General features: G+C 66.3%; 47 protein-coding genes and 1 pseudogene. 22 read left to right on the top strand and 26 right to left on the bottom strand.

Annotation, left to right across the window (positions count from 1 at the left end):
* The 4 genes and pseudogenes from KGM94_RS03375 to rplI all read left to right on the top strand — a co-directional run.
* Positions 1–205 (top strand): annotated as a pseudogene (locus KGM94_RS03375) (30S ribosomal protein S6); the annotation flags it as partial.
* Positions 206–210: 5 nt separating this feature from the next.
* Positions 211–450 (top strand): 30S ribosomal protein S18, encoded by a 240-nt coding sequence (rpsR, locus tag KGM94_RS03380; protein WP_007592020.1) that lies wholly within the window; start codon positions 211–213, stop codon positions 448–450.
* Between the two features lie 133 nt (positions 451–583).
* Positions 584–1,537 (top strand): DUF2232 domain-containing protein, encoded by a 954-nt coding sequence (locus tag KGM94_RS03385; protein ID WP_366526207.1) that lies wholly within the window; start codon positions 584–586, stop codon positions 1,535–1,537.
* 48 nt (positions 1,538–1,585) lie between these two features.
* Complete coding sequence (gene rplI / locus KGM94_RS03390; protein WP_300254994.1) at positions 1,586–2,194, top strand: 50S ribosomal protein L9; 609 nt, start codon at positions 1,586–1,588, stop codon at positions 2,192–2,194.
* A 142-nt stretch (positions 2,195–2,336) separates the two neighbouring features.
* On the opposite strand, the gene KGM94_RS03395 is transcribed toward rplI, so the two are convergent.
* Positions 2,337–3,389, bottom strand: a complete 1,053-nt coding sequence (locus tag KGM94_RS03395) for a hypothetical protein (protein ID WP_300254996.1) — start codon at positions 3,387–3,389, stop codon at positions 2,337–2,339.
* 284 nt (positions 3,390–3,673) lie between these two features.
* On the opposite strand from KGM94_RS03395, the gene KGM94_RS03400 reads away from it, so the two are divergent.
* Positions 3,674–4,924, top strand: coding sequence for a cyclopropane-fatty-acyl-phospholipid synthase family protein (locus KGM94_RS03400; RefSeq protein ID WP_300254998.1), 1,251 nt, complete (start codon positions 3,674–3,676; stop codon positions 4,922–4,924).
* A 3-nt stretch (positions 4,925–4,927) separates the two neighbouring features.
* Here KGM94_RS03400 and KGM94_RS03405 read toward each other — a convergent pair whose 3' ends face one another.
* A complete protein-coding gene (locus KGM94_RS03405) occupies positions 4,928–5,149 on the bottom strand; it encodes a transcriptional regulator (RefSeq protein WP_300255000.1) in 222 nt (73 codons plus the stop codon).
* A 541-nt stretch (positions 5,150–5,690) separates the two neighbouring features.
* Here KGM94_RS03405 and KGM94_RS03410 point away from each other — a divergent pair.
* The 4 genes from KGM94_RS03410 to KGM94_RS03425 all read left to right on the top strand — a co-directional run bounded on the left by KGM94_RS03410 (position 5,691) and on the right by KGM94_RS03425 (position 10,648).
* A complete protein-coding gene (locus KGM94_RS03410) occupies positions 5,691–7,193 on the top strand; it encodes a replicative DNA helicase (protein WP_300255018.1) in 1,503 nt (500 codons plus the stop codon).
* Positions 7,194–7,262: 69 nt separating this feature from the next.
* The gene (gene alr, locus KGM94_RS03415; protein WP_300255084.1) at positions 7,263–8,486 is read left to right on the top strand and encodes an alanine racemase; all 1,224 of its coding nucleotides are present in this window, start codon (positions 7,263–7,265) and stop codon (positions 8,484–8,486) included.
* Positions 8,487–8,507: 21 nt separating this feature from the next.
* Positions 8,508–9,281, top strand: a complete 774-nt coding sequence (locus tag KGM94_RS03420; RefSeq protein WP_300255020.1) for an exodeoxyribonuclease III — start codon at positions 8,508–8,510, stop codon at positions 9,279–9,281.
* Between the two features lie 80 nt (positions 9,282–9,361).
* A complete protein-coding gene (locus tag KGM94_RS03425) occupies positions 9,362–10,648 on the top strand; it encodes a hypothetical protein (protein ID WP_300255022.1) in 1,287 nt (428 codons plus the stop codon).
* A gap of 16 nt (positions 10,649–10,664) precedes the next feature.
* On the opposite strand, the gene KGM94_RS03430 is transcribed toward KGM94_RS03425, so the two are convergent.
* Positions 10,665–10,979, bottom strand: coding sequence for a hypothetical protein (locus KGM94_RS03430; protein ID WP_300255024.1), 315 nt, complete (start codon positions 10,977–10,979; stop codon positions 10,665–10,667).
* Between the two features lie 122 nt (positions 10,980–11,101).
* On the opposite strand from KGM94_RS03430, the gene KGM94_RS03435 reads away from it, so the two are divergent.
* Positions 11,102–11,830: a sulfite exporter TauE/SafE family protein gene (locus KGM94_RS03435; protein ID WP_300255026.1), complete on the top strand. Its 729-nt coding sequence runs from the start codon at positions 11,102–11,104 to the stop codon at positions 11,828–11,830.
* Between the two features lie 9 nt (positions 11,831–11,839).
* Here the strand turns inward: KGM94_RS03435 and KGM94_RS03440 are convergent, their stop codons facing one another.
* A complete protein-coding gene (locus KGM94_RS03440) occupies positions 11,840–13,921 on the bottom strand; it encodes a bifunctional diguanylate cyclase/phosphodiesterase (protein ID WP_300255028.1) in 2,082 nt (693 codons plus the stop codon).
* Positions 13,918–15,084, bottom strand: coding sequence for an ABC transporter substrate-binding protein (locus KGM94_RS03445; protein WP_300255030.1), 1,167 nt, complete (start codon positions 15,082–15,084; stop codon positions 13,918–13,920). The genes KGM94_RS03440 and KGM94_RS03445 overlap by 4 nt, the downstream gene beginning before the upstream one ends.
* A 148-nt stretch (positions 15,085–15,232) precedes the next feature.
* Between KGM94_RS03445 and radA the strand changes: the two genes are divergently transcribed.
* The 6 genes from radA (at position 15,233) to KGM94_RS03475 (ending at position 22,507) form a co-directional block, all read left to right on the top strand.
* On the top strand, positions 15,233–16,678 hold the full coding sequence (gene radA / locus KGM94_RS03450) for a DNA repair protein RadA (RefSeq protein WP_300255032.1): 1,446 nt from the start codon (positions 15,233–15,235) through the stop codon (positions 16,676–16,678).
* Between the two features lie 202 nt (positions 16,679–16,880).
* The gene (locus KGM94_RS03455; protein ID WP_300255034.1) at positions 16,881–17,510 is read left to right on the top strand and encodes a CvpA family protein; all 630 of its coding nucleotides are present in this window, start codon (positions 16,881–16,883) and stop codon (positions 17,508–17,510) included.
* A 23-nt stretch (positions 17,511–17,533) separates the two neighbouring features.
* Positions 17,534–19,066: an amidophosphoribosyltransferase gene (gene purF, locus KGM94_RS03460; RefSeq protein ID WP_300255036.1), complete on the top strand. Its 1,533-nt coding sequence runs from the start codon at positions 17,534–17,536 to the stop codon at positions 19,064–19,066.
* A 123-nt stretch (positions 19,067–19,189) separates the two neighbouring features.
* Entirely contained in the window at positions 19,190–19,930 is a 741-nt protein-coding gene (locus KGM94_RS03465) for an SDR family NAD(P)-dependent oxidoreductase (protein ID WP_300255038.1), read from the top strand.
* Positions 19,931–20,008: 78 nt separating this feature from the next.
* Positions 20,009–21,163 carry a hypothetical protein gene (locus KGM94_RS03470; protein ID WP_300255040.1) on the top strand — a complete coding sequence of 385 codons (1,155 nt, stop codon included), beginning with the start codon at positions 20,009–20,011 and terminating at the stop codon, positions 21,161–21,163.
* Positions 21,164–21,280: 117 nt separating this feature from the next.
* The gene (locus tag KGM94_RS03475; RefSeq protein WP_300255042.1) at positions 21,281–22,507 is read left to right on the top strand and encodes an ABC transporter substrate-binding protein; all 1,227 of its coding nucleotides are present in this window, start codon (positions 21,281–21,283) and stop codon (positions 22,505–22,507) included.
* Positions 22,508–22,603: 96 nt separating this feature from the next.
* Here KGM94_RS03475 and der read toward each other — a convergent pair whose 3' ends face one another.
* From der to KGM94_RS03545, 14 genes are all read right to left on the bottom strand, one after another.
* Positions 22,604–23,983, bottom strand: a complete 1,380-nt coding sequence (gene der / locus KGM94_RS03480) for a ribosome biogenesis GTPase Der (RefSeq protein WP_300255044.1) — start codon at positions 23,981–23,983, stop codon at positions 22,604–22,606.
* A 49-nt stretch (positions 23,984–24,032) separates the two neighbouring features.
* Complete coding sequence (locus KGM94_RS03485; RefSeq protein ID WP_300255086.1) at positions 24,033–24,566, bottom strand: hypothetical protein; 534 nt, start codon at positions 24,564–24,566, stop codon at positions 24,033–24,035.
* A 36-nt stretch (positions 24,567–24,602) separates the two neighbouring features.
* The gene (locus KGM94_RS03490; RefSeq protein ID WP_300255045.1) at positions 24,603–25,256 is read right to left on the bottom strand and encodes a tetratricopeptide repeat protein; all 654 of its coding nucleotides are present in this window, start codon (positions 25,254–25,256) and stop codon (positions 24,603–24,605) included.
* 169 nt (positions 25,257–25,425) lie between these two features.
* Positions 25,426–27,021, bottom strand: coding sequence for a class I adenylate-forming enzyme family protein (locus tag KGM94_RS03495; protein ID WP_300255047.1), 1,596 nt, complete (start codon positions 27,019–27,021; stop codon positions 25,426–25,428).
* Between the two features lie 42 nt (positions 27,022–27,063).
* Positions 27,064–27,648 (bottom strand): NnrU family protein, encoded by a 585-nt coding sequence (locus KGM94_RS03500; RefSeq protein ID WP_300255048.1) that lies wholly within the window; start codon positions 27,646–27,648, stop codon positions 27,064–27,066.
* Between the two features lie 69 nt (positions 27,649–27,717).
* The gene (locus KGM94_RS03505) at positions 27,718–28,311 is read right to left on the bottom strand and encodes a hypothetical protein (protein WP_300255050.1); all 594 of its coding nucleotides are present in this window, start codon (positions 28,309–28,311) and stop codon (positions 27,718–27,720) included.
* 98 nt (positions 28,312–28,409) lie between these two features.
* Positions 28,410–30,029 carry a peptide chain release factor 3 gene (locus KGM94_RS03510; protein ID WP_300255052.1) on the bottom strand — a complete coding sequence of 540 codons (1,620 nt, stop codon included), beginning with the start codon at positions 30,027–30,029 and terminating at the stop codon, positions 28,410–28,412.
* 101 nt (positions 30,030–30,130) lie between these two features.
* Positions 30,131–31,135, bottom strand: coding sequence for an inorganic phosphate transporter (locus KGM94_RS03515; protein WP_300255053.1), 1,005 nt, complete (start codon positions 31,133–31,135; stop codon positions 30,131–30,133).
* 96 nt (positions 31,136–31,231) lie between these two features.
* On the bottom strand, positions 31,232–31,876 hold the full coding sequence (locus tag KGM94_RS03520; protein ID WP_300255055.1) for a DUF47 domain-containing protein: 645 nt from the start codon (positions 31,874–31,876) through the stop codon (positions 31,232–31,234).
* A 155-nt stretch (positions 31,877–32,031) separates the two neighbouring features.
* Positions 32,032–33,000: a branched-chain amino acid ABC transporter permease gene (locus KGM94_RS03525; protein ID WP_300255057.1), complete on the bottom strand. Its 969-nt coding sequence runs from the start codon at positions 32,998–33,000 to the stop codon at positions 32,032–32,034.
* A 1-nt stretch (position 33,001) separates the two neighbouring features.
* Entirely contained in the window at positions 33,002–33,865 is an 864-nt protein-coding gene (locus KGM94_RS03530) for a branched-chain amino acid ABC transporter permease (protein WP_300255060.1), read from the bottom strand.
* 60 nt (positions 33,866–33,925) lie between these two features.
* On the bottom strand, positions 33,926–35,146 hold the full coding sequence (locus KGM94_RS03535) for an ABC transporter substrate-binding protein (RefSeq protein WP_300255062.1): 1,221 nt from the start codon (positions 35,144–35,146) through the stop codon (positions 33,926–33,928).
* Between the two features lie 39 nt (positions 35,147–35,185).
* Positions 35,186–35,935, bottom strand: coding sequence for an ABC transporter ATP-binding protein (locus KGM94_RS03540; protein ID WP_300255064.1), 750 nt, complete (start codon positions 35,933–35,935; stop codon positions 35,186–35,188).
* The gene (locus KGM94_RS03545) at positions 35,928–36,683 is read right to left on the bottom strand and encodes an ABC transporter ATP-binding protein (RefSeq protein WP_300255066.1); all 756 of its coding nucleotides are present in this window, start codon (positions 36,681–36,683) and stop codon (positions 35,928–35,930) included. Before KGM94_RS03545 ends, KGM94_RS03540 begins: the two co-directional genes overlap by 8 nt.
* Before the next feature lie 333 nt (positions 36,684–37,016).
* Here KGM94_RS03545 and KGM94_RS03550 point away from each other — a divergent pair, with 333 nt between their 5' ends.
* Positions 37,017–37,697 (top strand): PAS domain-containing protein, encoded by a 681-nt coding sequence (locus tag KGM94_RS03550; RefSeq protein ID WP_300255088.1) that lies wholly within the window; start codon positions 37,017–37,019, stop codon positions 37,695–37,697.
* On the opposite strand, the gene KGM94_RS03555 is transcribed toward KGM94_RS03550, so the two are convergent.
* Positions 37,694–38,068: an ArsC family reductase gene (locus KGM94_RS03555; RefSeq protein WP_300255068.1), complete on the bottom strand. Its 375-nt coding sequence runs from the start codon at positions 38,066–38,068 to the stop codon at positions 37,694–37,696. The genes KGM94_RS03550 and KGM94_RS03555 overlap by 4 nt on opposite strands.
* Before the next feature lie 118 nt (positions 38,069–38,186).
* Between KGM94_RS03555 and KGM94_RS03560 the strand changes: the two genes are divergently transcribed.
* A complete protein-coding gene (locus KGM94_RS03560; RefSeq protein ID WP_300255090.1) occupies positions 38,187–38,558 on the top strand; it encodes a tRNA-binding protein in 372 nt (123 codons plus the stop codon).
* A 48-nt stretch (positions 38,559–38,606) separates the two neighbouring features.
* Here the strand turns inward: KGM94_RS03560 and KGM94_RS03565 are convergent, their stop codons facing one another.
* The gene (locus KGM94_RS03565; protein ID WP_300255069.1) at positions 38,607–39,311 is read right to left on the bottom strand and encodes a glutathione S-transferase N-terminal domain-containing protein; all 705 of its coding nucleotides are present in this window, start codon (positions 39,309–39,311) and stop codon (positions 38,607–38,609) included.
* A 76-nt stretch (positions 39,312–39,387) separates the two neighbouring features.
* On the opposite strand from KGM94_RS03565, the gene KGM94_RS03570 reads away from it, so the two are divergent.
* Positions 39,388–40,248 carry an SDR family oxidoreductase gene (locus KGM94_RS03570; RefSeq protein ID WP_300255070.1) on the top strand — a complete coding sequence of 287 codons (861 nt, stop codon included), beginning with the start codon at positions 39,388–39,390 and terminating at the stop codon, positions 40,246–40,248.
* Positions 40,249–40,519: 271 nt separating this feature from the next.
* Positions 40,520–42,214, top strand: a complete 1,695-nt coding sequence (locus tag KGM94_RS03575; protein ID WP_300255072.1) for a methyl-accepting chemotaxis protein — start codon at positions 40,520–40,522, stop codon at positions 42,212–42,214.
* 9 nt (positions 42,215–42,223) lie between these two features.
* On the opposite strand, the gene KGM94_RS03580 is transcribed toward KGM94_RS03575, so the two are convergent.
* Together KGM94_RS03580 and KGM94_RS03585 are read right to left on the bottom strand one after the other, a co-directional pair.
* Positions 42,224–42,922: a GNAT family N-acetyltransferase gene (locus KGM94_RS03580; protein WP_300255074.1), complete on the bottom strand. Its 699-nt coding sequence runs from the start codon at positions 42,920–42,922 to the stop codon at positions 42,224–42,226.
* 26 nt (positions 42,923–42,948) lie between these two features.
* Positions 42,949–43,299 carry a Lin0512 family protein gene (locus tag KGM94_RS03585; RefSeq protein WP_300255075.1) on the bottom strand — a complete coding sequence of 117 codons (351 nt, stop codon included), beginning with the start codon at positions 43,297–43,299 and terminating at the stop codon, positions 42,949–42,951.
* Positions 43,300–43,438: 139 nt separating this feature from the next.
* Here KGM94_RS03585 and KGM94_RS03590 point away from each other — a divergent pair, with 139 nt between their 5' ends.
* The gene (locus KGM94_RS03590) at positions 43,439–44,311 is read left to right on the top strand and encodes a bifunctional helix-turn-helix transcriptional regulator/GNAT family N-acetyltransferase (protein WP_300255076.1); all 873 of its coding nucleotides are present in this window, start codon (positions 43,439–43,441) and stop codon (positions 44,309–44,311) included.
* A 131-nt stretch (positions 44,312–44,442) separates the two neighbouring features.
* On the opposite strand, the gene KGM94_RS03595 is transcribed toward KGM94_RS03590, so the two are convergent.
* Positions 44,443–45,663: an MFS transporter gene (locus KGM94_RS03595; protein ID WP_300255078.1), complete on the bottom strand. Its 1,221-nt coding sequence runs from the start codon at positions 45,661–45,663 to the stop codon at positions 44,443–44,445.
* Positions 45,664–45,998: 335 nt separating this feature from the next.
* Between KGM94_RS03595 and KGM94_RS03600 the strand changes: the two genes are divergently transcribed.
* Entirely contained in the window at positions 45,999–46,496 is a 498-nt protein-coding gene (locus KGM94_RS03600) for a peptide deformylase (RefSeq protein WP_300255092.1), read from the top strand.
* 149 nt (positions 46,497–46,645) lie between these two features.
* On the opposite strand, the gene KGM94_RS03605 is transcribed toward KGM94_RS03600, so the two are convergent.
* On the bottom strand, positions 46,646–47,083 hold the full coding sequence (locus KGM94_RS03605; RefSeq protein ID WP_300255079.1) for a type II toxin-antitoxin system VapC family toxin: 438 nt from the start codon (positions 47,081–47,083) through the stop codon (positions 46,646–46,648).
* Between the two features lie 4 nt (positions 47,084–47,087).
* Entirely contained in the window at positions 47,088–47,330 is a 243-nt protein-coding gene (locus KGM94_RS03610; protein WP_300255080.1) for a type II toxin-antitoxin system Phd/YefM family antitoxin, read from the bottom strand.
* Positions 47,331–47,658 lie beyond the last annotated feature (328 nt).

The raw sequence follows: 47,658 nt of genomic DNA on the forward strand, positions 1-47,658 counted from the left end.
CGTTCGCGTCGAGGAGCTGGAAGAAGGTCCGTCGGCGATGATGCGCAAGGCCGATCGCGATCGCGAGCGCGATGACCGCGGCGGCGGCTTCCGCGGCGAGCGCGAAGGCGGCGGCTTCCGTGGCGACCGCGAGGGCGGTGGTTTCCGCGGCGACCGCGGCCCGCGCCGGCCGCGCGACGAAGCTGAAACGACGGATGGGGAGTAAGATCAATGGCTGAAGCTGGTGCACGCCGTCCGTTCTTCCGCCGCCGCAAGAGCTGCCCGTTCACGGGCGCCAACGCGCCGAAGATCGACTACAAGGACTCCAAGCTGCTGATGCGCTACGTCTCCGAGCGCGGCAAGATCGTGCCGAGCCGCATCACCGCGGTGTCCGCCAAGAAGCAGCGTGAGCTCGCCCGCGCCATCAAGCGCGCGCGGTTCCTCGGCCTCTTGCCCTACGTGATCCGCTGATAAGCCGATTGCGGTCGGCGGCGACGAGCCGCCGACCGCGACTTTCTGAACTCATAAGGCTTCCGGGTCGTCCGGTCGCCGATGGTTGGGGCAAACAGCCTCTAACCGCTCGAAGGGAGCGGGACAGCTGCTGATGGCACTTGTTCTCATTGCCCTGGTCGCCGGCGCCGCGTCGGCGCTGATGTTCGCCTCGATTCCGTCGGGCGTACTGATCTCGGTATTCCTCAAGTTCCTGGTGCCGATGCCGCTCATGGTGGCCGCGCTGGCTTGGGGGCCCTCCGCCGCCTTGGCCGGCGGCTTGTTCGCGATGCTCGGCCTCGGCCTGCTCGCCGACATGACGACGGCCGCGACCTTCGGCATTCAGGTCGCCCTGCCCGCCTGGTGGCTCGGCCATCTGGCGCTGCTCGGCCGCCCGTCGCCGGCTTCCGCTTCGACATCGCCCGGCGAACTCGAATGGTATCCCGTCGGACGCATTCTGGTCTGGGCGGCAGCCCTGGCCTCGCTGATCGCAATCGCCGTTCTGTTCAACCAGGGCACCGATGCCGAGGCAATCGTCGAGATGCAGCGGCAGAAAATGGCTCACCTGGCCCAACTCTTCGTCGGAAGTTCGGTCAGCCCGAACGACCCCGCCATTTCGGCGCTCGTCGCCGTCGTGCCGGTTTTCGTGGCGATGTCCAGCGCAACGCTGCTCATCATCAATTTGTGGATCGCCGCCAAGGTGACGGCCACGTCAGGTCGCCTTCGCCGCCCGTGGCCGGAGCTCAGGCGCACCGAACTGCCGCCGATGACGATGGCCGCACTGTGCCTGGCAATCGCCTTCTGCTTCAGCGGAGGCATGGTTGCCCTCATTGCCAAGTCCGTCACCGGCGCGCTGATGATGACTTACGCCATGATGGGCTTCGCCGTCGTGCATACGGTGACCCTTGCGCTGAAGCAGCGCCTGTTCGTGCTCTGCACGACCTATGTGCTCGTCGTGCTGCTCACCTGGGCCGTCCTTGCGATGGTCGTCCTCGGCCTCGCGGATGCCGTGTTCGGCTTCCGCGAGCGCTTCCTGCGCAGCCGGCCGCCGCCGCTGCCGACCCCCTGAGTCCAACCCGGAAGATTCAACCCGCATCACCTCCAAAGGAGAACGAACATGGAAGTCATCTTGCTGGAACGCGTGGCCAAGCTCGGCCAGATGGGCGAAGTCGTGAAGGTTCGCGACGGCTACGCCCGCAATTTCCTGCTCAAGCGTGGCAAGGCGCTGCGCGCCACCGCCGAGAACCGCACCCGGTTCGACGGCATGAAGGCCGAGCTCGAGGCCCGTAATCTCAAGGCCAAGGGCGAAGCCTCCCAGGTTGCCGGGAAGATCGAGGGCAAGAACATCATCGTGATCCGGCAGGCCTCCGAAGCCGGCCAGCTGTTCGGCTCGGTCACCGTGCGCGACATCGTCGTCGCCTTCGAGGCCGACGGCGTCAACATCGCCCGGCCGCAGGTGCAGCTCGACGCGCCGATCAAGACCATCGGCAAGCACACCGTCACGATCGCCGTTCACCCCGAGGTCGAGGTGGCGATCACCGTCACCGTTGCGCGCAGCCAGGACGAGGCCGAGCGCATCAACCGCGGCGAGGACATCTCGACCCGCAACGAGGACCGCGACGCCGCCGCCGAGGCGATCGCCGCGGCCGGCGAGTTCTTCGATCCGGAAGCCGAGCACGAAGACGCCGTGCCGGCCGCTCCGGCCGCGGAAGAGAGCGAGAAGTAAGGCAACTCACGCCTCGTCATGCGCGGGCTTTGACCCGCGCATCGATGGGATCAGTCAGCCCGGCCGTTCACGCGGCCGGGCTTTTCGCTGCCGGAATCTGCTCTTTCAGCATCGCGATCGTCATGCAATCGCGGGCGGGATGCTATTGCGAGATCGGCGGCACGGGTTCGCCGGCCGGCGCGACCGGCGGCGACGGAGGTGCGGCCGCGGTCGCCGTCGATGCCGGCGGCGCGTCCTGCGGCTTGGCTTCCGGTGCCTTGGATTCGGGCGCCTTGGCCTCCTGCCTCGGCTCCGAACTGCCCGAGCCCGCCGCGGATGGCTCCGGCGACTTCGCGGTCGACGGCAGCGCCGGCGTCACCGGCGGCACCGGATCGGGCCGCAGTGCGGGCGCGTCGCTGCCGGTCGGTTCGGTCTTGGCGGTCTGCGACGCCCCGCTCTCGGGCTTCGCGGCATCGGACTTGGCCGCATCAGACTTGGCCTCGCCCGACGGTTTGGCTTCATCCCGGCCGGTATCGGTCTTGGCAGTCTCGCTCTTGGTGGTGTCGCTCTTGGTGGCATCGCTTTTGGGCTCGGCCGCCTTTTCGCCGGCCGACGGCACCGCGGCGGCGGGAGCCTCGGCCTTCGGCGCGGCCTCCTCGCTCTCCGGCTTGCCGCGCTTGCTGAGATGCTGCCTGGCCCTGCGGCCGTCGGGGCCGCGCTCGTTGGTCGCCTGGCCATCCGGCCTGGCACCCTCCTCACCCGGCCGCGCCAGCCGCTTCTGGCCGGGCCGTCCGCTCTCGGACGACGACGCCTCGCCTTCGGGCCTGGCCGCCTCCTGCCGCGAGCGGCGGGCATGCTCGGGCCCCTGCGTAGCGCTGGACGTGGCTTCCTTCGCGCCCTCCTTGGCTCCCTTGGGCGCCTGTCCGGCGCCGTAGCGGGTGTCGGTGGCGCCGTTGGACACGAGATAGGAGGCAAGCACGCCGGCCATGTCGGAGCTCGTGGTGTAGTGCTGGCGCAGGAAGCCCGGCAGCGAGCCCGGCGCCACCGTCTTCAAGAGCCCGCGCGGGCTCTTGTGGCAGGCGTTGCAGGTCTGGGCGAATATCTGGGAGGGGGACTTGCCGGCCTCGAGGTTCTGCGCCTGCGCCAGGGTGGTATCTGCCGCGCCAAAGCCGATCAGAAGCAACACCGTCGCGAGGCTGAGCGCTCGGCTCGACATTCCCGTCATCTCCAACTGAAATCCGTGGGCCGCGCCCGCATGCTGCAGCGCCGGCGGCGGTCACCTTTTAGCCGATTATGCCGCGAATGGAAGCGCGCTCATGACGCAAGGATGTGATCCTGCATCTTGTGAATATCCGCTTTGAACACAACGCACTAGCCAAGCCGGGAACTCGCCGATTATGATGTTACGTGCCGGCGTGGGAACCAATTTGGCGTCCCAAGCGTCGACGTTGCAGGCGGGTTGGTCGCATCTGTTCGGGTTCGCCCGGTTGGGTGGTTTCGATGGACCGTTTGTTGCGCAGGTTCCTCAGTCAGTTCATTCGCCGCGGGTCGCTGACGGTGACGACCGCGAGCGGGGCGCGCTTTACCTTCGGTGATGGCACCGGCCGGGAGGTGGCAGTCCGCTTCACCACCACGGAGGCCCAGCGCAAGATCCTGCTCAATCCCGAGCTCGGGCTCGGCGAGGCGTTCATGGACGGCGAGTTCCTCGTCGAGAATGGCTTGATCGCCGATGTGCTCGCCATCGTTCTGGACCAGCCCGAGGTGCTGCCGCATTGGGCCAAGCCGTTCTGGCATCTGCGCTACCTGAAGCGGTACTTCAAGCAGTTCAACCTGCGCTCCCGTTCCAGGAGCAACGTTACGCATCACTACGACCTCGACGGGCGGCTCTACTCGCTCTTCCTGGACGCCGACATGCAGTACAGCTGCGCCTATTTCGAGACGCCCGACACCTCGCTCGACGACGCCCAGCTCGCCAAGAAGCGGCACATCGCCGCAAAGCTCCTGGTCAAGCGCGGCCACCGCGTACTCGACATCGGCTCCGGCTGGGGCGGGTTCGCTCTCTACCTCGCCGAGATCGCCGGTGCCGAGGTCACCGGCATCACGCTCTCGACCGAGCAGCTGCAGGTGTCGAACGCGCGTGCGATCGAGAGGGGCCTGACGCAATCGGCAAAATTCATGCTGCAGGACTACCGCGACGTGGTCGGGCCGTTCGACCGCATCGTCTCGGTCGGAATGTTCGAACATGTCGGCGTCAAATTCTACGATACCTATTTCCGGCACTGCGCCGAACTGCTCGCCGACGACGGCGTCATGCTGCTGCATTCGATCGGCCGCCCGCAGGGCCCGGATGCCACCAATCCCTGGATCGCGAAATACATCTTTCCCGGCGGCTACATTCCGGCCCTCTCGGAGGTGCTGCCGTCGATCGAGCGCGCCGGGCTCATGGTCTGCGACATCGAGATCCTCCGCATGCATTATGCCGAGACGCTGAAGGCGTGGCGCGAGCGCTTCCTGGCACGACGCGAGGAAGCGGTGCAGCTCTATGACGAGCGGTTTGCGCGGATGTGGCAGTTCTATCTGGCGGCCTGCGAAATGTCGTTTCGCAAGCAAGGCCTGATGAACATCCAGATCCAGCTCACCAAGCGCCAGGACGTGGTGCCGATCACGCGCGACTACATCGCCCATGAAGAGGCGCGGCTGCGCGGACTGGAACGCGGCAGCACGCCGACGCTCAAACTCGCGGGCGAATAGGCGCTAGTGCCGCACCCGGGAATCCGATGTCCGGCAGAAGCGGGACGACGCCGGGAGGGCCAGTTGCGCCCGCAATTGCGCTGCCGTCCCGGGCGGAACGGGCCGGCCGCGGGTTTCCGGCTGCGCGGCGGCTTCCATGGCGGCAATCAGCATCGAGAGCCAGAGGCGGCTGCCCGCCTCGCTTCGCCACATCCGGTGCTGCGATGTTTGCAGCTCCTGCTGCATGATTGCCTCGTTTCCTGACGCTCAACGGGGATCAACACGCCACCCGCCCGCCTGTTCCGATGCCCGCCGGAAAGAATCCGCGGGGTCTGTGATCTGCTTCACAATGGCCTGGTCCGGCTTGCCCTAGAGATCGGCGATGGCAAACAATCTCCGAAGTTCCCTCGACATGCAGGACGATCTCCGCACCGACTACGCCTTGATCGCCACCGGCGTCGGCGCAGCCCTGATCGCGCTGGTCTACCTCCTGCTCATCTGAGCCGCCGGTCCCACCCGCGAGACCGCACAGGCGCGCACCTGCAAATGGGTCTCAATGCCCTGATATCTGGTTCATGCCATCCGGATTTTTTCGTGGTGCGGCGGCAGCGGGGCCGGGCCCACGCGGAATTCGGCAAACCCCGTCAAGCATCGCGCGCGCCGCGGCAGGCAGTCATCCACCACTTTCACTGAGCGGTTGATAGCGGTCAGCTTTCGCTTCCGCTTTGCGCGCGGCCGGCGCTTTATCGCGCCCCGCATCTGCCCAAGTTGCTAGACAATCCAGACCATGGCCCTGACTGATTCGAACGTCCTGAAGCTCGCGCCCGAGGCCGGAACTCCCGCCTATAGGAGCGCGCCGCACAATATCGAGGCGGAGCAGAGCCTGCTGGGCGCGATTCTCGTCAATAACGACGCCTTTTACCGCGTCTCCGACTTCCTGGAGCCGAAGCACTTCTTCGAACCGCTGCACCAGACGATCTACGAGACCGCCGGCAGCCTGATCCGGATGGGCAAGATCGCCACTCCGGTGACGCTGAAGACCTTCCTGCCGGCCGATACCGACGTCGGAGGCATGACGATCGGACAATATCTGGCGCGGCTCGCCGCGGAAGCGACCACCATCATCAACGCCCAGGACTACGGCCGCACCATCTACGACCTGTCGCTGCGGCGCGACCTGATCGGCATCGGCGAGGACATGGTCAACGTCGCCTACGACGCGCCGGTGGATTTTGCCCCGCGGGCGCAGATCGAGGACGCCGAGCGCAGGCTCTACGAGCTCGCCGAATCCGGCCGCTATGACGGCGGCTTCCAGAAATTCTCCCAGGCGCTCACCACCGCCGTCGACATGGCGGCCAAGGCGTTCCAGCGCGACGGAAAACTGTCGGGCATCTCCACGGGCCTGCGCGATCTCGACACCAGGATGGGCGGCCTGCAGCACTCCGACCTCATCATCGTCGCGGGCCGTCCGGGCATGGGCAAGACCTCGCTTGCGACCAACATCGCCTACAACGTCGCCAAGGCCTATGTGGGCGAGTTGCAGGCCGACGGCACCATGAAGGCGGCCAACGGCGGCGTGGTCGGCTTCTTCTCCTGCGAAATGTCGGCCGACCAGCTCGCCACGCGCATCGTGGCCGAGCGCACCGGAATCCCTTCCTCCTCGATCCGCCGCGGCGGCATCTCGGAGGCCGATTTCGAGAAGATCCGCGAGGTCTCGATCGAGCTGCAATCGCTGCCGTTCTACGTCGACGAGACCGGCGGCCTCTCGATCGCCCAGCTCATGGCGCGCGCCCGTCGGCTGAAGCGGCAGAAGGGGCTCGACCTCATCGTCATCGACTACATCCAGCTCCTGTCCGGCTCGGGCAAGCGATCGAACGACAGCCGCGTGCAGGAAATCACGGAGATCACCACCAGCCTGAAGGCGCTGGCGAAGGAGCTCAACGTGCCCGTGATCGCGCTGTCGCAATTGTCGCGCCAGGTGGAATCGCGCGACGACAAGCGGCCGCAGCTCTCGGATCTGCGCGAATCCGGCTCGATCGAGCAGGACGCCGACGTCGTGCTGTTCGTGTTCCGGGAGGAGTATTACCTCGCCATGAAGGAGCCGCGCGCGGGCACGCCGGAATACGAGAAATGGCAGCTCGACATGTCGCTCGTGCACGGCAGGGCCGAAGTCATCATAGGCAAGCAGCGCCACGGCCCGACCGGCACGGTCGATCTGAGCTTCGATGCCTCGGTGACCCGGTTCGGTGACATCGCACATGAAGGGCATCTTCCGGATCGCGGCTATTGAGCACGAACGCGCCGCGGGGCGCCTCGGGTTGAACCGCGGGCCGGCCGCGCGTAAAACGGCGGCATGAACATCGCCTCCGATCCCAAGCTCGTCCCGCAAACCGGCCCTCTCTCGGCCGAGGCCAACCAGGCCGCCGCGCTGGCGGCCTTCGGTGGCGTGCTCACGGTCGATCTCGACGCCCTCGTCGCCAACTGGCGCAAGCTCGAGAAGACGGCTGTTCCCGCCGAGTGCTCCGCGGTCATCAAGGCCAACGCCTATGGCTGCGGCGCCGATCCGGTCGCGCGCGCGCTCAGCAAGGCCGGCTGCAAGACCTTCTTCGTCGCGACCATCGAGGAGGCGCGCGTCGTGCGTGCCGCCGTCGCCGAGCCGACGATCTACGTGCTCGGCGGCTATTTCCAGAACACCGGCGACCACTACGCCGCGATCAACTGCCGGCCCGTGATCGGCGATCTCAACGAGCTCGCGGAATGGGACGTGTTCTGCCGCCGCACCGGCTGGTCGGGCGGCGTCGCCATCCACGTCGACACCGGCATGAACCGGCTGGGCCTGACGCTACAGGAGGCGCAGGCCATCATCCCGCGCATCAATGCCGGCGATCATGGCATCACGCTCGTCATGAGCCATCTGGTCTCGGCCGAACAGCTCAACAGCCCGGTGAACGCAAGGCAGCTCGCCGCCTTCCGCGGCATCGCCAGCGAATTCACCGGCGTGCCGGCTTCGCTCGCCAATTCCTCCGGCATCTTCCTCGGCGCGCCCTTCCAGTTCGACCTGGTGCGGCCGGGCGCCGCGCTCTACGGCGTCAACCCGACGCCCGAGGCCGACAATCCGATGCAGCCGGTGGTCGACGTGAAGGCGCGCATCGTGCAGACTCGCAACGTCGAGCGCGGCGAGACGGTCGGTTACGGCGGCACCTGGACGGCGCGGCGTCCGACAAGACTCGCCATCATCGCCGCAGGCTATGCCGACGGCTATTTCCGCGCCGCCAGCGCCAATGACGGCACCCGCGGCGCCGAAGTCATGGTCGCCGGCAAGCGCTGCCCGGTGGCCGGCCGCGTCTCGATGGACCTGATCGCGATCGACGTCACCGACCTCGCGCCGAATGCGGCGCGGCGGGGCCATATGGTGACGCTGCTCGGCGACGGCATCACCGTGGACGAACTGGCGCATCATTTCGGCACCATCGGCTACGAGGTGCTGACCTCGCTCGGGCATCGCTATGCGCGCCTCTACAAGGGCGGCAATGCGGAACTCCCGGTCGAGAAGCTGGCGACCGAGCAGCCCGCGGCGCGCTGACGCGTCGCGGCGCGCTTCGTCATGAAGGTCGCGACGTTCAACATCAACAACATCAACCGTCGCCTGCCCAACCTGTTGCGCTGGTTGCGCGCAGCAAAGCCCGACGTCGTCGCGTTGCAGGAACTCAAGGCGACCGACGGCGAGTTTCCGGCGGCGGCAATCGAGAAGGCCGGCTACGGCGCCGTGTGGCGCGGGCAAAAGACCTGGAATGGCGTCGCCCTCCTCGCCCACAACGCCGTGCCCGTCCTGACCCGCGACCGTCTGCCGGGCGGTGCCGACGACCACGAGGCGCGCTACATCGAGGCCGCCGTCCGCGGCATCATCGTCACCAGCCTCTATTTGCCGAACGGCAATCCGCAGCCCGGGCCGAAATTCGATTACAAGCTCGACTGGTTCGCGCGGCTGAAGCGGCACGCGAAAACCTTCATCAAGCAGGACCTGCCGGTCGTGCTCGCCGGCGACTACAACGTCGCACCGACCGGGATCGACATCTATCCGACCCGCTCCTGGGACGAGGACGCGCTAATCCAGCCGAAGAGCCGAGCCGCCTTCGCCGCCCTGCTCGCGCAGGGCTGGTGCGACGCGGTGCGCGAACTGCACCCGGACGAGCGCATCTACACGTTCTGGGACTACGAGCGGAACCGCTGGCCGCGCGATGCCGGCCTGCGGCTCGACCATCTGTTGCTGAGCCCGGCCCTTGCCCCGCGCCTGGCCAGGGCCGGCGTCGATCGGACGATCCGCGGCGAGGATGGCGCCTCGGATCACGCTCCGGCGTGGATCGAGCTGCGCAAGTGACGGAATGCCGACGATGTGAGGCGGCTGTTGCGCGCGCAGAGGCCGGGGGGATAGGGTGCCCCTCTCCTGCGAGGTCCCTGATGCGTGCAGCGCGCATTCATTCCGCTCTGATCGTGTTCCTCGTCAGCTACGCGGTGCTGACCGTTCTCGGAAACCTGCTCTATTTCTCCTCGATCGGCGATATCGTCGGCTGGTACAGCATCCACGATTTCTCCATCTCGAAGTTCACGACCGCAGGGTCTGCGGGATATTGGGCGCTGCTGCTGCTCCCCTTTGCGATCGTGCCGCCCGTGGCGATGCTGGTCGGAACGGTTCTTCGGCCGATCCTCTCGCCGGTTGCGGCGAGGCTGCCGGCACCGAGCCTGCCCGAGTACCTGCTGCTCCTGCTGGCCTGCCATGCCTATGTCGCGGCATCGCTCTGGCGAGCGAACGCGATCGGGCTGATGTTTGGTGGGGCCAGCTTCGTGATGTCCTCCCAGGCCCGCCTCGACCTGTTCTCGGCCATCGGCTTCTGGCCGCAGGTCGTGCTCAAGTCCGTCCTGTTCGCGCTGACATGCTACGGCTTCGTGCGTGCGCTGATGGGCGGCGGCCCTCGCTGGATCGCCGTGAGCGCGTTCAACCTGATCGCCATGTCCATCGCGCTGGCGCTGCTCAACATGAAGTGGCCGCTGGTGCTGCTCTATTGCGCTCACATGGTCGCGCTGTGGCTGCTCGTCAGGCGCAGCCTCGTGCTGCCGACCGTTGCCTTCGCACTGCTGGCCGGCGCCGGCTACGTCGCGGTGACGTTCCTGGTGCTGCATGCCGTCGTGATACCGTCGGCGAACGGACTGGACCACCCGGCGATCCACAAGTCGGATGCCGCCGGCATCGCGGCCTCGGCGCTGCTCAACCGGATGGCGCAGCCCTATCCCTATTATTTCGAGACCTTCACCCTATCTCCGGGAAAATGCGGCACCCTGCTCACGCGCATCCGGCGCAAGCCGTCGCCGTGTCAGCCGAGCAACCTCGTCTATGCGGAGATGTTCTCGGATGCGTTCGCCGGCGTCGGCACGGCTCCGCAGCCGCCCCACGTCACCGGCTACGCGCTCAATGGATGGCCCGGCGCGCTCGTGGAGATCGTGCTGACGGCGATCGTGCTCGGCCTGTTTGCCGCCATGGCCGGCGCCGCGACGGCCGAGCAAGCCACGCTCACGGTCATCGGTGCCTTGACGGGCTACCACTTTTCGCAGCTCCCGTTCGAGGGGCCGTTGGTCTATGACCACGGGCTGCTGTGGCTGATTCCCCTGCTTCTCGCCGTCATGGGCGCGCATGCGATCCGGACTCGCAGGAGCGCCTTACCCTCTCTCGCCAAAGCCGGCGGAGAATGATGCTTGCCTGGCGCGGCTAATGCCCGCCCGCCGACAGCCGCCGCGCATTGTCGGCGACATGCTCGCGGTAACGGTTGATGATGACGGCAGGCGTCGCGCCCGCGAACCAGCACGCGACGGCCTCGAACGCGGCGGCGAACTTCTCGCTGACCATCAGCACGGCCTCCTGCTCGGCCTCCGCATCGGCATGGCTGAGCTTTTCGAGCCGCATTCCCATGACCTCGCAGGATTCCGCCGCCAGCATCGCGCCGGCGTACCACGGGTAGCCGTCATCGGAGCCGCTCAGCACCGCGTGACGGTCGAGCGCCGAGAAGGAATTGTGATCGAGCATCGCACGCCTCGATTTCTTTGAGCGAATGCTCGATCAATACGCTTCAAAGTCTAACGATCAGGCCGTACGGTCGCTCGCATTGCCGAGTCGCGCGATACCGGGAATTAACCAAAGATCTTCACGTGGGCTTCCTTTTCGTCCTCATCGTCGGCCTGATCGCCGGCACCATCTCCGGCATCGTCGGCACCGGCTCGTCGATCATGCTGATGCCGGTGCTGGTTCATGAATACGGACCGAAGCAGGCGGTGCCGATCATGGCGGTCGCCGCCGTGATGGCGAACCTGTCGCGGATCATGGCGTGGTGGCGCGAGGTCGACTGGCGGGCCTGCGCGGCCTACTCGATCACGGGAATCCCGGCCGCGGCGCTGGGGGCGCGGACGCTGCTGGCGCTGCCCTCGCACGCCGTCGATGTTGCGATCGGGATCTTCCTGATCGCCATGGTGCCGCTGCGGCACGTGCTGGCGCGGCACCAGCTCAAGGCCGGCCTCTGGCATCTCGCGATCGGCGGCGCGGTGATCGGCTATCTCACAGGCATCGTGGTCTCGACCGGGCCGCTCAGCGTGCCGCTGTTCCTGTTCTACGGCCTGACCAGGGGCGCCTTTCTGGCGACCGAGGCGGCTTCCTCGCTCGGGCTTTATCTCTCGAAATCGGTGACATTCGAACGCTTCGGCGCGCTGACGGCGGACGTCGCGATCAAGGGACTGATCGCGGGCGCTTCGCTGATGTCGGGCGCGTTCATCGCCAAGCGCTTCGTGTTGCACCTGAAGCCGGACGCATTCCGCCTCATCATGGACGCCATCATGGCGGCCGCGGGCCTCAGCATGCTCTGGAACGCGGTCGTCTCGCCCTGAGGCGGGCCGTCAGCCGGCCATCCCGGAGACGAGGGAGGCGCCCGTCGGAACGATGCTCGCCTCGCCCTCGGCGATCCACGGCGCCTGCTCGTCCGCGAGCCAGGCGAGGACGTCGTCGAGCGGCTGCGGCCGCTGGTAGAAATAGCCCTGCCCGAACACCACGCCCATCTCGATCATGGCCTCGGCCTGCTCGGCCCGCTCGATGCCCTCCGCGACCAGCGTCAGCTCGAGCGTGCCGGCGAGCGAGGCGATCACACCGACGATCGCCTTGTCCTCGGCGCTACCGGGAATGTCGCGGATGAACGCCTTGTCGATCTTCACCTTGTCGAGCGGAAAGCGCCGCAGATGGGCGAGCGATGAGTAGCCCGTGCCGAAATCGTCGAGCGCGATCGTCGCGCCCATGCGCCGCAGGCGGCACAGCGTCTCGGCCGCGCTGGCGATGTTGTTGATCAGGGAGCCCTCGGTGATCTCGAGCTCCAGCGAGGACGGGGCGACGCCGAGCCGCGCGCAGGTCTCCTGCATCTCGTCCGCGAAGGACTGGTCCGCGAGCTCCGACGGCGGCAGGTTGATCGCGATGCGGATCTGCGGGTGGCCGGCTGCGGCCAGCCGCTGCAAGGCGCGGCAGGCGTCGGTCAGGACGTAGCGGGTCAGCCTGGAACCGTTGCCGCTGCTTTCGATCAGCGGCAGGAATTCGGCGGGGCCGATGACGCCGAGGTCGGGATGACGCCAGCGGATCAGCGCTTCGAGGCTGACCAGTTCGTTGCCGCCGAGCCGGACCTGGCTCTGGTACCAGACCTCGAACTGGCCCTCGGCGAAGCCGGCCGGGATCGCGAGCTCGAGCTCCCGGCGCCTTCGATAATCGTGCTGGAGCGCGTCGTTCAGCACCGCGATCGTGCCGGGCGCCTTGCTCTTGGCGTGGTAGAGCGCGATGTCGGCGAGCGCGGGCAAGTGCGACAGTTCGGGATCGTCGGCGCGGCGCACGGCAAGTCCGATCGAGGCGCGCGGCACCACCTGCTTGTCCCGCAGCCGCACCGGCGCCGAGATCGCCTGCAGCAGGTGTTGCGCGAACGCCTGCGCGGCCGCCTCGCTTGCGACCTCCGGACGAATGACGACGAACTCGTCGCCACCGAGCCGCGCGACCCAGTCGCCGGCGTCGACCGCACCGCGCAGCCGCTCGGAGATGTGGATCAGGAACTTGTCGCCGGCCTCGTGGCCAAACGTGTCGTTGATGCCCTTGAAGTCGTCGAGGTCGATGAAGCAGAACGCGACCAGCGAATCCGGCGCATGCGCCTTGCCGCTCAGGAGCAGCAGCTGCTCGGTCAGCGACCTCCGGTTGGCCAATCCCGTCAGCGGATCGTGCCAGGCGAGATATTGCAGCCGCTCGAGCGCGTTCGAGGTCGTCAGCTGCAGTCCGTTGAAGGCCTGCGCGAGCTGCCCGAATTCGTTCGACGAGCGGATATCGGCCTCGTAGGCGCGGCCGTCCTGCTTGCTGCGCTGGATCGCCGACATCATGATGGAGAGCGGCTTGCCGATGAAGATGTTGGCCGACATCCGCATCGCGATCAGGGTGGCAAGCGTCGCGAGCAGACCGACGACGAGCAGCCGCTCCAGCACCTTGCCCGCCTCCGCGTAGAGCGTTCCGTAGGAATAGCCGATCGCGATGCGGCCGGCCTGAACGGCCATGTTGCCGTTGCTATAGTGGATGGGACGCTCGACCTCGGCTGTGCCGTGCCCGGCGGACCGCGCCGGTACGCTCGCAACCGCGGCGCCGGTGTCGTCATAGACCGTGGCGGCCGCGATCGACTCGTCCTGCAGGATTTCGGCGAGCACGCTTGCGACCTGCGTATAGCGCATCTTCCAGAGCGGCTCGGCGATCAGCTGCGCGCGGCTCTCGGCGATGCGCGCGACGCGGCCGTCGAGCTGCTTCATCTGCGACCAGAAGCTCGAGAGTTCGAGGCCGGCGGAGGCGAGCAACTGCACCAGCAGCAGCACCGGCAAGGTCGCCGCGATCATCGAGCGGATCACCGAGCGCGAGGCGGCCGGCGCGGCCGCGGTGCCCTGGCCCGAGGCGCTCATGGCGTCCAAGCTCATTTGCCCGGCGCCCTCGCGGCATTCGCGGACGACAGCGAAGCCACCAATGCCTCGATGGAGAAGTCGTATTGACCGCAGTGTCCGGGCTTCGCCCTGAACCGCTCGAATGCGATGCGGTCGAACGCATGCGCCTTGATCAGTCCGCCGACCGAGGCGAGGTTGTCGCGGGTGATGGCGGAGGTCTTGACCCGCACGTGGGGCGAGGCATCGGCGAAATCGCAGCCGTCCGCATAGTCGCGCAGCAGCACGATCGACCAGCCGCCCAGGAGGAAATGGCCGCCGTCGGTCAGCAGGAGATGCCCCGCTTCGATCTCCCGCAGCGCATCCTCCGACCAGTTGAGGCCGACCACCTGGATGTCCTTGCCCGGCGTCAGGCCGGCCGCGGTCGCCGCCTTGATCGCACCAAGCGCCATCGGATCGTTGCCGGCCCAGATGCCCGCCGGACGGATGTTCTTGCGCGCGGCCCAGCTCAGATAGTTCGCGGTCGCCTGCTCGGCCTCGGATTGCGTCCAGTTGGCGAACAGCATCCGGTCCACGACCACGTCGGGCGCGGCCTTCACCGCGCGGTCGAGCCCGGTATTGCGGGCGATCGAGGCCGGGGTGATCTCGTCGCCGCCGATGCCGAGGATGTGGATCTTGCCGTCGGCGCTCTGCCATTTCCCGGCGCGCGCGGCGCCGATCAGCGCGTCGGCCATCCGCGCGCCCGCGGTCTGCAGATCGGTGGTGATGTCGCCGAGCCAGTGCTTCAGCCTCTCGCGCGGCGCCCCGAGGCGAACCGCGTCGTCGCCGATCAGGCTGTTCGACAGGAACAGCGTCTTGATGCCGGCCGATTGCGCCGCCTCCAGGATCGGCACGGCGGCGGACTCCTCGTTGGACAGGATGAGGTAGTCGGGCTTGCGCGCACGTGCGACCACGCCGAGGCCGAGCTCCTGCATGGTGCGGTAGTTGCGCTCGGCCCGCAGCACCTCGACATCCATGTTGAGCTTGCGGCCGGCCGCCTGCATGGTCTCCGCGACCATGTCCCAGAAGACCTCGCCGGTCTTGCCCGGGCTGACGAAGACGACGCTGCGCGACTGCAGGGAGCCCGCGGAGGCCGGGCCGCAGGCCGCAAGAACACCGCAGGCAATGCCCGCAACGACCAATGCTCTGAGGAATCCCGCCATCTTTCGCCACCCCGTATCGTGCCGAGGTTGGTCCGGCGACCGCTAACACTTCGCAAAGTCGGTCGCAGGAGGGCGGCGTAGGGCTAACAAAGCGTGTATCCGTGCTATCAGCAGGGCTCCGCCAAAACCCGCGACTCAGCCTGATCCCATGGCCAAGAATACACTCTCCTTCGTCTGCCAGAACTGCGGCGCGGCGTATAACCGCTGGCAGGGCAAGTGCGAGGCCTGCGGCGAATGGAACACGCTCGCCGAGGAGGACACCGCCGGCAGCGTGCCGGTCTCGATCCGCTCCAAGCGCAAGGGGCGGACCTTTGCGCTGGAGAGCCTGTCCGGCAAGAGCCAGGACGCCCCGCGCCTGTCCTCCGGGATGGCCGAACTCGACCGCGTCACCGGCGGCGGTTTCGTGCGCGGCTCGGTGCTGCTGGTGGGCGGCGATCCCGGCATCGGCAAGTCGACGCTGCTGACGCAGGCGACCAGCCTGATGGCGCGAGCCGGCCATCGCATCGTCTACATCTCCGGCGAGGAGGCCGTCGCCCAGGTGCGGCTGCGCGCCGAGCGGCTCGGGCTGTCGGACGCGCCGGTGCAGCTCGCCGCCGAGACCTCGGTCGAAGACATCGTCTCGACGCTGTCGGAAGGCGCGGTGCCTCGCCTGATCGTGATCGACTCGATCCAGACCATGTGGACCGACACGGTGGAATCCGCGCCCGGCACCGTCACCCAGGTACGCGCCTCGGCGCAGGCGCTGATCCGCTTCGCCAAGAAGACCGGCGCGGCCATCATCCTGGTCGGCCACGTCACCAAGGACGGCCAGATCGCCGGTCCCCGCGTGGTCGAGCACATGGTCGACGCGGTGCTCTCGTTCGAAGGCGAAGGCTCGCAGCAATTCCGCATCCTGCGCGCCGTGAAGAACCGGTTCGGCCCGACCGACGAGATCGGCGTGTTCGAGATGACCGGCCTCGGCCTGCGCGAGGTCACCAACCCGTCGGAGCTGTTCCTGTCGGAGCGCGACCTCGGCACATCAGGCACCGCGGTGTTTGCCGGCATCGAGGGCACCCGCCCGGTGCTGGTCGAATTGCAGGCCCTTGTCGCCCCGACCTCGCTCGGCACGCCGCGCCGGGCCGTGGTGGGCTGGGACCCGAGCCGGCTGTCCATGGTGCTGGCGGTGCTGGAGGCCCATTGCGGGGTCAAGCTGTCCGGCCACGACGTCTACCTGAACGTCGCCGGCGGCCTGCGCATCCAGGAACCGGCCGCGGATCTGGCCGCCGCCGCGGCCCTGGTTTCGTCCCTGGTCAACGCGCCGTTGCCGACAGATGCGGTCTATTTCGGCGAAATCTCGCTCTCCGGCGCGATCCGCCCGGTGGCCCAGACGGGGGCCCGGCTGAAAGAGGCGGCCAAGCTCGGCTTCAGCCGCGCCGTGCTGCCGGAATCGGCCCGGGGCGAGACCGGCGGCGACGCCGGGCTGTCGCTGAACGCGGTGGGTAACCTGACCACGCTGGTCGCCGAGATCGCTGCCCGCGGCTCGCGGAAAGGGCCGGACGCCGCCGCCGGCGAAAAAAATGCCACACCCGCAAGATTCCGCCGTGGGGAAGGCTAGCTGGAGGTGACGTCCCGCCCCCCCGCCGCTATACAACGCCCGCACGAAGCCGCATGGGATTAGCGTGTTCCGGCCTTGCCGGGAACTCCGTCTGGCCATCACTTAGGGTGGCGGCCAAGATACCGATTCGGAAGATACCGATTCGCCAAGACACCGATTCGCAAAGCGCGCCTTTGAGAGTACGAGCGGACCAGACCAGCCGATGCCGATAACAATCCTCGACCTGATCCTGCTCGGTGTCATGCTGATCTCGGGCCTGCTTGCGATGGTCCGCGGCTTCATGCGCGAGATCCTCTCGATCGCGGCCTGGGGCGCCGCGGCGATCGTGACGCTGTACTCGTTCTCCAAGCTGCTGCCGACGGCCAAGACCTATTTCAACAACGACACGGTGGCGAGCGTCGTGGTCGTAGCCGGCGTGTTCGTCGGCACCCTGATCGTGGTCTCCGTGATCACGGTGCGGATCTCCGACATGATCCTGGATTCCCGGATCGGCGCGCTCGACCGCACGCTGGGCTTCCTGTTCGGGCTCGCCCGCGGCCTCCTGATCGTCGTCGTGGCCTTCCTGTTCTTCACCTGGCTCGTGCCGGACAAGCAGCGTCCGGACTGGGTCACCGGGGCCAAGTCCCGGGTGGTGCTGCAGGGAACCGGCGATTGGCTGATGTCGCTCTTGCCGGATGACCCCGAGAACACCATTTTGAAGAGATTCAAGAAAAACAAACCAGATGATGATCAAGCTGACACCGAGCCGCAAGCCCCGGGCAGTGCCGACGGCTATAGCAAGCCGGCTCGTGACGGCATGAAGAAGCAGATCGAAAAATCGGTTGGACGTTAACCGTTCCATTAGAGAGAGGCGCGATGGACAAGACCGGACAACCTGACCAGAACGCCCAACTCGATCTCGACCTGAACGGGAATTCGTCCTCCGCCGCGATCGAGCTGCAGGACGATCTGGAGGGCGATACGCTGCGCGAGGAATGCGGCGTCTTCGGCATCTACGGCCATCCCGACGCCGCCGCCATCACCGCCCTCGGCCTCCACGCCCTCCAGCACCGCGGCCAGGAAGCAGCCGGCATCGTCTCCTTCGACGGCAACCGCTTCCACTCCGAACGACGCCTCGGTCTCGTCGGCGACACCTTCTCCCGCCGCGAGGTGATCGACCGCCTGCCCGGCAGCGTCGCCGTCGGCCATGTCCGCTACTCCACAACCGGCGCCACCATCCTGCGCAACGTGCAGCCGCTGTTCGCCGAACTGAACGCCGGCGGGCTGGCGGTCGCCCACAACGGCAACCTCACCAACGGCCTGACGCTGCGCCGTGAGCTCGTGAAGAACGGCGCCATGATGCAGTCGACCACCGACACCGAGGTGATCCTGCATCTGGTCGCGCAGTCCAAGCGCAACCGCTTCATCGAGCGCTATATCGACGCGCTGCGCGCCATCGAGGGCGCCTATGCGCTGGTGTCGGTGACCAACAAGAAGCTGGTCGGCGCCCGCGATCCGCGCGGCATCCGCCCGCTCGTGCTCGGCGACCTCGACGGCTGCCCGATCCTGACGTCGGAGACCTGCGCGCTCGACATCATCGGCGCGCGCTTCGTGCGCGACATCGAGCCCGGCGAAGTCATCGTGTTCGACGAGAACGGCCAGGACATCCACAAGCCGTTCCCGCCGATGGCGCCGCGCCCCTGCATCTTCGAATACATCTACTTCTCGCGGCCCGACTCCATCGTCCACGGCCGCTCGGTCTATGAGGTGCGCAAGGCGTTTGGCGCGCAGCTCGCGAAGGAGAGCCACGTGCCCGTCGACGTCGTGGTGCCGGTGCCGGATTCCGGCGTACCCGCTGCGGTCGGCTACAGCCAGTATTCCGGCGTGCCGTTCGAGCTCGGCATCATCCGCAACCACTATGTCGGCCGCACCTTCATCCAGCCGACGCAGGCGATCCGCGAATCCGGTGTGCGCATGAAGCATTCGGCCAACCGCGCCGCAATCGAAGGCAAGCGCATCATCCTGATCGACGATTCGCTGGTACGCGGCACCACCTCGAAGAAGATCGTGCGCATGATGCGCGATGCCGGTGCGACAGAAGTGCATTTCCGCCTCGCCTCGCCCCCGATCCTCTATCCCGACTATTACGGCATCGACCTGCCCGACCGCGGCGGGCTCCTGGCGGCGACGCACTCGCTGGAGGAGATGCGCGAGATCATCGGCGCGGACTCACTCGCCTTCCTGTCGATCGACGGCATGTACCGCGCCATGGGCGAGCCCGGCCGCGACCCCGCCAATCCGAAATTCTCCGATCACTGCTTCACCGGAGCCTATCCGACCCACCTCACCGACCAGACCCAGGTCGAGCCGCAGCCGCGGCAATTGTCGCTGCTGGCGGAAGCGAGCTGACCTCGACCGTCATTCCGGGGCGCGCGCAGCGCGTATGGCTTCCGGGTTCGGTCCTTCGGACCGGCCCGGAATGACGATGAGGTGGGCCTTGTCCCTGCGCCTCACCTCTGCAATACCCCCGCCATGACAAAACCCCTCGCCTCCCGCATCGCTCTCGTCACCGGCGCCTCGCGCGGCATCGGCTTCGCCGCCGCTCGTGCGCTGGCGAAGGCCGGCGCTCACATCGTCGCGGTGGCGCGCACGCAGGGCGGGCTCGAGGAACTCGACGACGATATCCGGAAGGACGGTGGCAGCGCGACGCTGGTGCCGCTCAACCTCACCGATTTCGACGGCATCGCACGGCTCGGTGCGGCGCTGCACGAGCGCCACGGCAGGCTCGACATCCTGCTCGGCAACGCGGGCGCGCTCGGTCCCTCCTCGCCGCTCGGCCATATCGAGCTCAAGACCTTCACCGACGTCATGGCCGTCAACGTCTCGGCGAATTTCCAGCTCATCCGCTGCATGGAGCCGCTGCTCAGGCAGTCCGATGCCGGCCGCGCCGTGTTCGTCACCTCGGGCGCGGCGAGCAAGGCGACCGCCTATCTCGGTCCCTATGCGGCCTCGAAGGCCGCGCTGGAGACGCTGGCGCGGACCTGGGCGCGGGAGACCGCGAGCACGAACATTCGCATCAACCTGTTCAATCCCGGCCCGATCCGCACCCGCATGCGCGCCGCGCTGTTTCCGGGCGAGGATCCGATGACGCTGGACACGCCCGAGCAGGTCGCCGAGCTCATCGTGCCGATGTGCTCGCCCGAGTGGAGCGAGACCGGCAAGCTCTACGACTACAAGAGTCGCACGCTCCTGAGCTTCCAGCTTCCGGCTTGATTGACTTCCATCCGTTCGCGCGATTGACTGCCGGATCCCAAGCGGCAGCAGGCCGCAGCAAAAAAACGGGAGGACGCCATGGCGCCGCGGCTCGATCGTGCCTGCCTGTCACGGGCAATCGCACGCCTCTCCACATCGATCGCGATCTGCGTCGCAAGCCTGGCGGTCGCGGCACTGTCGCCGCGCACGGCCGACGCCGGCGACGTCCCGGCTTTCGCGGTCGAGGCGTCCTGGCCAAAACCTCTTCCGAACAACTGGATCCTCGGCCAGGTCGGCGGCATCACCGTCGACTGGCAGGGCCATATCTGGGTCATCCATCGCCCGCGCTCGCTGACCGACGACGAGAAGGGCGCCACCCTCAATCCGCCGCGCTCGAAGTGCTGCGTGCCGGCGCCTCCGGTGCTGGAGTTCGACGCCGACGGCAATCTGCTGCGGTCGTGGGGCGGCCCGGGCCAAGGCTATGAATGGGTCGGCCGCGAGCATGGCATCGAGGTCGACGAGCGCGGCTTCGTCTGGATCGGCGGCAACGCGGACAACGACAACGCCATCCTCAAATTTACCCTCGACGGCAAGTTCGTCGCCCAGATCGGCCAGATCGCGCCGAGCAAGGGCAGCAATGACACGACCCAGCTCGGCAAGCCGGCCGAGACCGCGATCGACAAGGACGCCAACGAGATCTACGTCGCCGACGGCTACGGCAATCGCCGCGTCATCGTGTTCGACGCCAGCACGCTCGCCTACAAGCGGCATTGGGGCGCCTACGGCAACAAGCCGACCGACGACAGGCAGGGCCCTTACGATCCCAAGGCGCCGGTCGCCCAGCAATTCGGTAATCCCGTGCATTGCGTGAAGATCGCCAATGACGGCCTCGTCTATGTCTGCGACCGCATCAACGACCGGATCCAGGTGTTCCGAAAGGACGGCACGTTCGTGAAGGAGTGGTTCTACGAGAAGAACACACTCGGAAATGGTGCCGTCTGGGACGTCGCGATCTGGCCGGATGCAAAGCAGACGTATCTGCTCAGCGCCGACGGCGAGAACAACGAGATCAGGGTGCTGAGGCGGGAGGACGGTGCCGTGGTCGGCAGCTTCGGCCGGAGCGGCCGCAACGCCGGACAATTCCACTGGGTCCATGCCATCGCGGTGGACGCCAAGGGCAACGTCTACACCGCCGAAGTCGACAATGCGAAGCGTATCCAGAAGTTTAAGCTTACCTCGAGCGCCCTACCATAAACGCATTGCCGGACGCTCTCAGACAGGCTATCGGAACCGCCGGGATCGTCCCGATCCGCCGAAGGTGAAAGGCTCCTGCAAGAGAGCCGTCCCGGCCCCAATAGTTGGAGGAAATACATGAAGAAGACTGCCGCGTGGCGCTATGCCGCGCTTCTGAGCTGCGCCGGCCTGGGCTTCGCCAATTCGGCCTACGCCCAGGACAAGACCGTCAAGATCGGCGTGTTGAACGACATGTCGAGCCTCTATGCCGACATCGGCGGCCCCAATTCAGTGGTCGCGGTCAAGATGGCGATCGAGGATTCCGGCCTGACCAAGAAGGGCTGGAAGATCGACGTGGTCAGCGGCGATCACCAGAACAAGCCCGACGTGGGCGTCAACATCACCCGGCAGTGGATCGACACCGAGAAGGTCGACGCGATCGCCGACACGCCGAACTCGGGCGTGGCGCTCGCGGTGAGCAACATCGTCAAGGAAAAGAACGCGGTGCTGCTCAATTCCGGCGCTGCGACCGCCGCCCTGACCGGCGCGGCCTGCACGCCGAACACCGTCTCGTTCACCTACGACACCTACATGCTCGCCACCGGCACCGGCAAGGCGCTGACCAAGGCGGGCGGTGACAGCTGGTTCTTCCTGACCGCGGACTACGCCTTCGGCCAGCAACTGGAACGCGATACCTCGGCCGTCGTCACCGCGAACGGCGGCAAGGTGCTCGGCGGCGTCAAGCACCCGCTCAACACCTCCGACTTCTCCTCCTTCCTGCTGCAGGCGCAGTCCTCGAAGGCCAAGGTGATCGGGCTTGCCAACGCCGGCGGCGACACCACCAACGCGATCAAGCAGGCTGCCGAATTCGGCATCGTGCAGGGCGGACAGAAGCTCGCGGCGCTGCTGCTGTTCATCAACGACGTGCACTCGCTCGGCCTGAAGACCGCGCAGGGCCTGACGTTCACGGAATCCTTCTACTGGGACATGAACGACAACACCCGCGCCTTTTCCAAGCGGTTCGCGGCCCTGGCGAGCAAGAACGCGATGCCCTCGATGACGCAGGCCGGCAACTACGCCATGGTGCTGCATTATCTGAAGGCGATGGAAGCGCTCGGCGGCAATCCGCATGACGGCGCCAAGGTGGTAGCCAAGATGAAGGAGCTGCCGACCGACGATCCGCTGTTCGGCAAGGGCCCGCTGCGCGCCGACGGCCGCCGCCTCATCCCGGCCTATCTGTTCGAGGTGAAGAAGCCCGAAGAGTCGAAGGGACCGTGGGACTACTACAAGCAGATCGCCACCATCTCCGCGGAAGACGCCGCCAAGCCGCTCGCCCAGAGCGATTGCCCGCTGGTCAAGAAATAACGACACGGCGAGCCGGTCTCGACGACGAAATGCCCGGCCTCGCGCCGGGCATTTACGTTCTGGCGGCTTGCGCCGGCGCCTCGCCGGCCTCCCCGCTCACGACAGCCGCTTGCGCTTGTGCGCGAACGGATTGGCTTTTTCGCGCAGCGTGATCCGGACCGGCGTTCCCGGCAGTTCGAAGGTATCGCGCAGCGAGTTGGTCAGATAGCGCAGATAGGCCTGCGGCACCGCATCGGCGCGCGAGCAGAACAGCACGAAGCTTGGCGGCCGCGCCTTGGTCTGGGTGATGTAGTTCAGCTTCAGCCTGCGGCCGGATACCGCGGGCGGCGGGTTGGCCTGGATCGCCTGCTCGAACCAGCGGTTCAGCGCCGAGGTCGGCACGCGCCGGTTCCAGATCGCATAGGCGTCCTGGATCGCGGCCATCAGCCGATCGATGCCTTCGCCCATCAGGCCGGACACCGCGACGATCGGCACGCCCTTGACCTGCGGCAGCCAGTGATCGGCGTCCCGGCGCAACGCAGAGATCGCGCCGCCTCCCTTGCTCTCCATCAGGTCCCATTTGTTCACGGCGATCACGATGGCGCGGCCCTCGCGTTCGATCAGATCGGCGATGCGCAGGTCCTGCTCCTCGAAGCGGTTCTGTGCGTCCATCATGAGCACGACGACCTCGGCGAAGCGCACGGCACGCAGCGCGTCCGCGACCGAGAGCTTCTCCAGCTTCTCCTCGATGCGCGAGCGCCGGCGCAGCCCGGCCGTGTCGAACACGCGGAAGTCGCGCCCCTTCCAGGCGATCTCGACGGCAATGGAATCGCGCGTGGTGCCGGCCTCAGGGCTCGTCAGCAGGCGCTCCTCGCCGAGCAGATGGTTGATCAGCGTCGACTTGCCGGCATTGGGCCGGCCGACGATCGCGACCCGGATCGGGCGCTTTGCGGCCTCCTCCTCCGACTGCGGCGCGTCGTCCTCGACCGCCTCCTCGGCAGGCTCCGGCATCAGCTTGCTGAGCGCATCGTAGAGTTCGCCCATGCCTTCGCCGTGCTCGGCGGAAACCTGGATGGGATCGCCGAGCCCGAGCGCGAACGCCTCCATCGCGCCGGCATCGCCATGCTTGCCCTCGCTCTTGTTGGCGAGCAGCAGCACCGGCTTGTCGGCGCGGCGAGCGAAATCGGCGAACGCGCGGTCGTTGGGCGTGAGGCCGGCGCGAGCGTCGATCACGAACATCAGCGCATCGGCCTGCGCGATCGCGGTTTCCGTCTGCTCCTGCATGCGCGCGGTGAGCGAGCCCCTGGCGCCCTCGTCGAGGCCGGCGGTGTCGATCACGATGAAGGCGAGATCGCCGAGCTTGCCCTCGCCCTCGCGACGGTCGCGCGTCACGCCGGGGAGATCATCGACCAGCGCGAGTTTCTGCCCCACCAGCCGGTTGAACAGCGTCGACTTGCCGACATTGGGCCGGCCGATGATGGCAATGGTAAAGGACATCGGTCATTCGTGCGCTGCCGGAGCGGCGCCTGTCAATGCAGGGAAAGGATCAGCGCTGGAAACTGCCGCTCGGCAGCGGAGCCGGGAACGGCGCAGGCGCCTGCTGCTGCGTGGTCTGGGCGGATTGCGCCGGCGGGGCCGCCGCCTGCGCCGGCTGGTCGGGCGGTGGCGCGGTGGTGCGCTTGCGGACGATCTTGTGCTTCGGCGGCGGCGGAGCCGCGGGCTGCGCCTCCTCGGGCATGGCCTCGCCGTCCGGCTCGGCGGCCGGCGTCGCGGCCTGCTTGGTCTTCTTCGACTTGGCGGCCTTGGACGATGTCGGCGCCTCGGGCGGAATCGCCGGGGCCGCATCCGTGCTCGATTGATCCTGCTGTTGCGCGCCCTTGTAGAGCTCCTTCGGCACGCCCTGCTCCAGGCCCGGCACGCCCTCGGGGAAGACCGGCTTGCGCTCGCCGGGCAGCTTCTTCTTGGTGTCGAGGAAGTCCATGAGGTCGCTCGGGTCGAATCCGCCGCTGGAGCAGCCGCCAAGCACACCCGAGAACGCGATCAGGACGACGGCTGCGATCAGGCGGGGCGCGCGGCGCATCTTCTGGTCTCTCAGGGCCATCGGCTCTCGATCAGTTCAGCTCTTGGCGACGGGCGGCAGCAGCGCCTGCAGCGCTTCCGCGCGCGAGCGCAATCCCGGCGGCGTCTCGCCGTCCTCGGCAATCGCATCCAGCCATTTGCGCGCCGCGGCCGTGTCACCGTTGCGCCAGGCCGACAGCGCCAGCATCTCGCGTGCGGTGTGACGGAAGGTCGAGCCGGGCGCCGCGGACGCCTCCAGGCGCTGCTGCATGTCGGCATAGCTCGCGCTGTCGAGCACGAGCCCCGCGGCGCGAATCCTCGCCAGCGCCTGCTGCTCGGAGCCGACGCTGCGGTCGGCGGCGATGTCGTCATACAGCTTGACGGCGGCCTTGGGGTCGCGCGCAGCAGCCTCCGCCGCGGCGCGCAGCCGCGCCAGCGTGCGATAGCCGGAGGGCGCGTTCGCGGCGAGCGCGTTGAACGCCGCCTCGGCCTCGGCGTGCTTGCTCTGCTCGGACAGTTCGGCGGCCTTTTCGAAGGCGGCGCCGGCCTCGGCGGCCTTCTGGGCCTCCAGATACTGATAGCCACGCCAGCCTCCGACGCCGGCGACGATCAGCACCATCAGGCCGATGATGTAGATCGAATACCTGTCCCACAGCTTCTTGAGCTGTTCGCGACGTACTTCCTCGTCGACTTCGTCAAATAATTCAGACACTTAAGCTAACCCCATCCCCGGTCGGGAGCACGCGTCAAGGCGCCCGCATGAGACCACCCGTCCCCGCGTGGCGGCGGCGATACCCTATCGATATGGCGGTGGCAAGGCAAAGCTAGCCGGATCAAGGCGTTAACGGCCCCACCGAGGCCCCCGGCGCCGTCGCGGCCCCTCAAGCTCCCACCATCGTCTCCCGCAGCTGCCGCTTCAGCACCTTGCCGTTGGCGTTGCGCGGCAGCGGCTCGGCGGTGACGGCCATGGTCTCCGGCACCTTGTAGTCGGACAGCCGCTCGGCGCACCAGGCGCGCAAGCTCTCGCCCGCCACCGGCTCGCGCGTGACCACCACGGCGTGGACGCGCTCCCCCAGCACCGGACAGGGTTTTGCGATGATGGCGCTCTCGACCACCGCGGGATGGCCGGCCAGCACGGATTCCACCTCGGCAGAATAGATCTTCAAGCCGCCGCGGTTGATCATGTCCTTCTGGCGATCGAACACGCGGACGAAATTGTCGGCATCGACCGAACCGAGATCGCCGGAATGCCAGAAGCCAGCGGTAAAGCTTTCGGCCGTCGCCCTGGGGTTATTCCAATAGCCCTTGATCACGGAGGCGCCGCGGATCCAGAGCTCGCCGACCTCGCCGGCCGGCAGTTCGCGCCCGTCCGCCCCCATCGCAACGATCCGCGCGCCGGGACAGGGCAGGCCGACGCTGTCGATATGGTCAGCCGTGAGCTCGCCCGGCATGATGGTCGAGGGCGACGTCGTCTCGGTCGCGCCATAGCAGTTCATCAGCTTCAGCCCGGGGATTCTGGTCTTCAGCTTCTCGATGGTCGCGATCGGCATCGGTGCGCCGCCGAAGCCGCCGATGCGCCAGCTCGACAGGTCGTAGCTCTCGAAATCCGGCTGCAGCAGGCAGAGATTGTACATCGCCGGCACCATCACCGTGTAGGTGACGCGCTCGCGCGCGGCGAGCTTGAGATAGTCGGCCGCCTTGAACTCGGCCATGATGATCAGCGCACCCGCGCAGCGCACCATGGTGGTGATGTTGGCCACCACGCCCGTGACATGGCCGAGCGGCACCGCCGCGATGGAGCGATCGGCTGCCGTGAGCTGCAGGCACGACACGAACACCATCGAGGAATGGACGATGTTGCAATGGGCGAGCATCGCACCCTTCGGCTTTCCGGTGGTGCCCGAGGTGTAGAGGATCATCGCGGTGTCCTCTTCGGCGACTTCGACGGGCGCCGATGCGGGCGCATTGTCGGCGAGCCCGGCGAAGCCCGACAGGCGCGGGTCGTCATCGATCGCGATGCGATGGACGAGTTCGGGAACCTCGCGCGGCTCCGGCAGGCGTTCGGCGAGCGCGGCCTCGTGGATCAGGAGCCTTGCGCCGCAATCGGTCAGCACATAGGCGATCTCGGGCTTCTGCTGGCGGGTACCGAGCAGCACCGTGACGAGACCTTCATGGGCGGCGGCGAACAGGATCAGCGGAAATGCGATCCGGTTGCCGAGCAGGATGGCGACGCGGTCGCCGCGCTGCAGGCCGAGCTTGCGGAAGCCGGTCGCGATCCGTGCCGCGCGCTCCACGGTCTGGCGCCAGGTCAGCCGGGCCTCGCTGCAGATCAGCGCCTCGCCGTCGGGACGGCTGGCCGCCGCGTCAGCGACCATTGTCCAGAGGTCCGCCGGCCGCTCGGAGAACGCCGGCACCACGCGATCGCCGAAGCGCGCCTCGAGCCGCATCGGCGGGATGAAAGGCTGCGACCAGTCCATCGGAACGCTTCCTGCTCTTGTTGTCGTCGTTTTCGGCCGGTGCTAGCGGCCGATGACGGGAACGCCGATCACCACGGGATGGAAGGCAAAGGCGAGCGCCAGATAGGCCACGATCCCGACCACGACGGCAACCAAATCGTTGACGATGCCGCCCACCGGGATCGGCGGCGCGCCGCTGTCGGTGCGGTGCTTCAACGAGATGCGGTCGTACACCGCCCAGCCAAGGAACGAGCCGAACAGGATGATCGAGCCGAGATCGCCGTTGGCGAGGAGATGCGCGGCCGCCCACAATTTGAGACCGGCGAGCATCGGATGCTTCAAGGTCGAGAAGATGCGGCCGCGGATATAGGAGGCCACCACCAGGATGACGGAGGGCAGCATCAGGGCGACCGTGACGTGCTTCAGGAACGTCGGCGGCTGCCAGACATTCCACATGCCCGCCGCACGATAGTGGGCAAAGCCCCAGACGATCAGCGCAAGCCCGGCCAGCGACACCAGCGAGTAGAGAATCTTGTAGGTACCCTCGCCCAGCCGCGCGACGAGCTGGCCGCGCACCTCGCGCTTCGTGGTGAACGTGTGGGCCGCGAAAAACACGGCAAGACCCAGGATCATCACCAATAGACCCACGACATCCTCCCCTGACGTAACGTCCCCTGCGTCGAGGGGTATCATTGATCGGCTGCCCGTCGCAATCCGTCATTGCGGCCGCGCGCTGTCCAGCTCCCGGTTGTCGACGTAGCGGATCGCGATCGGCCGCCCTGCCAGCGCGCCGCCGAGCCCGCTGGTGAACCTGAGCGGCAGGCACGTGTTGAGCGAGGCGTTGATCGCGTCGAGATAGGTCGATCGCGTCTCGGCCGCCACGCCCGAGGTGGCGTAGGTCATGCGCGGCGGACCGATCAGGCCGCCCGTCTTGTTGAAGCTGAAGCGCACCGAGATCTGCATGCCCTGTCGCGCATGATCGGCCGGCGGCGGCGACCAGCAGGCGCGCAGCTCGGCAAAGAGGTCGGCGATGGTATCGAGATCGTGGTCCGGCTTCCGGTACTTCGCGCTCTCGGTCTCCGAGGGGCTGCTCAGGATCGTGAGCTGCAGGTTCTGGCCGTAGGGGTAATCGATCTCGGGAATGCAGGGTCCGTGGTCGAACACGCCGCAATAGGACGGCGTGCAGGGCCGGTTGTCGAGCACGCTGCACGGCTCGTGCGAGAACGGAATCGGATTGATCTGCCGTCGCCGCGCGTCGGCCGAGCCGACGCTCAACGGCAGAAGCAGCAGGATGAGCAGGCCGCGCAGCATGGGATGTCCACCGCAGGACGCCTCCTCCAAGTTGCGCCGTCCTGCGGGGCGCTTCAAGCCCGTGCGCGTTCACATGCTCGCGCCCAGGGCATGGGCCCCTACCCCTTCTTCTTCACGTCCTTGACGCTGGCGAACTCGATGCCCTCGGCGCGCTCCCTCATATAGCCGAGATAGAACTCGTTCCTGGCGAGATAGACGGGATCGCCGTCGACGTCATCGGCGATGCTCGACGTGTTCGCGGCGATGAAGCCGTCGAGCTTCTTGCGGTCGTCGGCCGAGATCCAGCGCGCGAGCTGGAATTCGCTGACCTCGAACTCGACCGGCAGGGCGTATTCCGCCTCGAGCCGCGCCTTCAGCACGTCGAGCTGCAGCGGGCCGACCACGCCGACCAGAGCCGGCGCGCCGTCGCGCGGACGGAACACCTGCACCACGCCCTCTTCCGACATCTGCTGCAGGGCTTCCTTGAGCTTCTTGGCCTTCATCGCATCGGTCAGCCGCACTCGACGGACGATTTCCGGCGCGAAGCTCGGCACGCCGACGAAGGTGAAATCCTCGCCTTCGGTCAGGGTGTCGCCGATCCGCAACGTGCCGTGATTGGGAATGCCGACGACGTCGCCGGCATAGGCCTCGTCTGCGACCGAGCGGTCCTGCGCGAAGAAGAATTGCGGGCTCGACAGCGGCAGGCTCTTGCCGGTGCGCACGAGCTTCGCCTTCATGCCGCGGCTCAGCTTGCCCGAGCACAGCCGCGCAAAGGCGATGCGGTCGCGATGGTTCGGATCCATGTTCGCCTGGATCTTGAACACGAAGGCGCTCATGCGCGGATCGGTCGCCTCGACCTTGCGCAGGTTGCTCTCCTGCGCCCGCGGCTCGGGGGCGAACCTGCCGAGCCCTTCCAGGAGATCGCCGACACCGAAATTGCGCAGCGCGCTGCCGAAATAGACCGGCGTCAGATGGCCCTCGCGGAACGCCGCGAGATCGAACGGCTTGCAGGCCTCGGTGACGAGCTCGAGTTCGTCCTTCACCGCCGCAACATCGAGGTTCGGGTTGATCCTGGCGAGATCGGCGATCTCGATCTGCTGCGCCGCGCCGGTCTTGGCGCCGCCGCCTTCCAGGAGCCGCACGCCGCCGTTGATCACGTCATAGGTGCCGATGAAATCGCGTCCCCTGCCGACCGGCCAGGTCATCGGCGTGGTGTCCAGCGCCAGCGTCTTCTCGATCTCGTCCAGCAGCTCGAACGTGTCGCGGCTGTCGCGGTCCATCTTGTTGATGAAGGTGATGATCGGGATGTCGCGCAGGCGGCAGACCTCGAACAGTTTTCGCGTGCGCGCCTCGATGCCCTTGGCGGCGTCGATCACCATCACGGCGGAGTCGACCGCGGTCAGCGTGCGGTAGGTGTCTTCCGAAAAGTCTTCGTGGCCCGGCGTGTCCAGGAGGTTGAACACCAGCCCTTCGAACTCGAAGGTCATCACCGAGGTGACGACGGAAATGCCGCGCTCGCGCTCGATCTTCATCCAGTCCGAGCGGGTGTTGCGGCGCTCGCCCTTGGCCTTGACCTGGCCGGCGAGATTGATGGCCCCGCCGAACAGCAGGAGCTTCTCGGTCAGCGTGGTCTTGCCGGCGTCCGGATGCGAGATGATCGCAAAGGTGCGCCGCCGCGCCACTTCAGCGGCAAGCGGGGAACGGACCGGGGATTCGGTTGCAAAGGCGGTGTCGGACATGGCGGGAGCGTTTGGCAGGGAAAGCCTGCGGGATCAAGGGGCCGGCGGGTGCTCCTGATATGGGGATTCCGGCGGCCCGTTCCACCCCGTAAATCCCGGGATCAGCGCAGGATCTGCACCGCCCAGAAGGTGAGCGCGGCGACGATGGCGGACGCCGGGATCGTGATCACCCAGGCGTAGACGATCGAGCTCGCGACGTTCCAGCGCACGGCCGAGACGCGGCGCGCGGCGCCGACACCGACGATCGCGCCGGTGATGGTGTGGGTGGTCGAGACGGGAACCCCGAGGAAGGTCGCCATGAACAGGGTCGCAGCCCCGCCGGTCTCCGCGCAAAATCCCTGCATCGGGGTCAGCTTGGTGATGCGCAGCCCCATGGTGCGGACGATCCGCCAGCCGCCCAGCAAGGTGCCGAGCGCCATGGCGGCCTGGCACGACAGCACGACCCAGAACGGCACGAAGAATTCGCCGCCGAGATGGCCCTGCGAGTACAGCAGCACCGCGATGATGCCCATGGTCTTCTGCGCGTCGTTGCCGCCATGGCCGAGCGAATAGAGCGAGGCGGAGGCGAATTGCAGGATGCGGAAGGCGCGGTCGACCGCAAAGGGCGTCGACCTTACCGAGGCCCAGGAGACGATCGCGACCAGCACCATCGCGAGCAGGAAGCCGACCAGCGGCGACAGCACGATCGCCAGGACCGTCTTGGACAATCCGCTCCAGACCGCGGCCGAAATCCCCGCCTTGGCCATCCCGCCCCCGACCAGACCTCCGATCAGGGCATGCGACGAGGACGACGGGATGCCGAGGCCCCAGGTGACGAGGTTCCAGACGATGGCGCCGACCAGCGCGGCGAAGATCACCTGCGCGTCCACGATCGCGGGATCGATGATGCCGGTGCCGATGGTCTGGGCGACGTGCAGACCGAATACCATGAAGGCGACGAAATTGAAGAACGCCGCCCAGATCACCGCGAATTGCGGCCGCAGCACGCGGGTCGAAACGATCGTGGCGATCGAATTGGCGGCGTCGTGCAGGCCGTTCAGGAAGTCGAACAGCAGCGCGACGGCGATCAGTCCGACCAGAACGGGAAAACCCAAGGCGGCATCCACGGCGCGGCCCCTGCCCTAGACTTGGCGCATGATCTCCGCGCAAACGCTCCGCGTTTGTCGCGGGGAAAACCGCTGCACACTTTTCCGGATCATGCGCTAGACCTGCTCGATGACGATGCTGTTGATCTCGTTCGCGACGTCGTCGAAACGGTCGGCGACCTTCTCGAGATGGTCGTAGATCTCGACGCCGACGATGAAATCCATCGCATTGCCATTGCGGTGCTTCAGGAACAGTTCCTTCAGCCCGATGTCGTGGAGATCGTCGACCCGGCCCTCGAGCTTGGTCAGTTCCTCCGTGATCGCGGTCAGCATGGCGACGTTCGGCCCGATCGCCTGCATCAGCGGCAGCGCACGTCCGACCAGGTTGGAGCATTCGACCAGCAGCGCGCCCATCTCCCGCATCGGCGGCTCGAAGGTGCGGACTTCGAACAGCATCACGGCTTTGGCGGTCTGCTGCATCTGGTCGATGGCGTCGTCCATCGAGGTGATGAGGTTCTTGATGTCGCCGCGGTCGAACGGGGTGATGAAGGTGCGGCGCACCGCGGTCAGCACCTCGCGGGTGATGTTGTCGGCATCGTTCTCGAACTGGTTGACGCGCTGGCAATAGACCGGCGTCTCATCACCGCCGTTCAGCATCCCCTGGAGTGCGATGGCGCCCTGCACCACGGTCTGCGAATGTCGGGCGAACAGATCGAAGAAGCGTTCCTCCTTGGGGAGAAAAGCGCGAAACCACCGCATCATGGGATTAACCGCCGGTTGGGAATTGGCCGGTCCGGGAGGACTGTCATGGGACTGTCATAGACCATTTTCGGGCCGCGCGCGTGCCGGCTGACGCCGCCGCAACGGGGTCATCCACCGCTTTCACGACACACAAAAAGTCTTGATATATCAGCGTCTTACAGAGACCTACGGAAGTAGTGCGCGATTTCGCCGATCACGCCCCGCCGGAAGGTCAGCACGCAGATCACGAAGATCCCGCCCTGAATCACCGTCACCCACTGCCCAAAGCTCGCCAGATACTGCTGCATGGCAATGATGACGAAGGCGCCGACCACCGGCCCGAAGATCGTTCCGAGTCCGCCGACCAGCGTCATCAGCACGATTTCGCCGGACATCGACCAGTGCACGTCGGTCAGCGACGCATTCTGCGCCACGAACACCTTGAGCGAGCCGGCAAAGCCGGCCAGCGTGCCGGACAGGATGAAGGCCAGGAGCTTGTACTGGTCCGTGCGGTACCCCAGCGAGATCGCGCGCTGCTCGTTCTCGCGGATCGACTTCAGCACCTCGCCGAAGGGTGAGTTGATGATGCGGTAGATCAGCAGGAAGCCTCCGAGGAAGCCGAGCAGCACGACATAGTAAAGCACGGTCGGCTTGGAGAGATCGAAGATCCCGAACAAATGGTCCTGCGGGATGCCCTGGATGCCGTCCTCGCCATGGGTGAACGGCACCTGCAGATAGATGAAGTAGAGCAGCTGCGACAGCGCCAGCGTGATCATCGCGAAGTAGATGCCCTGGCGGCGGATCGAGATGTAGCCGGTCACGACCGAGAGCACGAAAGCGGCGGCGACGCCGACGATGATGCCGAGCTCCGGCGGAAGCCCCCACACCTTGAGCGCGTGCCCGCTGCAATAGCCGGCGGTCCCCAGGAACATCGCGTGGCCGAACGACAGCAGGCCGCCGTAGCCGATCAGCAGATTGAAGGCGCAGGCGAGCAGCGCGAAGCACAGCGCCTGCATCACGAAGAACGGATAGATGCCGCTCCAGGGCACGATCACCAGCAGCGCCGCCATCGCCGCGAAAACGATCATCTCGTCGCGCATCGCGCGCGTCGTCACCGGCAGGGTGTCGTCGGTTACTACGGTCATGTCAGGCCGCCCTTCCCGTCAGTCCCGTCGGCTTCACCAGCAACACCAGCACCATCAGCACGAAGACGACGGTGTTGGAGGCCTCGGGATAAAAATACTTGGTCAGGCCTTCGATCACGCCGAGCGCGAAGCCCGTGATGATCGAGCCCATGATCGACCCCATGCCGCCGATCACCACCACCGCGAACACGACGATGATGAGGTCCGCGCCCATCAGCGGCCGCACCTGGTTGATCGGCGCCGACAGCACGCCGGCGAGCGCCGCGAGCCCGACGCCGAGGCCGTAGGTCAGCGTAATCATCCGCGGCACGTTGATGCCGAAGGCCCGCACCAGGGTCGGGTTCTCGGTTGCGGCGCGCAGATAGGCGCCGAGGCGGGTCTTCTCGATCAGGAACCAGGTGGCAAGGCAGACCACCAGCGAGAAGATGACGACCCAGCCGCGGTAGACGGGCAGGAACATGAAGCCGAGATTCATGCCGCCTTTCAACTCGTCGGGAATGGCGTATGGCATGCCGGACGAACCGAAATAGTTCTGGAACACGCCCTGCACGACGAGCGCGATGCCGAAGGTCAGCAGCAGGCCGTAGAGATGGTCGAGCCCCGTCAGCCATTGCAGCATGGTCCGTTCCAGGATCATGCCGAAGATGCCGACCACGATCGGCGCGATCAGCAGCGCCAGCCAATAGTTGATCCCGGCGAGATTCAGCAGGAAATAGGCGACGAACGCCCCCATCATGTAGAGCGCGCCGTGCGCGAAGTTGATGATGTTGAGCATGCCGAAGATCACGGCAAGCCCGAGACTGAGCAGCGCGTAGAACGAGCCGTTGATCAGTCCCACCAGAAGCTGTGCGTAGAGAGCCTGCATCGATCGATCTCGTACTCGGTCCGGTTTGTCGGTCGCCGCCGTCAGGGCGCGCGATTGATGTTACTTCTTCACCAGCGGACAGGCGCTCTCGGAAAGCGGCCTGAACGCCTGGTCCGCAGACGTCGTGCCGACCAGCTTGTAATAGTCCCACGGTCCCTTGGATTCGGCCGGCGACTTCACCTCGAACAGGTAGGCGGGATGAAGCTTGCGGCCGTCCGCGCGGATCGTGCCCTTGCCGAACAGCGGATCGTCGGTCGGCAATTCCTTCATCTTGGCGACGACCTTGGCGCCGTCATGCGGATTGCCGCCGATCGCCTCGAGCGCCTTGAAGTAATGCAGCAGGCCCGCATAGACGCCGGCCTGCACCATGGTGGGCATGGCCTTGCTCTTCATCCGCTCGGCGAAGCGCTTGGAGAACGCGCGGGTCTGGTCGTTCAGGTCCCAGTAGAAGGTCTCGGTGAAGTTGAGGCCCTGGGCGACCTTCAGGCCGAGCGAGTGCACGTCGGACAGGAACAGCAGCAGGCCGGCGAGCTTCTGGCCGCCCGACACGATGCCGAACTCCGCGGCCTGCTTGATCGTGTTGGTGGTGTCGCCGCCGCCATTCGCCATGCCTATGATCTTGGCCTTGGACGCCTGGGCCTGCAGCAGGAAGGAGGAGAAGTCCGCGGTGTTCAGCGGATGCTTGACGCTGCCGATGACCTTGCCGCCGGCGGCGACCACGACCGCCGCGGTGTCGCGCTCGAGCGCGTGACCGAAGGCGTAATCCGCGGTCAGGAAGAACCAGGTGTCGCCGCCCGCCTTCACCAGCGCCTGCCCGGTCGAGTGCGCGAGCATGTAGGTGTCGTAGGTCCAGTGCACGGTGTTGGGCGAGCATTGCGCGTTGGTGAGATCGGACGTCGCGGCGCCCGAATTGATCATCACCGCGTTCTTTTCCCTGACGACGTTGTTGACCGCGAGCGCGACGCCGGAGTTCAGTACGTCCATCAGGACGTCGACCTTGTCGACGTCAATCCATTGCCGCGCGATGCTGGTGCCGATGTCCGGCTTGTTCTGGTGGTCGGCGGAGATGACGTCGAGCTTCCAGCCCTTCGCGGCCATTCCGGAATCCTCGACCGCCATCTGCGCCGCGACGACCGCGCCGGGTCCGCCGAGGTCGGCGTACAGGCCGGACAAATCGGTCAGCACGCCGATCTTGACGGCCTTGTCCTGAGCCATGGCAGTTGCACTCGCTCCGAGCGCCAGCGCGGTCCCGAGCAGCAGAGAGGCGATCCTGTTCCTCATGTTTCCCCCAAACGTATCCATTCCGATGCCAGGCTGAACTCAGACGCCCAGATAGGTGTGAAGCTTGTCCATGTTGGCCGACAGTTCCGCATTGGAAAACCCGTCGATGATCTTGCCATGTTCGACCACGTAGTAGCGGTCGGCCACGGTGGCGGCGAAGCGGAAATTCTGCTCGACCAGGAGGATCGTGAAGCCTTCCTTCTTCAGCCGCGCGATGGTGCGGCCAATCTGCTGGATGATGACCGGGGCGAGCCCCTCGGTCGGCTCGTCCAGCATCAGGAAGCTCGCGCCGGTGCGCAGGATGCGCGCGATCGCGAGCATCTGCTGCTCGCCGCCGGAGAGCTTCGTGCCCTGGCTCGAGAGCCGCTCCTTCAGGTTCGGGAACAATTCGAAGATCTGGTCCAGCGACAGGCCGCCGGCCCGCACGATCGGCGGCAGCAGCAGATTCTCCTTGACGTCGAGGCTCGCGAAGATGCCGCGCTCCTCGGGGCAGAAGGCGATGCCCATGCGCGCGATCCGGTCGGACGACGCCCGGATGATCTCCTGGGAGTTGAAACGCACCGAACCGGTGCGCTTGCCGATCATCCCCATGATCGACTTGAGCGTCGTGGTCTTGCCGGCGCCGTTGCGCCCGAGCAGGGTCACGACCTCGCCCGCGTTGACGTCGAAATTGATCCCGTGAAGGATGTGGGATTCACCGTACCAGGACTCGAGGTTGCGTACCTCGAGGATGGTACCGGCCGCCGTCGAAGCCTTTGTCGCCGGCTCGGCGATCGCGGTGTCAGGCATGACCGGCTCCCAGATAGGCTTCCTTCACGCGCTCGTCCTTCGAGAGATCGGCATAGTTGCCCTGCGCGAGCACCTGGCCGCGCGTCAGCACGGTGATGATGTCGGACAGATTGGCGACCACGCTCAGATTGTGCTCGACCATCAGGATGGTGTACTTCGCCGAGATACGCTTGATCAGCGCCGCGATCTTGTCGATGTCCTCGTGACCCATGCCGGCCATCGGCTCGTCCAGCAGCATCATTTCCGGATCGAGCGCAAGCGTGGTCGCGATCTCGAGCGCACGCTTGCGCCCATAAGGCATCTCGACCGCCGGGATATTGGCGAATTCGCTCAATCCCACGTCGTTGAGAAGCTCAAGCGCGCGGCTGTTGAAGCGGTTGAGCACCGACTTCGAGCGCCAGAAATCGAACGAAGAGCCGTGCTGGCGCTGCAGCGCGACGCGGACGTTCTCGAGCGCGGTGAGATGCGGAAACACCGCCGAAATCTGGAACGAGCGCACCAGCCCCATGCGCGCGACGTCGGCCGGCGCCATCGCGGTGATGTCCTGTCCCTTGTACAGGATCTTTCCGGCGGACGGTTTCAGGAACTTGGTCAACAGATTGAAGCACGTCGTCTTGCCGGCCCCGTTCGGACCGATCAGAGCGTGAATGCTGCCACGGCGGACCTTGAGTGCGACATCGCGGACGGCGAAGAACCCCGCGAACTCCTTGGTCAGCCCTTCTGTTTCGAGAATGAACTCATCGGCCAAACAAATTTCCCCCTGCAACGCGCAAGCCGCGCGCGCTTCTCCCTGTTGCTGTCGGCTTTCCGGAGGCCTTGGAGCCCATCCCGAAACGCCGCCTCCGGCGGCGGAATATGCCGGAGGTGACGGGGGTTAGGCAAGGCAGAAAGCTGAACGGGCCGCGCCCCCGCCGGGGAGCCTCTGCTCCTTTGGTCGAAGGCATGTCGAAGGCATTTTATGTCGTGTTACGTCGTGCCCGCCCGCCGACCCCGCCCCCAAAGCGGCCGTCGGCAACATGTCGTTAACGCTGTTTGGCGCCCTGCGCCAGCCTTCATAGAAAATTTTCCCGCACTGCGCATGATGCGCGGGTTTGAATGGGGCGGGACCATTGCCTTGAATTTCGAGAGCGCCACGCCATCGGTCGTCAAGTCGATCCGCCAGCGTGATCTCCTGAACACGTGGCTGCGGCTGTACGCGCGCCAGCAGGCAGCGCCGACGATCTGGGAATACCAGCCGGCGCGGCTCGAGGAAGAGCTGTCCGACCTCATCTACTACGCGGTCGACGCGTCGATGACGCCGCCGCGACTGATCATCCAGAGCGAAGGCACCCGCATCTCGCGCGCCTATGGTCATACCGGCAAGGACACGCCGCTGGACGACTATGTCGGTCCGCGGCTCGCGCCGTTCGTAATGCCGATCTACTATGAATGCGTGGCGCGCGGCCTTCCCGTCTACACCGTCGCCGATCTCGACGACATCTATGGGCGCGTCGTCGCCTATGAGCGGCTGCTGCTCCCGTTCGTGACCGACGACAAGGTCAGCCATGTCATCGCGTCGTTGAAGACCTTCTGCGAGGACGGCGGCTTCGAGATCAAGAACCTGATGCGCGGAAACGATGCGCTGCCGCGCCCGAAGGTGCGTGCCGTGATCGACCGCGATCTGTTCCATCGCACGCCGGGCCGCATCGCGGCCGCGGACGTGATCGAATTCGCCGATCAACCCGGCAGCGACGGCAACAGCGAGACCATCGAGTTGAACTAGCTGCTCTTGCGCGATCTCGCGCTCGCACCGACTTCCTTGGCATAGATCTCCGGCTTGAAGCCGACCAGCAGCTTGCCGCCGGCTTCAAGCACCGGGCGCTTGATCATGGAAGGCTGCGCCAGCATCAGGGCCAAGGCCTTCTTCTCGGTGAGGCCTTCCTTGTCGGCGTCGGGCAGCTTCCTGAAGGTCGTGCCGGCGCGATTGAGCAGTGTCTCCCATCCCAGCTTGTCGCTCCATTGCTTCAGCTTGTCCTTCCCGACGCCCGCCGTCTTGTAGTCGTGAAAGGCGTAGGCGACGCCGTGCGTGTCGAGCCAGGCGCGGGCCTTCTTCATGGTGTCGCAGTTCTTGATGCCGTAGATGGTCGTGGACACGGTCCGTTCCTCGCGCGTAGGTCAACCGATGCATTCCGGATGGGGCGTTGTACGCAACTCCGGTTCGCCCCACAATGTTCGCCTCAGACCTCGCCAATCCGCAAGGACCGAACAGATTCTGCACGTCACCCATGATCCCGCGGCCGCCGCGGCGCCGACCATCGACTTCAACGCGTTTCTCGCGGTCGACATCCGCGTCGGCACCATCGTCGATGCGCAGCCTTTCCCGCAGGCCCGCAAGCCGGCCTGGCGGTTGTGGATCGACTTCGGTCCCGCGATCGGCGTGCGCAAGAGCTCGGCGCAGATCACCGAGAACCATCCGCTGGCGACGCTGGTGGGACAACAGGTCGCAGCCGTCGTCAACTTCCCGCCGCGCCAGATCGGGCCCGTCGTGTCGGAGGTGCTGACGCTCGGCTTTCCCGACGCCGACGGCAAGGTCGTGCTGGTGCAGCCGAGCCGGCCGGTGCCGAACGGCGGACGCCTGTTCTAAGCGTTCGACACCCCCTGCCTTGATACCGGATCTCTTGCGCCACCGCGTTCACGGCCGCTTGGGAATGTTGAGGCCGCGCTGCACCGCCGGCCGCGCCAGGCCCCCTTCCAGCCATTTCCCCACGGCCTTGAACCGGTCGAACTCGACCAGGTCGCCCGCCCCGTAGAAACCGATCAGATTGCGGACCCAGCCGAGCATCGAGATGTCGGCGATGGTGTACTCGTCGTCCATGATCCACTGGCGACCCGCAAGACGCGTCTCCATCACGCCGAGCAGCCGCCGGGACTCGTTGACGTAGCGTTGCAGCGGACGCTTGTCCTCGAAATCCTTGCCGGCGAATTTGTGGAAGAAGCCGACCTGGCCGAACATCGGTCCGATGCCGCCCATCTGGAAATGCAGCCACTGGATCGCCTGCCAGCGCCGCGCGGCATCCTGCGGCAGGAGCTTGCCGGTCTTCTCGGCGAGGTATTGCAAGATCGCGCCGGACTCGAACAGCGGCAGCGGCTTGCCGCCGGGACCGTCGGGATCGAGGATCGCGGGGATCTTGCCGTTGGGGTTGAGCGACAACAACTCCTCGGTCTTCTGGTCGTCCTTGTTGAAGTCGACGAGATGAACCTCATAGGGCAGACCGATCTCCTCCAGCATGATCGATACCTTGACGCCGTTCGGCGTCGGCAGCGAATAGAGCTGCAGGACATCGGAGTTCTTCGGCGGCCAGCGCCGGGTGACGGGAAAGGCGGAAAGATCGGACATCAGGACCTTGGCTTCACGGTTTGGGCACGTCTAATCTAGGCGGCACGAGCGACGGCACAAGGCGGACGAACTGCACATGGACGATGGTCGAACCCGGGTTGGCTCCAGCGACGATGAGCTCGCCGCGCATCCGACCGTCTATGCGCCGGGCCTGCTCGCGGACCGGGTCGTCATGGTCTCGGGCGGGGCCGGTGGCATCGGGCGGGCCATCGCGTTCCTGTTTGCGCGGCTCGGCGCTCACGTCGCCATCGTCGGCCGCAACCCGGCCAAGCTCGACACGCTCGTTGCCGCGATCGCCGGGCATGGGCTGAAGGCATCGTCCCACGTCGCCGACATCCGCGATCCCGACGCGGTGAACACGCTGTTCGACGCCGTATGGACCGCGCATGGCCGCATCGACTGCCTCGTCAACAGCGCCGGCGGGCAATTCCCGCAGCCCGCGATCGATTTTTCGGTCAAGGGCTGGAACGCGGTGATCGACACCAACCTGAACGGCACCTGGTACATGATGCAGACAGCCGCCCGGCGCTGGCGCGACGCGAAGCATCCCGGCGCGATCGTCAACATCGTGGTGGTCACGACGCACGGGCTCTACGGCATAGCGCATTCGATCGCGGCGCGCTCCGGCGTCATCGGCCTCTCGCGCGCCGTCGCCGTGGAATGGGCGCCGCTCGACATCCGCGTCAATTGCGTGGCGCCCGGCGCGATCGAGACCGAGGGCTGGAACGTCTACACGCCGCAGGCGCGCGCGGCCTATCCGCGCTCGAACCCGATGATGCACCCGGGCTCACCGTTCGACATCGCGGAAGCCTGCGTCTACCTTGCAGCTCCCTCCGGCAAGTTCATCACCGGCGAGACGCTCACCGTCGACGGCGGCAGCCAGCTCTGGGGCGAGACCTGGACCACGGGCAAGCCGGACTATTTTCGATCCGATTGACCCCAATGGTTGATCTCCATCCGCAGCCCGTGCGGATGGACGCGGGATCAGGGATCAACTCAAGCGCCCCCGACCGCCTGGATATGCCGGGAAATTCGCTCCTGGGAAGGCCGCGCGTCCGCCGGCAACCGCTATTCTGCGAGGATCGGCCGTCGCCGTCACGTGCGGCATACCCGGAATAGCACGGACCCCGCGCTTAACGGTTTTGCAAGACGGCCGGATACAGAGTCCGGACGACCGGTAATCCCCTCCAAATCGCCAGCGGATACAAATGCTTCACAAGCTCACGATCGGCAAGAAGCTCTTTCTCATCGTCATCGTCTTCTCGACCGTGCTCATGGGCATCTCGGCCTACATGCTGTTCGACATGCGCGCCGGTATGTTCGAGGACCGCAAGGCCAAGCTGCGCTCCCTCGTCGAGACCGCGGTCAACACCGTCAACCGCTACGGCGACCTCGCCGCATCGGGCAAGATGCCGGCGGAGGAAGCGCAGAAGGCGGCGCTCGCGATCGTCGCTGGCATGAATTTCGACGGCAAGAACTATTTCTTCGTGTTCGACCGCAAGGGCATTTTGAAGATGCATCCTTCGCGCAAGGACAATCTCGGCCAGAACATGCTCGAGCTGAAGGACGAGCAGGCGCGCTCCAACTATGTCGGCTACCTCGATGCCGCCAACAAGTCCGCGCCCTTCGAGGGCTTCACCGTATTCCCGGGCCGCCGGCCCGGCTCGCAGCTCAACGACACGCCAAAGCTGTTCCTGAGCGCGATCGACAAGCATTGGGACTGGGTCGTCTCGACCGGCATCTTCATCGACGACGTCAACGAGCTGTTCGTCACCCGCGCGATGTGGATCGTCGGCTCACTCGTCGCCGGCCTCGCGCTGAGCCTCGTCTTTACCGTCCTGCTCGGCCGCTCCATCACTCGTCCGTTGAACCGGACGGTGGAGGCGCTGGAGGAGCTCAGCGAGGGGCGCTTCGATACTGCGGTCGCCGACGACGACAGCAAGACCGAGATCGGGCGGCTCAGCCGCGCCTTCGTGCAGTTCCGCGAGAAGATGAAGGAGACCGAGGCGCTGCGCGCCCGGCAGTCGGAGACCGAGAAACAAAGCGAGATCGACCGTCGCAACACGATGCTGCGGGTCGCCGACGAGTTCGACGCAGCCGTCGGCTCGGTCGTGGAGACCCTGGTTGCCGAGGTCGAGCGCACGGTCGCAACCGTGGGGCAGCTCTCGAAGAGCGCCCAGGCCTCCGCCGCGGGAACCGAGCGCGTCGACGGCGCGGCTGCCTCCGTGTCCGAGAACATCCAGACGGTCGCTTCCGCCGCCCACGAGCTCGCCGCCTCCATCAACGAGATCGGCCGCCAGATTCACATGACTCGCGACATCGCGCAGCAGACGCGCAGCGCCTCGTCGCAGACCGAGCAGCGGGTCGCAGCCTTGTCCGACAGTGTCGAGGCCATCGGCTCGATCATCGCGATCATCAACGGCATCGCCGAGCAGACCAACCTGCTGGCGCTCAACGCCACCATCGAGGCGGCGCGCGCCGGTGAGGCCGGCCGGGGCTTCACGGTGGTGGCCTCCGAGGTCAAGGCGCTGGCCAACCAGACCACCAGGGCGACCGAAGACATCGCCCGCAACATCGAGGCGGTGCGCGGCGCCACGCGCGAGGCGGTCGATGCCGTGCGCGCGATCTCGAACTCCATCAACGGCCTCGACGAGTCGGCCGGCACCATTGCCGCCGCCGTCGAAGAGCAGAACGCGGCGACCGCCGAGATCAGCCGCAACACCAACGTCACCGCAGACCAGACCCGCGCCATCACGCAGGCCATCACCGAGGTCGCCCGCTCCGTCAGCGGGACCGACAAGTCGGCGCGCCAGGTCGAGGAATATTCCGCTGCGATGCGCGGCCGCTTCGAGGACATGCGGCGCGAGGTGCAGGCCTTCCTGGGCCGCATCCGCGCGGCCTGAGCCGCGCGGTCAGCCCTCCTTCCGCAGCACCGTTACGTGCAGGCGGCGGCGGATGGTCATGTCCTGCCGCCGGTAGAGCGCGATTGCGGGAACGTTGCTCGTGAACACGTGCAGGAACGGGATCTCGCCACGCGCCAGAATCTGCCGCGAGATCACGCTCATCAGCGCCTGTGCGTAGCCGCGGCCGCGATGGTCCGGATGCACGCAGATCGCCGTCATCTCGGTGTAGTTGCCGGGCTTCATCCGCTCGCCGATCATCGCGACCAGCTCGCTGCCGGCCTTGATGCCGAGGAAGGTGCCGAGCTCGTGCGTGCGCGCGCTGAAAGGCCCGGGCTTCGTCAACTCGGTCAGCGCCATCATCGCCGGGACATCGTCGATACCGAGCGTTGCGATCTCAACGCCCGCAAGCGCGCTCTCTGCCGGCGTGCCGATCATCTGCTCGCCGGTCTCGGCCAACAGCACCTTGAATCCATCGGGCGCGGACACCGCATCGGGCGTGAACAGCACGGCATAGGGCGAGCCGGAGATCAGCGCGCCGAGCGCGGCAAAGCTCAGGGACGACATGTCCGCCATGTCGGCGAACGGCGTGATCGCGACGGGATAGCGCAGCGCGCGGGCGTTGCCTTCCGCGAGCGCCCGCTGGCTGGTCGTCAGCGCGCTCCAGATCGGGCGATCCAGCGGATGGGGCGTGGCATCGGACTCCGTCATCTCGGTTTCACCCGCACCAATGCTCGCTAGGACGATTGGCCGTCGTCGAGGCTCACGATCACGGCCGCATTGGCGATGATGATGGAGTCGCCGCCCTGCTCGGCCGGGATCTCGAGGCCGCCCTTGACCGCGTTCACGGTCACCGTGCCGTAAGGCAGCTCCTTTGCGACCGCTTCCTTGTCGACCGCATCGGGGTTCGGCACCGCGATGGTGACCTCGACGAACATGTCGTGGGCGGTCTTGCCGAACACGCGGAAGAAACCGATGCTGGAATGTCGGATCGCATCCGACACCGCGCGCTTCGCCGCCTTCGTGGCGTCCTTGCCGTGGACGTCGACGCCCATGCCCATCTCGGTGATACAGCGCACGCGGGTCATTCTTTGATCCTGTCGTTGATCGGGATGATGGATGACCTTCCGCGATCCGCGATGCCTGCACAAGCCCGAATTGCCGCAACGCCGTCATTGTGAGGGATGGGCGGATTGACAGATCGCGATATCTGACTAAAGTCAGATAATGCTCGATGCCGTTTCACGCGTTCGCCGCTTCAACCGTGCCGTGACCTCGGAGGTCGGCGCGCTCGACAGCTCGTTCCTCGGGCGCGGCCGGCCGCTGGGAGCTGCGCGCGTGCTGAACGCCATCGGTCATGGCCGATCCGATGTCGCCGAGATCCGCGACTATCTCGGCCTCGATTCCGGGCTGTTGAGCCGGTTGCTGCGCAGCCTGGAGGACGAGGGCCTGATCGAGACGACGGCGCATGAGGACGACGCGCGCCGCCGCGTCGCGCGGCTGACGCGCAACGGCCGGCGCGAGTTCGAGGCCTATGAGACGATCTCGAATATGCAAGCCGAGCGCCTGCTCGCCCGCCACGCCAAGAGCGAATCGTTGCTGGCCGCGATGGACCTGGTCGCATCCGCACTCCTGCAGGGCCGCACCGCACTCGTCGAAATGAGCCCGCGCGCGCCCGCGGCGCGCCATTGCCTCGCCGAATACTATGGCGAGCTCGCGCGTCGCTTCAGCCAGGGTTTTGACGTCTCGCTCTCCCGCGACCCCGACGCCAGGGACATGATCCGCCCGCGCGGGGTGTTTCTGGTGGCGATGTCGGACACGCTCCCGGTCGGCTGTGTCGGGTTGAAGGGCAGCGGCGGCGAGGCCGCCGAGATCAAGCGGCTGTGGGTCGCGCCGAGCGCACGCGGATTGAGGCTCGGCCGCTGGCTGATGGAGACCGCGGAGAGCGCGGCGCGCGAGCTGTCGATCAAGGTGCTGCGGCTCGACACCAACAGCGCGCTGCCGGAAGCCGGCCAGCTCTACCGCACGAGCGGCTGGCGTAAGATTCCGCGCTTCAACGACGATCCCTATCCGGATCTGTTCTTCGAGAAGCATCTGTAGGGCGACCGCAGGACGAGGTGCGTAGCCCGCAAGAGCCAACGGGTCCGCGCGAAGCGCGGCCCGATGGCAGGCTCCGCGATATGCGGGATTCCCGGGTGTCGCTTCGCTCACCCGGGCTACGAGTTCTCCCCTCACGCCGGCACCGGCGCTAGCTCGGCGTTTCGCCGTGGGAACGGCCGGAACATCATCGCCATCAGGAATGCGCCCAAGCCCAGCGCCCAGGAGCCGATATAGAGCCAGGCGTAGCTCGAGAAGGCATCGTAGATCAGGCCGCCGGCGAGCGGGCCCGTCGCCATGCCGAGGCTGCCGGCCATCGCCGTGCCGCCGATCACCGTGCCGAGCATCTTCAGCGGAAAGTTTTCACGCACCAGCACCGAGTAGAGCGGCATGGTGCCGGCATAGATGAAGCCGAACACGGCGCCGACCGCGTAGAACGTGGCGAGCTGGTTTGCGAAGACGTAGGCGAGCGCGCCGAACGCCTGCAGCAGAAGCCCCGTGACCAGCACGCGCTTGGCGCCAAAACGGTCGCCGAGCAGGCCGAAGGCGATGCGGCCGCCCATGCCGGCAAAACCCTCGACGCTGTAGATCGTCACCGCCGCGATCAGCGGGATGCCGCAGCTCACGGCATAGCTGACGGTGTGGATGATCGGGCCGGAATGGGTGGCGCAGCAGAAGAAATTGGTCGCGAGCAGGATGAAGAATTGCGGCGAGCGCAGCGCCTCGCTCCGCGACATCTCGTTTGGCGACGCGCCGCCGCCGCTTGCTGCGGCCGGCGCGTGGGCGAGCGCGGGCGGGCGGCGCACCAGCAGCGAGACCGGGATCATGACGCATCCGACCACCAGCGCCACGATCTGCATCGACGTCCGCCAGTCATGGTGGGAGACGAGCCAGGCCGCGAACGGCGACATCGTCATCGGCGCCATGCCCATGCCGGCCGAGACCAGCGACACCGCGAGGCTGCGGTGGGTCTCGAACCAGCCGGTCACGGTCGCCATCATCGGCGCGAAAATCGCGGCGCAGGATGCACCGACCAGCGCGCCGAACAGGAGTTGGAACGCGAGCAGCGAGGTCGCGTGGCTCGCGAGGAACAGGCTAAGGGCCAGCACGGTCGAGCCCGTCAGCACCACCGGCAGCGGCCCAAAGCGGTCGGTCAGCGTGCCCCAGGCCATGCTGGAGCAGGCCATGGCGAGGAATCCGATAGTCATGGCGCTGGAGATGCCGGTCACCGACCAGCCGGTCTCATCCGCCATCGGCCGCAAGAACACCGGCAGCGAGAACATGCCGCCGATGGCGACGCAGCCAAGCAGGCCGCCGGCGGCAACGATGATCCAACGATACCAGGAAGGGGTCATTTGCGGTCTCCCGTGCAAGTGTCTCTGGGTGGAAGACGAACGGGAACCGCGGGGGCCGACATCGGCATCGACGAGGCCACGGGATTTTTGGGACCGTCCCCCCGTAGGACTGGACGGAACAACCATACGATATTCCGAATTTCTTGTAAAGCGAATTTGTGGACGTCTGTGACCGGAAACCAAAATCCGAGGTTCAACCCCATGCACAGTCGCCGGATGGCCGCCGCCGCATGGCGTCACAATGCCCGGAAGCATTTGACACGTCGGGGAAATCACCCGCACGATGGCGTGATCCAGCCGAACCCGGCGTCATCGCGCTCCAGGCCCTGCCGATCATGGCCATTCGTCCCCTCCTCCGCTATCCCGACCGCCGGCTTGCGATCCCGGCCCGGCCAGTGACCGCTTTCGACGAGACGCTGCGGGAGCTCGCTCGGGACCTGCTCGAGACGATGCGCGCCGCGCCCGGGATTGGCATCACGGCGCCGCATATCGGCATCCCCCTGCGCGTCGTGGTGCTCGAGCTCGACGCGAAGGACGGCGCGCGAACCTACGTCAATCCCGAGATCGAATGGGCCTCTCCCGAGATGATCCTGCACCGCGAAGGCAGCGTCTCGATGCCTGGCGTCACCGACGAGGTTTTGCGCCACGCCCGCGTTCGGATCGTCTATCAGGACCTCGACGGCACCACGCACACCGAAGAATCCGAAGCCCTGCGCGCCGTCTGCCACCAGCATGAGATCGATCAGCTCGACGGGGTGTTCTGGATCCAGCGGCTGTCGCGGCTGAAGCGCGAGCGGCTGGTGAAGCGGTTTGAAAAGTTGGCACGGGGCTGAACGTCGATGTAACACGTAGGGTATCGCTGCGCTCTACCCATCCTACGCGCGACAAATCAGGGATGCGGATGTGCGCCATGGAGATTGGGTGCGCCCGTACATGACCCGCTACAGGGCCCGACCGATTGTTCAAACCTACTACGGGAGCATCAGGACGGCGGTAACGCTCTGTCGGGATCATGCACAGCTATACCCAGGGGTGCGAAGTGACTGGCGTTGCGCGACAGGATAGTCAGCCCGTGCTGGTGTGCGGTGGCGGCAATGATGATATCGGCAAATCCCGGCGCATGTCCCTGCCCCCTTGCCCGGTCCGACAGGCGTCCGGCGATCCGCGCGATCGGCGCATCGACCACCAAGACCCGATCTCCGTAGAGATGCAGCACCGCTTCCAGCCATTGGGCCAAGTCCCTGCTCCTGCGCGCGGCTCTCTCGCGTTGTAGCTTGGCTATTCCATCCTCGACCTCTGCGATCGTGACAACCGAGATGAACAAGGAGGCCGAATGCGCGTCCATCCACTCGACAAGTGCCGAGGGCGCCGGCCGGTTCGGCGAGGCGGCCGACAGCACATTGGTGTCGACGAGATACACGACGTCAGAAATCGGTCGACCGCAGCTTGGCGCGATTGCGTGCCGGCAGATCGCCCACTCTTGCAGGGACCGCCATCAGGAGGCGACCGAAGCTCGGAACCTGAGACAGCCGCCGCCACTCTTCATAACCCAGGACCACCGCCTGCTTCTTGCCGTGGCGGGTAATCACCGCAGGCTTGCCGTCAATGGCTTCATCGACGACGGCGGAGAGATTGGCTCTTGCGTCGCGGAGCTGGATTTCGCGCATGGCATCACCTAAATGACTACAGTAGTCATATAGAAAGATTGCCTCAAATTCACGGGGCGACCTCCCTCGACCGCCCCAGACGAATTTCGATCTAGCGTTTTCGACGGCGCATCCCGACGCCAACAGAATCACGCACACTCAGCCCGAGCCGGTGTGGTGGGATGAACAACTGCATGGGCGGGCGTAGCGTGAGGCCTAGCCCATCTTTCACGGTTGGCGGAAAAACCTGATTTGAATCAAGGGGCGCACCCCGAAGGTCTCCACTACAGCGCGGGGGCCGGGTAGCGGACTGCTGGCGGTGCCGTCGTAAGGCGTGGCGGCGGCTGAG

This window comes from Bradyrhizobium sp. (assembly GCF_028868675.1).
In the GTDB taxonomy this organism is placed as follows: domain Bacteria; phylum Pseudomonadota; class Alphaproteobacteria; order Rhizobiales; family Xanthobacteraceae; genus Bradyrhizobium.

What these genes read in the sequence shown, in the direction of transcription:
- rpsR (WP_007592020.1), top strand. Translation starts at nt 211, where the DNA reads ATGGCTGAAGCTGGTGCACGCCGTCCGTTCTTCCGCCGCCGCAAGAGC.
- KGM94_RS03385 (WP_366526207.1), top strand. Translation starts at nt 584, where the DNA reads ATGGCACTTGTTCTCATTGCCCTGGTCGCCGGCGCCGCGTCGGCGCTG.
- rplI (WP_300254994.1), top strand. Translation starts at nt 1,586, where the DNA reads ATGGAAGTCATCTTGCTGGAACGCGTGGCCAAGCTCGGCCAGATGGGC.
- KGM94_RS03395 (WP_300254996.1), bottom strand. Translation starts at nt 3,389, where the DNA reads ATGTCGAGCCGAGCGCTCAGCCTCGCGACGGTGTTGCTTCTGATCGGC.
- KGM94_RS03400 (WP_300254998.1), top strand. Translation starts at nt 3,674, where the DNA reads ATGGACCGTTTGTTGCGCAGGTTCCTCAGTCAGTTCATTCGCCGCGGG.
- KGM94_RS03405 (WP_300255000.1), bottom strand. Translation starts at nt 5,149, where the DNA reads ATGCAGCAGGAGCTGCAAACATCGCAGCACCGGATGTGGCGAAGCGAG.
- KGM94_RS03410 (WP_300255018.1), top strand. Translation starts at nt 5,691, where the DNA reads ATGGCCCTGACTGATTCGAACGTCCTGAAGCTCGCGCCCGAGGCCGGA.
- KGM94_RS03420 (WP_300255020.1), top strand. Translation starts at nt 8,508, where the DNA reads ATGAAGGTCGCGACGTTCAACATCAACAACATCAACCGTCGCCTGCCC.
- KGM94_RS03425 (WP_300255022.1), top strand. Translation starts at nt 9,362, where the DNA reads ATGCGTGCAGCGCGCATTCATTCCGCTCTGATCGTGTTCCTCGTCAGC.
- KGM94_RS03430 (WP_300255024.1), bottom strand. Translation starts at nt 10,979, where the DNA reads ATGCTCGATCACAATTCCTTCTCGGCGCTCGACCGTCACGCGGTGCTG.
- KGM94_RS03440 (WP_300255028.1), bottom strand. Translation starts at nt 13,921, where the DNA reads ATGAGCTTGGACGCCATGAGCGCCTCGGGCCAGGGCACCGCGGCCGCG.
- KGM94_RS03445 (WP_300255030.1), bottom strand. Translation starts at nt 15,084, where the DNA reads ATGGCGGGATTCCTCAGAGCATTGGTCGTTGCGGGCATTGCCTGCGGT.
- radA (WP_300255032.1), top strand. Translation starts at nt 15,233, where the DNA reads ATGGCCAAGAATACACTCTCCTTCGTCTGCCAGAACTGCGGCGCGGCG.
- KGM94_RS03455 (WP_300255034.1), top strand. Translation starts at nt 16,881, where the DNA reads ATGCCGATAACAATCCTCGACCTGATCCTGCTCGGTGTCATGCTGATC.
- purF (WP_300255036.1), top strand. Translation starts at nt 17,534, where the DNA reads ATGGACAAGACCGGACAACCTGACCAGAACGCCCAACTCGATCTCGAC.
- KGM94_RS03465 (WP_300255038.1), top strand. Translation starts at nt 19,190, where the DNA reads ATGACAAAACCCCTCGCCTCCCGCATCGCTCTCGTCACCGGCGCCTCG.
- KGM94_RS03470 (WP_300255040.1), top strand. Translation starts at nt 20,009, where the DNA reads ATGGCGCCGCGGCTCGATCGTGCCTGCCTGTCACGGGCAATCGCACGC.
- KGM94_RS03475 (WP_300255042.1), top strand. Translation starts at nt 21,281, where the DNA reads ATGAAGAAGACTGCCGCGTGGCGCTATGCCGCGCTTCTGAGCTGCGCC.
- der (WP_300255044.1), bottom strand. Translation starts at nt 23,983, where the DNA reads ATGTCCTTTACCATTGCCATCATCGGCCGGCCCAATGTCGGCAAGTCG.
- KGM94_RS03485 (WP_300255086.1), bottom strand. Translation starts at nt 24,566, where the DNA reads ATGCGCCGCGCGCCCCGCCTGATCGCAGCCGTCGTCCTGATCGCGTTC.
- KGM94_RS03495 (WP_300255047.1), bottom strand. Translation starts at nt 27,021, where the DNA reads ATGGACTGGTCGCAGCCTTTCATCCCGCCGATGCGGCTCGAGGCGCGC.
- KGM94_RS03505 (WP_300255050.1), bottom strand. Translation starts at nt 28,311, where the DNA reads ATGCTGCGCGGCCTGCTCATCCTGCTGCTTCTGCCGTTGAGCGTCGGC.
- KGM94_RS03510 (WP_300255052.1), bottom strand. Translation starts at nt 30,029, where the DNA reads ATGTCCGACACCGCCTTTGCAACCGAATCCCCGGTCCGTTCCCCGCTT.
- KGM94_RS03520 (WP_300255055.1), bottom strand. Translation starts at nt 31,876, where the DNA reads ATGATGCGGTGGTTTCGCGCTTTTCTCCCCAAGGAGGAACGCTTCTTC.
- KGM94_RS03525 (WP_300255057.1), bottom strand. Translation starts at nt 33,000, where the DNA reads ATGACCGTAGTAACCGACGACACCCTGCCGGTGACGACGCGCGCGATG.
- KGM94_RS03530 (WP_300255060.1), bottom strand. Translation starts at nt 33,865, where the DNA reads ATGCAGGCTCTCTACGCACAGCTTCTGGTGGGACTGATCAACGGCTCG.
- KGM94_RS03535 (WP_300255062.1), bottom strand. Translation starts at nt 35,146, where the DNA reads ATGAGGAACAGGATCGCCTCTCTGCTGCTCGGGACCGCGCTGGCGCTC.
- KGM94_RS03540 (WP_300255064.1), bottom strand. Translation starts at nt 35,935, where the DNA reads ATGCCTGACACCGCGATCGCCGAGCCGGCGACAAAGGCTTCGACGGCG.
- KGM94_RS03550 (WP_300255088.1), top strand. Translation starts at nt 37,017, where the DNA reads ATGCGCGGGTTTGAATGGGGCGGGACCATTGCCTTGAATTTCGAGAGC.
- KGM94_RS03565 (WP_300255069.1), bottom strand. Translation starts at nt 39,311, where the DNA reads ATGTCCGATCTTTCCGCCTTTCCCGTCACCCGGCGCTGGCCGCCGAAG.
- KGM94_RS03570 (WP_300255070.1), top strand. Translation starts at nt 39,388, where the DNA reads ATGGACGATGGTCGAACCCGGGTTGGCTCCAGCGACGATGAGCTCGCC.
- KGM94_RS03575 (WP_300255072.1), top strand. Translation starts at nt 40,520, where the DNA reads ATGCTTCACAAGCTCACGATCGGCAAGAAGCTCTTTCTCATCGTCATC.
- KGM94_RS03580 (WP_300255074.1), bottom strand. Translation starts at nt 42,922, where the DNA reads ATGACGGAGTCCGATGCCACGCCCCATCCGCTGGATCGCCCGATCTGG.
- KGM94_RS03585 (WP_300255075.1), bottom strand. Translation starts at nt 43,299, where the DNA reads ATGACCCGCGTGCGCTGTATCACCGAGATGGGCATGGGCGTCGACGTC.
- KGM94_RS03590 (WP_300255076.1), top strand. Translation starts at nt 43,439, where the DNA reads ATGCTCGATGCCGTTTCACGCGTTCGCCGCTTCAACCGTGCCGTGACC.
- KGM94_RS03595 (WP_300255078.1), bottom strand. Translation starts at nt 45,663, where the DNA reads ATGACCCCTTCCTGGTATCGTTGGATCATCGTTGCCGCCGGCGGCCTG.
- KGM94_RS03600 (WP_300255092.1), top strand. Translation starts at nt 45,999, where the DNA reads ATGGCCATTCGTCCCCTCCTCCGCTATCCCGACCGCCGGCTTGCGATC.
- KGM94_RS03610 (WP_300255080.1), bottom strand. Translation starts at nt 47,330, where the DNA reads ATGCGCGAAATCCAGCTCCGCGACGCAAGAGCCAATCTCTCCGCCGTC.